The sequence below is a fragment of the Xanthomarina maritima genome, assembly GCF_008084905.1.
GTDB classification, from domain to species: domain Bacteria; phylum Bacteroidota; class Bacteroidia; order Flavobacteriales; family Flavobacteriaceae; genus Xanthomarina; species Xanthomarina maritima.
This window is the reverse complement of sequence record NZ_VSFC01000023.1, coordinates 57,672-115,342: the sequence shown is the minus strand read 5'-3', so window position 1 is coordinate 115,342 and position 57,671 is coordinate 57,672. Positions and strand designations below refer to the sequence as shown.

Below are 57,671 nucleotides of genomic sequence, written 5' to 3'. Positions count from 1 at the left end.
AAATGTTCAACAATATTTCCAACAGTTAATTTACTGTCGAATAAATTTGTACTTCCATTTGTTTTACTAACTGGTTTTAAGTTTTTAGGAGTTGAAATTATTATTTTTTCTGAAGCTTTTTCAGTTTTAAATTGTTTTTTATTAAAAGTTGGCTGAACTGGCTTTTTAAAACGAATTTTATTAGGTTCTACATCTCCAAAAATATCTGAATCTAACATTGGGTTAAATCGTCGTTCTTCAATAGGTGTAATAATATCTAAAAACTCTTCGTCTATTTCCTCAATAAATCGGCTTGGTTCTGAATCTATTAATTTTCCCCATCGATAACGTGATAATGCATATGTTAAATATGCTTGCTTTTCTGCTCGAGTTAGAGCTACATAAAACAAACGTCTCTCCTCTTCCAGTTCACTTCTGGTATTCATACTCATAGCACTCGGAAACATATCTTCTTCCAAACCAACTATATATACATATGGAAACTCTAATCCTTTGGCTAAGTGAATGGTCATTAAAGCCACATGGTCACTATCTCCTTTGTCTGCATCCAAATCGGTTGCTAAGGCAACGTCTTCCAAAAACTCAGCTAAGGATGCTGTGGAGTCTGCTAACTCTTTTTGTCCTTCAACAAAGTCTTTAATACCATTTAATAATTCTTCAATATTTTCCATTCTGGCTACACCTTCAGGTGTTCCATCTTTATTGAATTCTCTTATTAAACCACTTGCTTTTGTAACATGTTCGGCTAACTCAAACGCATTAGCTGTTTGGTTTAAAACCTGAAAACTTTCAATTAAGGTAACAAAATCTTTTAGTTTATTTTTTGTGCCTGAATTAATATTTATTTCAATTTTATCAATATTCTGAAGCACTTCAAAAATAGAACGGTTATATCCATTGGCAGCCACAATCAACCTATCTGCCGTTGTTTGGCCAATACCTCTCGCAGGATAATTAATTACTCGTTTTAAAGCTTCTTCATCTGCAGGATTAATAATTAATCGCAAATATGATAAAACGTCTTTAATTTCTTTACGTTGGTAAAACGATAAACCTCCATAAATTCGATAAGGAATATCTCGTTTTCTAAGAGCGTCTTCAATAGCACGAGATTGTGCATTAGTTCTATATAACACTGCAAAATCGCTATTCCTTAACTGATTTTGCATTTTGTTTTCGAATATAGAACTAGCCACAAATCGACCTTCATCTCCATCTGTTAAAGAACGGTTAACTTTAATTTTAGCTCCTTCATCATTGGCTGTCCAAACAACTTTATCAAGTTTTGTTTGATTTTTATCGATGATTGAATTGGCGGCATTTACAATATTTTTAGTGGAACGGTAATTTTGTTCCAATCTAAAAAGTTTAACATCATCATAGTCCTTTTGAAAGTTTAATATATTATTGATATTTGCTCCACGAAACGCATAAATACTTTGCGCATCATCTCCAACGACACAAATATTCTGAAATCTATCTGAAAGTGCTCGTACAATTAAATACTGACTATGGTTAGTATCTTGATATTCATCCACCAAAATATAACGAAACTTATCCTGATACTTTGCCAACACATCTGGAAAACGTGTTAAAAGCTCGTTGGTTTTCAATAATAAATCGTCAAAATCCATGGCTCCAGCCTTAAAACATCTATCCACATAATTCTTATAGATTTCTCCCATTTTCGGACGCCTGGCCATGGCATCTGCTTCAATTAGTTCAGGGTTTTGAAAATATGCTTTTACAGTTATTAAACTGTTTTTATAGGATGATATTCTGGAACGAATCTGTTTGTATTTATACAAATCCTTGTCTAGATTCATTTCTTTGATGATAGATGCAATTAATCTATCTGAATCTTGCGTATCATAAATAGTAAAATTGCTTGGATAACCCAATCTATCTGCTTCAAATCTTAATATTTTAGCAAATACCGAGTGAAAGGTTCCCATCCAAAGGTTTTTGGCTTCACTAGTACCAACAATGGTTGCAATACGTTCTTTCATTTCTCGAGCAGCTTTGTTAGTAAAAGTTAAGGCAAGAATATTAAACGAATCGACTCCTTGACTCATTAAATAAGCTATTCTGTAGGTTAAAACTCTGGTTTTACCAGAACCTGCTCCAGCAATAACTATCATTGGCCCATCTTTTTGCAAAGTTGGTGCTAATTGTGCATCGTTTAATTGACTTAAATAGGTTTCCAAATCTCTTTCATTTTAAAGGCTAAAAATAACTATTGCTAGCCTTTTTATAGGATAGAATTATGAATAATTATAAACAATTATTCATAAAAATAATAATTTAACTATTTTAAATATCTTTAACCAAAAAATATAATTCATGGATTCAATTATAGATTTTATTAAAAACCTTTCTTGGTGGCAATGGATAATAATTATTCTAGCTTTAATAGCTATTCGTGATATTTTTATTCAAAAAGCTCACACCATCAGCCATAATTTTCCGGTTATTGGTCATTTACGTTATCTAATGGAGAAAATTGGACCAGAAATCCGTCAATATTTTATCGCAAATAATAGAGAAGAACTTCCTTTTAATAGAATTGAACGAAGTTGGATTTACGCTTCAGCAAAAAAAGAGAATAATTATGAAGGTTTTGGAACAGATAGAGATATCTTTTCGCATCAGCACATTTTTATAAACAATGCGATGATGCCCTATAAAATTAGTGAGAACCATCCAAATAGTTCAGATAAAAACTTCTTGCCTTGTGCTAAAGTGATGGGAGCTTATAATAAACGGAAAAAGCCTTATCGACCTGCTTCCATCATCAATGTTTCGGCAATGAGCTTTGGATCTCTTTCTGCCAAAGCTGTAGAATCTATGAATAAAGGGGTAAAAATTGCAGGAGCTTACCATAACACAGGCGAAGGTGGTTTATCTCCATACCATTGTAATGGTGGAGATGTTATCTTTCATTTTGGGACAGGTTATTTTGGTGTTCGTGATGAAAATGGGAATTTTTCTATGGATAAATTAGTAGAATTGGTTAATATAAACCCATATGTTAAAGCTATTGAAATTAAGTTATCTCAAGGTGCAAAACCTGGAAAAGGTGGTGTTTTACCAGCTGCTAAAATAACACAAGAAATTTCTAATATTAGACATGTCCCATTAGGCAAAGATGTTTTATCTCCTCCTAATCATTCTGCTTTTACTAATGTTCAAGAATTAGTTGATTTTATTGAAGATATTGCTGATAAAACGGGCTTACCTGTAGGTATTAAAGCTGCTATTGGAAAATTAGACCAATGGAAAGAATTAGCAACCATCATGCAAACAACTGGTAAAGGTCCAGATTTTATTACGGTAGATGGTGGTGAAGGTGGAACTGGAGCTGCTCCTCCTAGTTTTGCAGACCACGTATCTCTACCTTGGGTTTATGGTTTTAGCGACTTATACAAAATGTTTAAAGAAAGAGATTTATGTGAACGTATTGTGTTTATAGGAAGTGGCAAACTAGGCTTTCCTGCCAAAGCAGCTATGGCTTTTGCTATGGGAGCAGATTGTATAAATGTAGCTCGGGAAGCTATGATGAGTATTGGTTGTATTCAAGCACAAGTTTGCCATACCAATCGCTGTCCAAGTGGAGTTGCAACCCAAAGTAAGTGGTTACAGAATGGTATTGATCCTACTTTAAAATCTGAACGCCTAGCGCAATATTTTAAAACTTTTAGAAAAGAACTCGTTGAAATTACTCATGCTGCAGGATACGAACATCCTTGTCAGTTTAAAATGGATGACATCGATGTGAATGTAGATGATCAACATCTATCCAAAGAACTTGATAGAACATATAAATACCATAAAGCACATGTTCCTTTTACTTCTATGCAAGATTTAAAAGATTGCTTATATTTGGGAGGAAATTATAAAACCAACATCTAAATACTACTTATGGATTCTGAAAGAATTATAGATTTATTCATGTTTGCTATTCCTACATTAATTACTGGATTTATAGCATATTACTTTTTTAAAGAACATACAAAAAATGAAGATGGCAGAAGACGTTTCTTATTGCATAAAGACATGCAAGTAAATACCATGCCAATCCGTTTGCAAGCTTACGAACGTATGGCTTTATTTTTAGAAAGAATAACACCTTCTAAATTATTAATAAGAATGACTCCAAACTCTTCAAATAAAGAAGATTATGAATCTTTACTTATAGCAGCAATTGAACAAGAATTTGAGCATAATTTATCGCAACAAATCTACATTTCAGATGATTGCTGGAGCATTATTACTGCTGCAAAAAACGCTACTATTCAACTTATAAGAAAAGCAAGTTTACTTGAAAAAACAGATACTGCTAACAAGTTAAGAGAGGTAATTCTAACTGAAATGATGGAAAAAAGAGCACCAAGCGATGCTGCTTTATCTTTTATCAAACAAGAAGTTGGCGATTTATGGTAAACAAGAAGTATTAATTAGTTGGAATATTTTATTCATTGAATTTCTTTTCAGCATAGTCAAAACCTTTTTTCCACCAATCCTCCATAAGACTTTTACTAAATATTAAAGAATTCTCTGTCAATTTTGCAGGCGTATAATACAAGTTCAATTTTACTCCATGATTACTTGCAGCTAACTTACCTATAGCAACATCGCTCTTTTCAACTTGATCCATTAAGTGGCCAAATAAATTCATCATTAAAGAAAATGGGTTTTTGCCCAAAACCTTATTATGTTCCATTTGTTCAGACTCCAATATTATGGCATCAATTTCCGTCGCTCCTCTTTTTACAGCTTCTCTAATAGGAACAACACAACTTAAACCTCCATCTGCATATTCGTATCCATTAATTTTTGCTAAAGACATAAATGGCACATAATTACACGAAATCCAAATCCAGTTACAAAACTCTTCATAACTAAAATCTTTTATAGATTTATATTCCGCTTTATTTCTTGACAAATTAGTAACTGTAACTACTACATCTTCCTTTGTAACTCTAATTTTTTCAAACTCGTCCCTTGTGAAATTTCGTTTAATATTTCTTCTTAACGACTTGCTTTCACCAAAGGTTCTCTTCATTTTCATAAACTGCCAAATAGAGTTTATAAAATCTATGGACACATATTCCCTGTCTCCTTTTTTACGTTGTACAAATGGACTAACACTAAAAATATCATGCTGTTGCACATTTGTAAAAATGTCATACAACTTCGGAATATTATTAACCGCCAAATGAGGAATTAAAAGACTTCCCGTTGATGTCCCTAAAAACATATCGTATTCTCTACCTTCATTTTCCATAAGATATTGAGCTACACCTCCTGCATACGCTCCTTTACTCCCTCCACCTGATATAACTAATGCTCTCATTCTGTTTCTAACGGACTTACTGATTCGTTTTTATATTTAGCAAAATTAAAGCCACTTTGCCACCAAGAGGTCATTTTTTCTTTATCAAAAATTAATGCGTTCGTGGTTAAAACAATTGGGGTGTAATAAAAATCTATGATTGCTTCTTGATTTGAGGCCACAAACTTTCCAATTCTAATATTCTGACCTTCAATTCTATCCAACATAAAGGCAAACATGTTTGTTAATAATGAAAAGGCATTTGTTGAAGGCATTCTATTAAAATGCGTGACTTCCGTTTGTAAAATGATAGCATCCACATGCGTAGCTCCACGTTTTATAGCTTCTTCAATTGGCACCATGGAACCCAAGCCTCCATCGGCATATTCGCAACCATCTTTTTTTACCAAAGACATAAATGGTGTGTAATTACATGAAATCCAAATCCATTCGCAGAACTCTTCGTAATTATAATCCTTTATAGATTTATATTCAATTTGATTTAGTGATAAATTTGAAACGGTAATCACTATATCTTTTTGCGAAATTTTTAATTGATCAAATTCAGTTTCAGAAATTGAGTTTTTAATCAACCTCTTAAGATTATAACTTTCACCAAAAGTTTTCCTTCCTTTAAAAATATTTCTTAACACATTAAAATGATTAATACTGATGGATTCAAACCCTCTTTTCTTTTTAATTTTAAATGGACAGACGTTAAAAATAGAGTGCTGATTAACACTAGTATAAACATTTTTTATTTTTTCAACTTTTTTTAAAGCTAAATGAGATACTAACAAACTACCTGTAGAAGTACCTATAAAAATATCGTATTCATGCAATTTGTTTTCAATTAAATATTGAGCGACACCTCCCACAAAAGCGCCTTTACTTCCTCCTCCAGAAATAACTAATGCTCTCATTAATTTGTATTTTTCAATCTTAAAATGATTTCTTGATAATCTGAATTCTTAGATAATTCTTCCAACATGTTTTTAGCAAACTTATTAAACTGCCAATTATAATGTCCAGATGCATCCACTAAATTAGCTAAAACTTCCTCATTAAAAATTCCTAATGAATTTAAATAGTTAAAAGCCGTTAATCGAACTTCAAAACCATATTTCGGGTTGGAATAATTTATCAGTTCATTTAAAAATTCTGTTTTACTTTCTGGTTTAAAAGAAGGCGTTGAAAGCGCTAAAGCCAACCACAACTGTCTTACATTTTTATCACTTAAACCAACAATATCATTGGTTTTGTTTAAATAAACAGCTCTGTTTTCGGGAAAATTTATCCACAAATGAAACAAAGCAGATTCTAAAGTTACATAAGATTCGTCATCTAATAAGGTTTCGTAATTTACTTTTAAATTAAGAGGAATCTCGTCAACGTTCTTAGCTATAGCTTGCCTTGCCTTCAATGAGCCTTCAAAAACATCTGAAGTCACTCTATTTGGAATTTGCGAAATAACCTTTTCTTTGGCTTGATCTGAAATTGGAGCCGTTAAATAATAATCGCATTTAGAAGTCACTAACTCGCAATCTACCATTTCATATTCTTGAATAAATGCCGATTGCATTAAACTTTCAATAGCTTCGTCTACAGGGAAATCTACTTGAACCAGCCAGCTATTTACAAAATCAGATAAATCTTCTCCACTGGTTTTTTCAACTTCAGAAATAAAATCTGTGGTTTCCACATTTGAAAAAGAATGCTTCTCTAGATAGACTTTTAAAGCTTTTTTAAAGGCCTTATCTCCTACCTTCTCTCTTAATACATGTAAAACCCAAGCGCCTCGTTTATAAAAAGTGTTACTGCTCGATTTCGGGTTTAACAAAGACGTACTTGTTCCAGACCTATTTTGGTCCATCAATTCCTGAGCATATTCATATAATCTCCAATAATAATAGTTTTCCCCAAAAACATCTTGTTCTGCTAAAAGCGCATAATAGGTAGCAAACCCTTCCTGAAGCCAATGGTGTTCGCCACTTTTAGCCGTTACATAATCTCCAAACCATTGATGTGCTAGTTCATGCGCATTTACATTTACATAATTTCTATCTACAAAAGCAATGGAATCAATTACGAATCCATCCGAAAAAATGGTGGCACTTGTGTTTTCCATACCAGCATACAGAAAGTCATGCACTGGAATTTGTTTGTAGTTTTGCCAAGGATAAGGGACACCAATTTCATTTTCAAGAAAATCGAACATCTGTTTACTGTAGCGATAAGTTGGCTCCACCTTCAAGGAATCTTCTGGATAATAATACATTTCTAACGGAATGCCACTATTTGAAATTTCTTTATAAACTTTATATTTTCCAACCACCAAAGCCACTAAATAGCTGGACATGGGTTCTTTCATATCGTAATGCCAAGTCGTATTTTCTGCTTCAACTTCTTTATTTACAAGGTTTCCGTTTGAAATCACTTCATAATCGCTATTGAAAGTTATCGATAAATCAAATTCTATTTTATCGTTCGTATCATCCAAACTTGGTAGCCAATTGCTTGTATATTTCCCTTGACCTTGAGTCCAAATTTGGTTTGGAGCTTCATTTTTCCAACCCACAAAATAGAGAGCTTTTTTAGGCTGTGCTTCATATTTAAAGCGCAAATTATAGGGTTCTCCAGTTTTAAATTTAGAATAAACTACAAGCTGCTTGGCATTGTTTTTAAACGGCACTTTTTCATTATTTAGCAAGACCTCATCAAAATTGATATTTATAGTATCTAAAAAAACTGAATCTACAGGTTTTAAAATTTTAAATTGATATTCAGCCAATCCATACACTTTAGAGGAGTCCACATTAAAACTCAGTTCGGCTTTAATATGACTAAAATCAACAATTTCAAGCTGTTGCGCATGAGCTAATCCTGCAAAAAACAATAAGAAATAAAAAAGAAGGCCTTTCATAAACATAACTTATCAACTACCTGACTAAAATACATAAATTTTGAAGTTTTAAGTTTCAAGATTAAGGTTTATATTCGTGTTATGTCTATTAATTTACAAACTCCCATAGATTATTTAAAAGGTGTCGGTCCAAATCGAGCAGATTTACTCCGAACAGAACTAGACATTCACACCTATCAAGATTTAATTAATTTATTTCCAAACAGATATTTAGACAGAACCCAATATTATAAGATAAATCAGTTACAGCGCAATTCTTCGGAAGTTCAGATAATCGGTGAAATTATTAGCCTGAAAGAAGTCGCTCAAAAACGTGGCAAACGCTTGGTAGCAACCTTCAAGGACGATACTGGAACTATGGAATTGATTTGGTTTCGTGGGCAAAAATGGATTCGCGAGAGCTTAAAACTCAACAAACCCTATGTTGTATTTGGCAAAGTGAATTGGTTTAATGGTGTTTTTAATCTGCCACATCCTGATATGGAGCTTTTGGAAGAACACGAACAGAATTTGCGTTCAGCCATGCAACCCATTTATCCTTCTACTGAAAAATTATCGAATAAAGGCATTACCAATCGCGTGATTAATAAAATCATGCAACAATTGTTTCTTGAAACCAAGGGTCGTTTTCAAGAATCTTTATCTGGGAATATCCTTTCTGAACTCAAATTAATATCCAAATCTGAAGCCTTTTTTAACATCCATTTTCCGAAAAATCAGGAGCTATTAGCAAGGGCTCAATTTCGATTAAAATTTGAAGAATTATTCTATATTCAATTGCAATTAATTCTTAAAAATTTAATCCATAAATCGAAAATAAAAGGTTTGCCTTTTACACAAGTTGGAGAATACTTCAACACATTTTATAATGAGCATTTACCTTTTGAATTAACCCATGCACAAAAGCGTGTTTTAAAAGAGATCAGACAAGATTTGGGCAGTAATGCACAAATGAATCGACTCTTACAAGGAGATGTGGGTTCTGGAAAGACCATAGTTGCCTTCATGTCAATGCTCATGGCACTTGACAATGGTTTTCAAGCCTGTTTGATGGCTCCGACTGAAATTTTGTCAGTTCAACACTATAACGGATTAGAAGAACTAGCTAATCAATTAAATATCAGTATAGAACTACTTACTGGTTCAAGCAATACTTCAGAAAGAAAAGAAATTCATAAATTGCTTGAAAATGGTGAATTAGACATCCTAATTGGCACACATGCACTACTTGAAGACAAGGTTAAATTCAAGAATTTAGGGCTCGCAATTATCGACGAGCAACACCGTTTTGGTGTCGAACAAAGAAGTAAATTGTGGCATAAAGGCCCTTCTCAATCTGACCAGAATGAATCTAAAACTTCACCTACACCACCACATATTTTAGTAATGACTGCAACTCCAATTCCACGTACCTTAGCCATGTCTGTTTATGGGGATTTGGACATCTCAGTCATCGACGAATTACCTCCAGGAAGACAAGCTATAAAAACGGTTCATCGATACGATAAAAACCGACTCAAAGTTTTCAGGTTTATAAGAGATGAAATTGAAAAAGGCAGACAAATTTATATCGTGTATCCATTAATCCAGGAAAGTGAAAAAATGGACTATAAAGATTTAATGGATGGATACGAAAGTGTGGTAAGAGACTTCCCTCCTCCTAAGTATCAGATTTCGATAGTACATGGACAAATGAAACCCGCAGACAAAGAATACGAAATGCAACGCTTTATTAAAGGGGAAACCAATATCATGGTTGCCACAACGGTTATTGAGGTTGGTGTAAATGTTCCTAATGCCTCTGTTATGATTATTGAAAGTGCCGAACGCTTTGGTTTATCACAATTACATCAATTACGTGGCCGTGTGGGTCGTGGAGCCGAACAAAGCTATTGTATTTTAATGACCAGCCACAAACTAAGCAACGACAGCAAAACACGTTTAGAAACCATGTGCAGAACCAACGATGGCTTTGAGATTGCTGAAGTAGATTTAAGACTACGAGGTCCAGGAGATATTATGGGCACCCAACAAAGTGGTGTATTAAACCTCAAAATAGCCGATTTACTCAAAGACAAGGACATACTTCAGTCTGCCAGATATTATGCCAAAAAGGTACTTGGAAGTGATCCTACTTTAAAAGCCACAGAAAACAAAACCATTCTGTACACTTACCAACAGCTTGGAAAGTATAAGAATATTTGGAATTATATAAGCTAAAACCACACCTTAAACAGCCTCTAACTTGACTTTTTAAGAGTTAAAAAAGGCACCAAATAACCATTGTATTAAAATTACCTATTTTGTAGTAATTTACTTATATGTTTTGGCTCAAATTGGCGCAAACTAGCACCTATTGAAGCCAATTGACCTTAATTGATGCCAATTTATCCACATTTGCCTATTATTTCTCACTAATACCTTAATACAGTTACGCTTGACTCTTATAGACGCATATCGCCTAAAAATGGTGTTTTTAAGGGGTTTTGTTCGAGAGTGGTTAGAGAGTGGTTCGAGAACAAGCATGGGTTATTTTTTTAAAAATCGTATTTTTTGGGAGGAATCTGGAAGGAATCTAGGAGCTAACTTAAAAAACAATAGAAAACAACCCCATTTTACCTAGATTTAATGAGCCATGTTAATACAAAATTATTTAGAATGATCTTTGTTAAATATACGTGTTGCTACGTATAGCTTTTTTGGTTTTAAAATGTTAACTTCGTTTATCATCAGATATAAAACATTGAAACGATTTTATATCATCTCGATAAGCGACAACCCAAAACCCTACTCCTCCATCAACCCACTAACAAAACTTTCAAACTCATTTGTAAACTCGGTGTATTTATCTCCTGTAGCTGGACCATTAAAACCTGTGTGAATTTTACGTACGATTCCCGTTCTATCAATGAAAATGGTAGTTGGATAACTCAATACATGGTTTAACATAGGTAGTTTTTCTTGAGCAGACACTTTACTAGAACTACCATATTGGGCTAATAATATAGGATACTCGATATCAATTCTACTTTTAAGTCTTTTAATGTTTTCATAAGCTTTGTCTTCGGTTTTGGTGTATTCAAACGCCAAGCCAATAATTTCAAAGTCTTGGTTTTTATTGTTTTTATAATAGTTTGCTAAGTACTTGCTTTCGTCTAAACAGTTTGGGCACCAGGTTCCCATGATTTGCACTAAAACTACTTTGTTTTTAAAACGTACGTCATCTAAAGAAATCATGTTGCCATTTTCGTCTGGAAAGGAAAAAGAAACTTTATCGAAACCTTCTTTTAGAAAGGTTAAATTATTTGCATCTGGCAATTCGAACGCTTCGTTGCGTTTCGCTTTAAATGGCTCTTTAAAATGATTTCCTGAGTAGAACATGCCTTGCATGGTGCTATCTGTAACGGTTGCTGTGAATAGAAAGGCATGAGAACCATCGAAAGCTGAAAGTTTTAATTGGTTGCCATCTAAAATGCCTTCTAAAAATCTGTAATCACCAGTTGTCGTTCTAAAAGTTCCAGTGACTTTGTTGTTGTCTTGTTTAAAAATACCTTTGGCAATGTATCTATCTTCATCATAATTAGGACTAAAAGTTGTTTCCCAAATACCAGATACATTTGTTTCTGCTTTATTTGACGTTTCAAAACGCTTGGTTTTGCCATAGATAGCTGTAAAAGGAACGCTTCTATTTAAATCGTCTTTAATATAGTTACCTTCCAAGCCAGTTTCAGTTAGTTTGGCTGCAATATAACTATCAAATACTGGAGGTTTTATAAAAACAGAATCGTTCTTATAAGTCACCTCATCCACTTCTATCACTTCTTCAGCATTAAAAATTTGAAGTTTGTTGCTGGAAAGCACTTCAAAGATAAAAGGTATGTCCAGACTGTCATTTACTTTTAAAAGTGCTTGGTAGCTGCCAATTTGTAAAGTTTTAGGTTGTTGTTCTTCTTTTTCAGATTTACAAGAAACAAGAATCGTTAAAGCAAAAAGAATAAAATATCTCATGATGTTACTTTTATGATTAAAAAAAAGCGACCAGTTGGTCGCTTCATCTTTATTTATTTTTTTTCGGATTAAATATTGGAAGCAATTGTGTAGAGACTTCACCAAAACCAATTCTGGTACCATCCTTTTCGCAATGCCCACGCATAATAACTGTATCGTAATCGTTTATAAATTTACGTTCTGTACCATCTTTTAATTTAATAGGCTTCTCTCCTCTCCAGGTTAATTCTAACATGGAACCATAAGAATCTGGAGTTGGTCCAGAAATAGTTCCAGATCCCATCATGTCTCCAGAATTTACAGGACATCCGTTAATAGTATGGTGTGCTAATTGCTGTACCATATTCCAATACATATATTTAAAATTAGACTTGCTAATTATAGTCTCCTTTGCAGCTTTAGGTTTAATGCCTACTTCCAGTTTAATATCATAACTTTTCTTGCCTTTATACTGCAAATATGGAAGTTGTGGCTTTAATGGTTTCGGACTTTCTACACGATATGGTTCTAATGCATCCAAGGTTACTATCCAAGGTGAAATAGACGATGCAAAGTTTTTAGCTAAGAAAGGTCCTAATGGCACATATTCCCATTTTTGAATATCTCTGGCAGACCAATCGTTAAATAACACCAAACCAAAGATGTATTCTTCTGCTTCATCAATAGGAATTGGCTCACCAAGATCGTTAGCATCTGTAGTAATAAACGCCATTTCAAGTTCAAAATCTACTAATTTTGATGGTCCGAAAACAGGTGTATCACTTCCAGCTGGTAGCGTTTGTCCTTGTGGTCTATGTATTGGGATTCCAGAAGGAATTATGGAACTACTTCTCCCATGATAACCTACTGGAATATGCAACCAGTTAGGCATTAAGGCATTTTCTGGATCGCGAAACATAGTTCCAACATTAGTAGCATGCTCGATACTAGAATAAAAATCTGTGTAATCGCCAATTTGAACAGGTAATTGCATTTCAATCTCATCTAACCTAAAAAGCACAATTTCTTTATGTTTCAAGTTATTCTTTAAAACGCCATTTTCTGCATCAAATATTTGAGCAATTCTATTTCTTACTGCTCGCCATGTTTTTCTTCCGTCAGCAATAAAATCGTTTAAACTATCCTGAAGAAAAATATCATCGGTTAACGGAATACCATCAAAATAACCTAATTGATGCAAAGCACCTAAATCGATGGCTGTATCACCTATTCGCGTTCCAATTGTAATAATATCGTCTCGCGTTAAGAACACACCAAAAGGAATGTTTTGGATTGGGAAATCTGAGTTTTTATCGACGTGTAACCACGATCTTCTATCTGGATTGTTAGCTGACATTGGCATAACTGTTTCTGTATTTTACATTATTAATTTCTATTCAAACCTACATAACTTTTTATTTTTAAACTAATAATAAGAAGAAAATGTGGTTTCACTTTCAACAAGAAAATAATTTATTAAAAGCGAAGTAAATATATGTTTTTTGATGAATTAAACTAATCTATTTGTTATTTTTGACATGATTTTAACTATAACGAAAACTTATGCAACGTGACGAACAAATATTCGAATTAATAGAAGCTGAAAAACACAGACAAATAGAAGGTATTGAATTAATAGCTTCAGAGAACTTTGTAAGCAATCAAGTAATGGAAGCTGCTGGTTCTGTTTTAACCAACAAATATGCTGAAGGCTATCCTGGAAAGCGTTATTATGGTGGCTGTGAAGTGGTTGATGAAGTAGAACAATTAGCTATTGACAGAGCAAAAACCTTATTTAATGCCGAATATGTAAACGTACAACCTCATTCTGGATCTCAGGCAAACACTGCTGTATTTGCAGCTTGTTTAAAACCAGGAGATACCATTCTAGGATTCGATTTATCTCATGGAGGTCATTTAACTCATGGATCTCCAGTGAATTTTTCTGGAAAACTTTACAACCCAGTTTTTTATGGTGTTAAAAAAGAAACAGGACTTATAGATTACGACCATGTAGCTGAAATGGCTGATAAAGAAAAACCTAAATTAATTATTGCTGGTGCTTCTGCTTATTCCAGAGACATGGACTTCAAACGTTTTAGAGAGATTGCAGATAGTGTTGGAGCTTTATTATTAGCAGACATTTCTCATCCAGCTGGATTGATTGCTAAAGGCATTTTAAACGATCCACTACCACATTGTCATATCGTTACAACAACTACACATAAAACATTACGTGGCCCAAGAGGTGGTATAATTATGATGGGACAGGATTTCGATAATCCGTTTGGATTAACCCTTAAAAATGGCAGCTTACGTAAAATGTCTTCTCTATTAGATTCTGCAGTGTTTCCAGGAAATCAAGGTGGACCATTAGAGCACATTATTGCTGCTAAAGCTATTGCTTTTGGTGAAGCTTTAACAGACGAGTTTATGCATTATATGTTGCAAGTAAAGAAAAATGCCCAAGCTATGGCAAAAGCCTTTGTAGATAGAGGCTACCATATTATTTCTGGTGGCACAGACAACCACATGATGCTTATTGATTTAAGAAACAAAGATATTACTGGTAAAGATGCAGAACAAGCTCTAGTAAAAGCAGATATAACTGTCAATAAAAATATGGTTCCTTTTGATGATAAATCACCATTTGTTACATCTGGAATAAGAATTGGAACGCCTGCCATTACTACAAGAGGCTTAAAAGAAGGTGATATGGAAGGAATTGTAGCATTGGTTGACCAAGCTCTTATGAATTATCAAGACGAAGCAAAGCTAGAAGCTATAGCAGACAAAGTGAATACCATGATGTGTGGTTTACCATTATTTGCATAAACTAATTTAAAATATATGTCTTTTATAAGAAGCCGTTCAATTATTTTATTTCTTAATCAACTCTAAATTGTAAGTAATTAACACATCATTTGAAAGTTTATTACTTACAATTTTAGGTATATTAACTTTGAAATCTGATGCCTGAACGTTAAAGCTTCCTTTTAAAATAATAGTATCTTCTTCTTTAGTAATAAGGGCATCATTACTAAAAACTTGATTGGACTGACCATGAAAAGTCATAGTGCCTTCAATTACAGCATTATTTGTTTTTGAGTTCATGAAATTGATTTCAGTAAAATTCTTTATGGTCCCTTTAAAAGTAGCTTTAGGATATAAATCAGACTCAGCATAGTTTTCGTTAAAATGTTCTTCCATCAATGCATTTTTAAAACGAAATCCTTTTACTAAAACTAAAGCTGCTATTTCTCCATTATTTGTATTTAAAATAGCTGTTGTAGATTCATTTTCAGCTTTCACTTCCTCAAATGAAGGGACTGAAGCTTCAAATACCAATTGACCTGATTTAGTTAAATATCTTTCTTGTGAAAAGATTGAGAATGAAAATAAAAATATAAAAATGAATGATATTTTTTTCATAATAATGAGTATTAAAAAATTATTCTTCTAGTAAACCGTCCATGTCCCATTGCATAATAATATCTATAAGGTTTTGAGGTAATCTTGGTCCACCAAAAGGCATTAAAAAACCTAAATCTTCTGAAGATATTCTTCCAAATAAATCTCTATTAAGCATGGCATCTGTAACATGATCATAACTTAATAAAGGCATAGGCGCTCCATTCTCTGGTGGCATAGTATGGCAACTTATACAGTTATTATCTATAATTGTTTTAACGTGTTGATTGTATGTTATAAATTCGTCCTCAATTGGAGAATTATCTATTAAATCTTCTTCACTAACTGAAGTACAATGATAGTTTATCAATACTAACATTAATATGTAATGAATATGTTTCATGTTGAATCTTAAAAAGTTCTACTTAAATTAAATCCAAAATAAATATTTCCTTCACTCCAATCTCCTGTAGATTGACTTAAAAAGTAATTAGTGTTCATTGGTTGTGCATTGGTTAAATGCATCTGAAAAACATGCCCACCAGTCTCTAAATCAACACCTATTGATAATGGATTTCGAAATGGGGAGTCTGTTGCTCTATTGAGGTGCAATCCATAATCTGCATTAATAGACCAACGTTTTCCCACCTTATACCTACCTCCAAATCCAATGGCAAATTGCGAGTTATCCTGATCGTTTACCATAACATAATTTTCATGAAAAAAGGTAGGTGCCAATTCAAGAGACAAATTAGTATTGAATTTTCTTGATAATAAAAATTGTACTGTATAACCTAGTCTATTTACAAATTCTAGCTTTGGCAAGTTGTCTTCATCTAAAGCCGTATTTATTAAAATGGCATTGAACCCTACTAAAGTAAAAGGAAATCCATTTTCTTTTTGACTTAACAATCTATATTTTATTGATCCTTGATAGGTTTTTTGATATGAACTTCTAGATACTCCAATATTAAACCCATCAGAAATACCGTAAATAAAGTTTAATCTTGTTACTGCGTCATCTAATCCAAAAAACGTATCGAGTCCATTTTTAATACTACCAAATCTATGCGCAACAACTAATGTAAAATCTTTTTTTGCTACAAGTTTAGTCGATTCAAAATTAACTATTTTGAGTGCCTTAAACGCAGCTTCAGTATAACTGTTATTTAAAGTATCAGTGTCAATTTCATTTAGTAAATCTTCCTGGGCAAAAAAAGATAAAGGCAAACAGAATAAAATATTTAGAATCCTTTTCATGACTTTGATTTTACTTTTAAAATTGACACTAATAATTACTATCTAACAATTAATCTTTTAGTTTCTAATAGATCTCCAAATTCATATGTAACGAAATACATTCCCGATAATAATGGAGAAACATCTAAAGTAATTACATTATTTCCTCCTTCACTAACCTCTTGATTTAAAACTTGCTTACCAGTAACACTAAAAATTGAAATAGTTCCTTTATTAAAATTTTGTGGCAATTGTATTTGCAACTCATTAGTAACTGGATTTGGAAACTGTATTAACTTTGAAGTAGCAAATTCGTTAACGGATAATTGATTCACAACAGTAATAGTTCCTGACATACTACCTGCTCCATGAATTCCACATAAATATGGGTTTACCCCTTCCTGTGTAAAGGTGTATGAATATGTTTCACCTATACCTGTTAAAGTTCCACTATTAAATGTTTCCGTGCTTCCAGTATTATTTTCTACTGTATGTGGCAATGCATCTGTCCAAGTCCATCTAACAGTATCTCCTGTTTCTATAGTTAAATCAGATTGCGGACTTGTAAAGTTTCTTTCCCAAATTAAATCATGGGTTGTTTGTGCTTGTAAACTGCATATTCCAAAGAATACAACCATTAGTAATTTTGTTTTCATGTTTTTCATTTTAATTATAATTTATTGTTAATTAATTATATTACATTGGTCTAATTTGATTTGTTCTAACAAATCATCATAGCCTATAAAGCGTCCTTTTATTATTACTTTTTTATTCAATATTAATGTGCTATCTAAAGATTCTAAAAACAGACAATAAACAGTTTCATCTAACGTCATAGATAAATTATTCAGCTCAGAAATTACGCCAGTAATTTGAATGGTTTTATCTAGATATTTCAATTGTGAATCATTTGGATTAATCTGAAATTCTTTAGATAATTCATGAGTTGACATAATAAAACTTGCACTTTCAGATTGAATATCTCTATGATTCTGAAACACATATTTATAAGCAACAAATGCTATAATTATGAAAAATAATATGATAATCTTTTTGCGCATAAATTCTTTTTAAAACTGCTCCAATGTGACTTCAAATTGGAGCAGTTTGGCTATTAATCAATCTTAAGGCAAAAGATTTGGGAGTACTAAAACTTTTTCTTTTTCAATTTTAATTTCTTTGGAATGTTAAAGTGTCTGTGCCTCCATTTCCACCACTAACATCTCTTAATTGTATTGTATTGTCTGAATGAGATATAATATCCCAATCATCATTTAAGTCTTCAAAATTATTAGAATCTGGCACATTGAAGAAGATATTAAAGTCAATATCATCACTACTATCATCATTACTATTACTATCTGTAATAGACCAAGAACCTGTTAAATTAGAGCCTGAATTATGACTAGCTATTAATGTACCATTAGATTGAAACGCAAAATTAAAGCCATTAAAATCTGATGTTTCATCTTGTCCTGAGTCTATAAAACTGGTTATTCTCCATGTACCAGATTCTACCTGGTTTTCAATTTGTTGAATTTGCCCACTATTATTATTTGGAGATACGTCATCATCATCATGATGCGAACATGTGGATGATAATAACGATAAGCTAAACAGTAAGATTAATCCATTTAAATAAGTTGCTTTCATTTGTTTTGTTTTTAATTGATTATTTATATTTAGTTAATTACAAGTACTTTCGTAACGCAAACGATCATCTCCTCCAACTCGAAAATCTACTTTGGTTTCTCCAGAATATTGTTCAATTTCATGTAGTCGCCAAGTATTATTACAATAAGGCAGATCTGGAATATTTACTATTACTTCAATATTATTTCCTGTTCCAGAAGCTATCCATGTTCCATAATCTGTATCACCATTATATTCCACTACAATAGATCCATCTGAAAAGAAATTAAAAATATAATCTTCGTAATAATCATCATAATCATTCCCATTTCGTTCTAATTTATCTACAATCCAATTGGAACAATTAGTTAAAATAGATTCTAATTCAGAGGGTGTACAATTATTACAATCATCATCATTATAATCGTAATCATCATCTTCATCACAGGTATTAGTAAAATTAATAAGAGTAGATTCCAATTCTGTTAGACTACTTATTACCAATTGAGAACCATTGAATAAAGTAACAGTTATTGGGAAATTTAAACTTACAATATCACTGGAGTTAATGTTATCAATAAAATAGTATAGTTCGTAATCATTATTTAAATAAATTGTGTCTATTAATTCGTTATTTATATTGAAAATTGAAGCACTAATTGGATAGATAAAGTCTAAACATTCAATGTCATCGTCCATTACATTTTCTCCAAGACAATTATTTGCATATGTCATTAATTCAGAGCTGTTTGAGACAGTAACTTCTGAATAGTCTTCGAAAACAATAGTTATTGGAAATCCAATTGTAATGGTATCGCTATCATCATCAAATTCATCGAAAATAGTTTCTATAGCATCATAATCATTGGTATTATTAATAGTTAATTGAACACCATTAACAGTTACAGAAATTGGTAACTGAGCAGTAAAACAATTGGCATAATCTATAATGTTATCTACAGAACCATCGTTAGACGCTGTTCGTTGCATGAGATTAGCAATAGATGAGTTTGGAAGAATGGTTTCTTCTGCAGGTGCTTCAATTAATTCAGTCTCTTCAGTTCTACAACTTAAAACCGATATGGCTATTATTACAAATAAGACTAATGATTTTAATATATTCATCGTATAATAATTTTGCTTTCTATTATTAAAACAACTCACTTTTAAAAACTCCTGAATTTTTTCAAGTTTTTTTTTTAAAATATTTTTGCATATTAATAATATGATCCTTTTTTTAATATTATTCCGTTTATTTATAACTTTAAAAATTTAAATGACACTTTTTTGAAAATCAAATCAAAAGAAAATATCTGCCAAGAATTAGTCTTTAAACATGTTTATAACACACATAATAAAGACTTAAACAATTATTTGTACTATAAGTATGGAGGTCAATACAATCCTAACGATAAAGTCCAAGAAGCTTTTATTCAATTATGGAATAACTGTAAGAAGGTTACTCTAACCAAAGCCAAAGCGTTTCTTTTTAAAGTAGCCAACAATTTAATGTTAAATGAAATTAAGCACCAAAAAGTAGTTTTAAAATACCAACAAATAAATCACAAACAACACAATTACGAGACTCCAGAGTTTATTTTAGAAAAAGATCAATATTTAGAATGTTATAAAAAAGCTTTAGAAAAGTTAAGCAAAGAACAAAGGGTGGCTTTTTTATTAAATAAAGTAGAAGAAAAGAAACACAGTGAAATAGCCGACATGTTAGGTGTTACTAAAAAAGTTGTAGAATATAGAATTTATAGTGCCTTTAAAATATTAAAAACCGAACTGGAAAATTTTTCAATAAAATAGTCAGGATTTTTTTATTGTAAGTTGTTATATAAAAAAGACGTTGTATTAATGGATAATGAATATTTATTAAAAAAATGGTTAAATAATGAATTAACTGATACTGAAAAAGAACTTTTTTCTAAACAGAATGATTTTGCATTTAATCAAAAAATTATAGATAGTGCAAAGCATTTTAAGGCTTCTTCACATACTACAATTAAAGATTTCGAAGCTTTTAGAAAGGACTATAATAAACAAAAAACTTTAAAACTAAATACAGAATGGTATAAACCTTATCTAAGAATTGCCGCTATACTTGTTATAACCTTAGGCGTTTATTTTTCTTTCTTTTATAATCAAACAATAAATGTAAAAACCCAAATTGGCCAAAAAATAACTGTAGAACTTCCAGATTATTCTCAGGTAGAACTTAATGCCTTATCTTCAATAAAGTATAAAGAAAAGAATTGGGATAAAAACAGAACTCTTAATTTAATTGGAGAAGCATATTTTAAAGTGGCTAAAGGTAAAACATTCGATGTAGTTACAACAGATGGAATAGTTACAGTAGTTGGCACAGAGTTTAATGTTAAAAATAGAGAAAACTATTTTGAAGTACATTGTTTTGAAGGTATTGTAAAAATTAAATCTGATACTATTATTAGGCAACTTATTGCTGGAAATATGTTAAAAATTTACAAAGGTCAGTTCAGTCAATCTCAAACAAGCCTCTTAGTTCCAGACTGGTCAGTTAATAAAAGTAGTTTTGAAAATATTGAATTAAATGATGTGTTTATGGAGTTAGAAAGACAATATAACATTCAAATTACTACTGAAAATATAAACCTGAACAGATTATTTACTGGAGGTTTTATTCATGATAATTTAAAAAATGCTCTTTTATCTATTACTAAGCCTTTAGATTTATCTTACAAATGGCTTTCTAAAAATAGCATTGTAATTTATGAGGTCAAAAACTAGATTAGTTTTATTCCTATGCATCATTCTTAGTCATACTTGGCAAGTAATGGCTCAAGAAAAAGTGCTATTACCTGAAATTTTAAAGATGGTCGAAATTAAGTTTGATGTTCAGTTTAATTATGCGTCAGAAAATATCAATCATCTTCTTGTTCCCTCTCCCATTCCAAATTTAAATCTAGAGGAAGTAATAGAGTTTCTAGAAAAGGAAACTAATTTAAAATTTATTGAATCTGAAAATAGAATTATTATTATTTCAAAGAAACCTGACACTCATATTTGTGGTTACATTTTAAACAAAGAAGACGGTTTGCCAATTGAACAAGCTACTATTCAGAATAAAAATTTTGGAACTGTAAGTAATAAAAATGGTTATTTTGAAATAGAAATTAGAAATCATGAAGACCTATTAATTATTCGTTCTTTAGGCTTCAATACTATGAACTTAAAAGCCAGTGAATTTCAAAAAACAAAATGTAATATTATTTTCCTTGAGCAAAACGTTCATTCCTTATCAGAAGTTTATTTAACAAACTATATTACTAATGGTATTAGTAAAACTAATTTAGGTTCTTACGAAATTGACATTACAAAATTCGATATTTTACCTGGATTAATTGATGCAGATGTTTTGCAGTCTGTTCAAGCCTTTCCTGGTATTTTAAGTATCGATGAAACCGTGTCTAATATAAATATTAGAGGAGGCTCTAACGATCAAAACCTAATTCTCTGGGATGGCATTAAAATGTATCAATCTGGTCATTTTTTTGGGCTCATATCTATTTATAATCCACAAATAGTTAAAAATGTTTTAGTAATTAAAAATGGCACAAGTGCATCTTTTACTGACGGAGTTTCCGGTACAATTTCAATCAATTCTAATAAAGAATTAAACACTAAAACTAAAGGAAGCATTGGGTTTAACTTAATAGATTTAAATGGCTATTTAGATTTAAAAATTAGCAATAAGTCTTCTATTGAAATAGCTGCTAGAAAATCTTTATATGATTTTATTAAAACACCTACTTTTAATAGATATTTTGAAAGAATCACTCAAGATCCAGAATTTGAAAATAATACAACTAACATTGTAAATAAGAATGAAGATTTCGATTTTTACGATTTTTCACTACGTTGGCTTTATGAAATAAGCTCAAAAGATAAATTGAGTGTTAGTTTTATAAATGCTTATAATAAATTGGTTTTTGATGAAAATACCATAGTGGATAATAGGGAGAGATCTAAAGAAAGTAAATTAACACAAAACAGCATTGCAGGTTCATTATTATATAATCGATTTTGGAATGAAAAGCTAAATACAACGTTTGAATTTTACGAATCTGATTATAAACTACAAGCAACAAACGCAAATATAATAGAAGATCAAAGATTCCAACAAGAAAATCAGATTTCAGAATCTAGTCTAAAAGTATTTGGCAATTATAAATTTAATAAATCTTTAAAATTAAACCTAGGCTACCAATTTGTTGAAACTGAAATAACCAATCTAGACGATGTAGACAATCCTATTTATAGATTATTGGTTTCAGAAGTTTTAAGAACAAATGGACTGTTTTCAGAATTAGCTTATAACAGTTCTAATAATCAAACACAAATCAATTTTGGAATTCGGTATAACTATATTAATAAGTTTAATAAAAACCTTTTAGAACCACGTTTAAGTTTTACACATAAATTTTGGAACAATTTTTCTATTGAAGTTTTAGCTGAGTTTAAAAGTCAAAACACTTCGCAAATAATCAACTTACAAAACGATTTTTTAGGAGTAGAAAAACGCCGTTGGCAATTATCGAATAACAATTCAATTCCAATTATAAAAAGTAAACAAGCATCCTTCGGAATCAATTATTCTAAAAATAATTTCTTAATAAGTTCAGAGTTTTATTATAAACATATTAGTGACATTACGACACAAAGTCAAGGGTTTGTTGATCAACATCAATACGTGAAATCTATTGGAGATAACAATGTTTTTGGATTAGATTTCCTTTTAAGAAAGTCCTTTACTAATTATAATTTTTGGATAAGCTATTCTTTCATGGATAACAAATATTCTTTTAATTCTATAAGCACAAATCCGTTTCCAAGTAATTTTGATGTTACACATGCTGTTACTTGGGGATCTTCTTATACCAAAAATAAATTCAAGTTTTCTTTAGGCTTAAACTGGCATTCTGGAAAACCTTATACAAAACCCGTTGAAGGAAACGAAATTGTGGATAATAAAGTAAACTACCAACCAACAAATTCTTCACGATTAGATTCATATTTTAGAGTTGATGTATCAGCTATATATGATATTAATATAAGTAAAAAAGTTAAAGGTGAGTTTGGTGCTTCTTTATGGAACATTTTAGGAACCAAAAATATTATAAATACTTATTACACAATTAATAACGGCTCTGTTATACAAACTAACGAATTTTCTCTAGGTTTTACACCTAATGTGTCGGCAAGGTTTATATTTAAATAAATGAACTTATTTTAATTCTTATATTGACTTATTTCATGAAAAAAACACATCATTTTGAAGTGTGTTAAAATGAATATTTTTTATAATACTTAGTTGTTAACTAGACGTTAATCTAAAAAGTAATATGCTGATAAGCCCCTGAATCTGGTGAAGCTGTTCTGTTTACTCCTAAAATATCGTTTGGAACCTGATTAGCAAAACCTATATTACCTATACCATTAGCTTCAGATTCCTCTCCAATAATAAGTTGATTTAATTCTGTATCTAAAAAATCAGGGTTTTGATTGAAGACATTACCTTCATATAAAGTAGAATTGTTAAAATCGTAATTAGGACTAGTAAAATTATTATTGGTATCTTCAAACCTTAGCAAACAGTTTGTAAATTTAAAATTAAACACGACTCCAGTATCTTCTATTTCATCTAATATAAATTCAGGATTATCATTTCCATAAATAATGCAATTGTTGAAATTAGCTTCCGTTAAATCTGTAATGTTAGTCACATTATCTGCATCCACCATAAAATTGTTAACTAATAACGAAGGAAACTGTCTAAAACTGTTATTCCAATAATTGGCAATCGTGCAGTGAGTAAAGTTGTATTTTCCTCCAAAAGTAGCAGCTAAAGAGCTTTGACCTGAATTATTTATTACTAAATTTTCTCCTAAAATAGAAGTTCTTCTTCCTAAAATTCCAAAATTACTTGAATTGTAAATTTGAGAATTAGAAATGGTTAATTTATTATTTACTTCATCAGGATTTCCTTCACATAGAATACCAACAGCTGCATTTTTAATAGTTGCATAATTAATAAAATTGTCAACACTACCTTCTATTAACCAAATTCCTCCCCATTGTCCTGGAACATCAGAGAATGCAGGTTCTAGTCTATCTCCTTCAAAAATAACTTCGTTTTCTAACAACTCTTGATCGCTACTATACAAACCATTAACATGCAAAGATGCATTTTCAGCAACTAAAAGACCAGAATTGGCATGAAAATGTATTCGTGCACCAGCTTCAACCGTTAAGGTTTCGTTATTAGGTACTGCAGCATAGCCATAAACTACATAAGGTTTCTCTTTATTAAAAGTTAGTTCTTCAGGTAATAAATAGCGACCTTGAATTTCTGTTTCTATTGTTTCGCCACCAATGTTTAAAGTCAAAGTTTCTATAAGACCAGTCGTATTATCTTTGTCAGGATAAATAAAGACAGCATCTTTAACTAAAGTGACTAATTCTACGGATTGAAAATTGTCTCCAGAATCAAATTCTATTTGATCAGTATATAAAAACTCCCCATTTAAATTAGGTAAGTTATCTATGTCAATAGTGGTTTCAATAAAAACATACATGCTATCTTTAGCAAGAATTTCTACGTTTTCGAAAGATTTTCCTGGCATACCATCTACATTTAATCGATACTCAGAGCTTTCACCTAAAGCCAGTCTGATAGAAGGAATACTAATATCATTACTACTTCTGTTATACACCTTTAAATTGTAAGTACTTGAACCAATATTTGTAAAAACAGTATCTAGGTAAACGGTATCTTTTGAAAATCTTAAATCTCCAGTACTAGGTCCAAAATCCAGATCTTTTCTACAGGAATTGGTAAAGATTAAAACACTTAAACAAATTATTAGATAAAAGGCTTGTTTCATTTTTTAAATGATGGATTATTAATTAAGTATCATGTACTTGGTAAAAATATAACTTTTGAATAGATGATTTAGTATGAAACCAACTTTTTAGTGAAATAATTTTATAACCTCATCTGTAATTCTAGCTGGTTTATGAGTTTCAAAATTCATAAAACACCAAGTAGTTTCAGATTTAGCTAGCAATTTATTGGTATTATTATTTAGGATTTCTACGACTCTAGTTGAAGTGACACCCTCAGATTTTATAACGTAAGTTTTTAGCTTAAGTACTTCATTTAGTTGAGCTGGTCTCTTATATTCAATAAAATGTGAAAGCATGATCCAGAAATACGTTTTTCTAATGTCTTCTGTTGCAAACGTCATCCAATGCTCTTTGGCTACCTCTTGAACCCATTGCACATAACGCACATTATTAACGTGATTTAGTTCATCTAAATCGTCTGATGTGACCGTTAATAAAGTTTCGTAAGTTTGCAAAATTAGTTTTCTATAATTTCAACTTCAAAGAGTTTGTCCCAACGTTTTCCAGTAATAAAAAAGGTTTTGGTTTCTGGGTTATAAGCAATGCCGTTTAACACATCTAGTTTTGGGTGTTGGGTTACCTTTTTTCTTAAAGGTGTAAAATCAATCACTCCTTCTACTGCTCCATTTTCTGGGTTTATTATAGCTACACCATTTTTATTGTAACGGTTAGAATATATTTTACCATTAACCCATTCTAGTTCGTTTAATTCGACTACTTTTCCTTTGTTATGATAGGCTTGTATATAGCTCTCTTCGATTAAAGTGTCTGGGTTAAGTGTCCAAATTTTCTCAGTGCCATCGCTTTTATAAAGTACCTTTCCATCATTACAAATTCCCCATCCTTCAACACTATTTCCATATTTAAAACTATCTGTTTTTTCAAACGTTTCTACATCGTAAACGAAGCCTGTACCTCTTTTCCAAGTAAGCTGATAGATTTTATTATTTAAAACCGTTAAACCTTCACCAAAATACTCGTCAGCTAAATCAATGTTTTTTAGAACCTCTCCTGTTTTGTAATCTACTTTTCTAAGTTTTGATTCTCTATACTGACCTGTGCTTTCATATAATTCACCATTATAAAATTCCAAGCCTTGTGTGTAAGATGTAATATCGTGAGGATATTCGTTAATTATTTTATAAGAATACACTTTTGGAGTTTGATTATTTAAAAGTGTAATGGTTTGTGAAATAGTTTCAGTATCATCTCCTAAATTCAGTTTTGCTTCAATGGTATGATCTCCAAGCTTTAATGATTTTAATTCAATTTTTTCTGAAACTGGATTTCCATCAAACAAATATTCAACAGAAGAAATCTCATGGTTTTTAGGGTTTGAGATTCCTAACTCTAAAGTATTATCAATAGATATGGCTTGACCTTCGGCATTCGTTTTAATAGAAATTTCATTTTTTTTCTGAGCAGAATTACTGCCACAAGACAAGAAAAAACTTCCTAAAAATATGATTGTAAGATATTTAAATGTACTCATTGTAAGCTTTTAATTTTTCAGCAAGTTATTTATTAAAATTCAGTTTAAAAAATCATTGTGATAAATTTAAAAGATTGTATCTTTGCACTCGGCAAGTCCTACACAACCAGCTCCTGTTGAATCCTCCAGGGTGGGAACACAGCAAAGGTAAATGGTCGTAGCGGTGTGATGTAGGTAGCTTGCCTTTTTTTGTTGCTTATTTTTAATCTTTTTTTGAAGAAAAGACTAAAAAAATAATAAAGATTTGAAAGCTTTAAGTTTTCAAATCTTTTTCTTTTTATATCTACTTTCTGCAATACATTCTTATTTTTACATTCCTAAATTATACATTATTATGTCTAAAGTTGTTTTAATAACTGGAGGATCTTCTGGAATTGGCAAATCAGTTGGCGAATTTTTAATTGGTAAAGGTTATAAAGTCTATGGTACAAGCAGGACTCCCGAGAAATATACTTCAAGCAAATTCCCTATAGTAGCTTTAGATGTTACAGACAATCAAACTATCACACAAGCAGTAGCTGAAGTCCTTACAAAAGAAGGACATATTGATGTTTTAATAAACAATGCTGGAGTTGGTATTACAGGTCCGATTGAAGAAATTCCTGAAGCAGAAATAAAAAGTAATTTCGAAACTAACTTATTTGGACCAATCAATGTTATTAAAGCTGTCTTGCCTAGCATGAGAGAACATAAATCTGGATTAATAATCAATATTACATCTATTGCAGGATATATGGGCTTACCATATCGCGGAATTTACAGTGCTAGCAAAGGTGCTTTTGAGTTAGTTACTGAGGCATTTAGAATAGAATTAAAAGATTTTAATATCCAAATGACCAATGTAGCTCCAGGAGATTTTGCAACTAATATTGCTTCTAGTCGTTACCATGCTCCTATTCTAGAAAACTCTCCTTATAAAAAATCTTATGGCAATACCTTAATACTTATGGACTCCCATGTAGATTCTGGAAAAGATCCAATGCTGATGGCTAAAGCTATTTATAAAATAATAAACACATCTAATCCTAAAGTACATTATAAAATTGGAGAATTTATGCAAAAATTCTCTATAGTCTTAAAACGTATTTTACCTGATAAAGTTTACGAAAAACTATTAATTAACCATTATAAGTTATAGTTTTTATAAATTGCTCTAATCTAATTGTGCACCTACAATTATTTAATATGAAAAAAATAGTAACCCTCATCATCTTTATTTCTAGTTTTATTGGATATTCTCAAATTATTAACATCAATAATTCTGCAGATACTGAATCTAATTACAATTTACAACAATTGGTTGAAAACGTTTTAATAAGTGGAGATTGTGCAGATGTAGACAATTTTTCTCATCAAGCTTTTGGTACTGCAAGCCAACTAACAAATAAGAGTTATGGTTATTTTAAAAAGCCTTCTGGAAGTGACTTTGCTTTTGACGAAGGCATTATTATTACTAGTGGAAGGGCTTATGCTGCAGGAAACACACCAATTAACATGACAGGAAATCCAGACTTTAACAACAATTTACCAGGAGATAACGACCTAGAATCTGCCCTAGGCATCAATTTTACAAACGATGCTACCTTTATAAAATTTCAATTTACTCCTACTTCACCAGATTTTAATTTCCGTTTTATCATGGCATCTGAAGAATATGATGGAAATTTTGAATGCACCTATTCAGATAGTTTTGCTTTTTTATTAAGAGAAGTAGAAACAACTACTTATACTAATTTAGCTGTTTTACCAGATGGAACTCCAGTTAGTGTTACAAGTATTAATAATTCTTTAACATGTGCCTCAAACGTTGACTTATTTGAAGGTTATAACTTACCATACACCAATTATGGCGGACAAACAAAGGTTCTAACTGCAAGTGCTGTTGTTATACCAAATCAAGCTTATGAAATAAAATTAGTAGTTGCAGACCAAGGAGATTCAGCTTATGATTCTGCAATTTTTTTAGAAGCAGGCAGTTTTAATATAGGCTTAGAACTTGGGGAAGATTTAACTCTTGCAGGAGGAAATCCTGCATGTTCTAATGATACTTATATTCTAGACACTCAAATACCTACTAGTTTAGCATCTCATGTTTGGTATTTAAATGGAATCGAAATTATTGGAGAAACTAATTCAACTTTAGATGTGTTCTCTGAAGGCACATACAGTGTTGTTGTAGACTATGGTACTAATTGTACTGCAACAGACTCAAGAGTTATTGAGTTTACAAATAACCCTATCGCAAACCCTATACCTAATCAATTTATTTGTGATGATAATAATGATGGCTTTGGGAATTTTAATCTACTTGATTTAAACAATTATATTTTAGGAAACCAATTAATATCAGACTACACTGTTTCATATCATTACAATCTATTTGATGCAGAAAATGATTTAAATCCAATAGATGATAATTACACCAATTCTTTAGCTTTCATCCAAGAAACTTTATTTGCTAGAATTGAAGATAACTCCTATAGTTGTTATAATACAACGAGTTTTAATATTGATGTTTTTGATCAACCAATTACTACTAATTATTTATATAACCTATGTGATGATGGAGTTGATGGTGATAATACTGATGGATTTACAGAATTTGATTTAAGTGCAATAAGTAATCCGATATTAGGGTTTCAAGACCCTTCTCAATTTAATATTAATTATTTTCTAAATCAAGAAGATGCAGATAATAATGTTTCGGCATTGCCCTTATTATTTACAAATCAAACAAAAGATTTTCAAGATATTATAGTTAGAATAGAAAATGTTGATAATATAAATTGTTATTCAACTGCAATTGTAACACTTCATGTGCTAAGAATTTTACTTGACGAAAAATATGTAATTTGTTTAGATGCTTTAGATAATGTTATAGAACCCGTAAACAGCTCTGTAATTCCAAATCCACCCATAGAAACTCATTATAGCGATGCAGATTATAATTTTCAATGGTATTATGGCGAAGAAATTTTGGATTCAAATATTATTGCAGGTGCAACCCAATCTTTTTATTTTCCTGAAACCACTGGATTCTATACTGTAAATGCAACAGATGTTATTTCAGGCTGTACAATTCCTGCAACAACTTTAGTTGTTAGCTCTTATCCTCCAGTGAGTATTTCTGTAGAAGTAATATCACAAGCTTTTGAAAATAATAATGCTATAGAAATAACTATTACTGGTAATGGAAACTATGAAATTAGTTTAGATAATGGTGTTTGGCAAAGCAATACAACTTTTCAAAATGTCTCTGGTGGATACCATAAAATTAAAGTGAGAGATATTTACAATTGTAATGAACTAATACATGAAATTACCATCATGGATTATCCTAAGGTTTTTACTCCTAACCATGATGGTTACAACGACACTTGGAATATCTATACGATAGAAAATCAGCCAGATGCTAAAGTCTATATTTATGATAGATATGGAAAGCTTTTAAAACAATTACTTCCTTATGAAACTGGTTGGGATGGTACCTTTAAAGGCGAACCATTACATTCCGACGATTATTGGTTTACTATTGAATACACAGACCCTGTAGATCAAGTTAAAAAACAATTCAAGTCGCATTTTACATTAAAAAGATAGATTTTTAAGAGTTGTTTGTTAAAATCAATTTCAAAACCATTTTTAATTGTAATTTTGCACTTCAAAATAAACACAACTAAAAACATTATCCTCATACAGGAAATCAAAAAAAATTATACTTATGAAATTCTTTATTGACACTGCAAATTTAGACCAAATACAAGAAGCACAAGATTTAGGAGTACTAGATGGTGTTACAACAAACCCTTCTTTAATGGCAAAAGAAGGCATTACTGGTCTTGATAATATTTTAAAACACTATGTGGACATTTGTAACATTGTTGATGGAGATGTAAGTGCAGAAGTAATCTCTACTGATTTTGAAGGAATGATTCGTGAAGGTGAAGCTTTAGCAGAATTACATGACCAAATTGTTATTAAATTACCAATGATTAAAGATGGTATAAAAGCTTGTAAATACTTTAGTGATAAAGGCATTAAAACCAATGTAACTTTAGTCTTTTCTCCAGGCCAAGCTTTACTAGCTGCTAAAGCTGGAGCTACATATGTATCTCCTTTTATAGGTAGATTAGACGACATCTCAACAGATGGTTTAAATCTAATTTCAGAAATCCGTCATATTTATGATAATTATGGTTTTGAAACTCAAATATTAGCTGCCTCAGTGCGTCATACCATGCATATAATTGATTGTGCAAAACTAGGTTCTGATGTAATGACTGGACCTCTAAGCGCTATTGAAGGACTATTAAAACATCCATTAACAGATATTGGCTTAGCAAAATTCTTAGAAGATTATAAAAAAGGAAACTAATTATAGTTATAAATAAAAAAGCCTCAACAAATGTTGAGGCTTTTTTATTATTGGTTTAATACGCCTAGTAATTCTTCTTCAAAATTTATAGAGAACATATTGGTATGGGCATTTTCTATTAACCCCTTACTATCTACTATTATAACTTTGTTAATTGGATAGATAGCTAATGCTTGCTTTGCTTCTTTAGGAAATTTAAATATATACTCCTGATCGTCTAGTAGTTTATACTTCTTTAATGCTTTTTTCCATAGCTCTTTGTTTTCATTATCAGCGTTTACACCAATAAATGATACATCTGGATATTTTTCTTTTAGTTCTTTTACTTTGTTATGACATTCTTGTAAATGCATCAAATTTGATTGAGACCAGAAGAAAATAACACTAGGTTGATTATTATTTACAAATCTTAAGTTTAACTCGTTATTATAAACATCAAAAACTTTTACTTCAGGTAATCGACTACCAGTTTTTAATCCTTTAAGAGAAGTAACTAACTTACTTACATATTCTTTATGGTCAGGATTTGTACTTTTTTGTGTAAAAGAATTCAACACTGCATCATATTGATCTACATTTTTATTATTGATTATAAACTCCATAGTAGAACTTACTAGTAAAGAGTTTTTAATATCTTCATTAGACATTAAACTATCTATTAAATTCAATCTAATTAAATTATAATTCAACGATTGTCTATCAAAAATACTGTCGGTTGATTGTTTAAAATGCTCAGCTAATGCAATGTTTTCAAAATGATGTTTAAAAAAAGACGAATACCTATAATATTCTAACAAAAAAGCATCATTGTAATTTAAGTCATCTCTATAATCATAAAAATCTTCTGGTAAAGATTCAAAATTCTTACGTTCACTTTGGGTGTATTTCCAAAATGGATAAATTTCTTTACTTAAATAATAGTCTTGATTAATTTTAGTCTGAGCTAACTGTTGAAAAAAGGGAGAAGTAGTTCCTTTAGAATTAAATTTTTGCAATCTATCCATTTTAACTGCATGAATTGAGTCTAACTTATCTTCAAATTCATTCACAGGCAATTGGCTATATTCTAAAATTGTTTCTTCTTCAAACTCCCCATTTAAATATAAATTGATTAAATAATTATTCTTTTTGGCACCTTTACCAGTAAAGACTAAAGATTCATCAAACTCCATGGTGTTTAATCGAAGCATAATACTATCATTTGGTTCTAAAAGTAACATTTGGAATTCAACACCATGATAGAACTTATACACACCAGAATTAAGATGGTCAAGTTTATAAATAAATCTATTTTTTGAGTCTAAGGTAATTGTATCAACTACTGTATTATCTTTAAGTAAAACCACATAATTATTTGAAGGATTTATAATCTCTCCTCCTATATATGCAATATCTCCTTCATCTTGTTTAGAATCTTTTTTACAAGAAACAAGAGTTACTATAAATAATAATATCAAATAAAAATACTTCATAAGCCTTTTCAATATACTACAATAAGGTTACTATCAACTACAAAAGTAAAAGTTGCCTATTAAAGGTGTTGTTAATTCGTTGTTAAATATTAATTAGATTGGTTTTGTTTCTTGTTGTTGTTGCTTTTTTCTACTTTTGCAAAACTTTTAAGAGATTTTATGTCAAGGAGTAAAATTTTTTAATTTGTAAGATTTTAAAGACCTTATAATTATTTAATAATCATCTGAGTAAAAATTAAATCAAACAATATGTTATCAGTTTCTAATTTATCTGTTCAATTTGGGAAACGTGTACTTTTCGACGAAGTTAACACAACTTTTAATCAAGGTAATTGTTATGGGATTATAGGTGCAAATGGTGCAGGTAAATCTACTTTTTTAAAGATTCTAGCTGGAAAACAAGATCCTACTTCTGGACATGTTCATTTAGAACCTGGAAAACGCATGTCTGTATTAGAACAAAATCATAATTTATATGATGATCATACAGTATTAGAAACAATAATAATGGGCAACAAACCCTTATTTAAGCTAAAAACAGAAATTGATGCATTATATGCTGATTACTCAGACGAAAATGCTGAGAGAATTGGAGAGTTACAGGTGCAATTCGAAGAAATGAACGGTTGGAATGCTGATAGTGATGCAGCTGCTATGCTATCTAATTTAGGAATTTCTGAAGAATTTCATTATACACTAATGAAAGATTTAGATGGTAAACAAAAAGTTCGTGTTCTTTTAGCTCAAGCACTTTTTGGCTCTCCAGATGTATTAATTATGGATGAGCCAACAAACGACCTGGATTACGAAACCATTTCATGGCTAGAAAACTTTTTAGCAAATTACGATAATTGCGTGATTGTTGTTTCCCACGATAGACACTTTTTAGATGCTGTCTGTACACACATTTCAGATATAGATTTTGGAAAAATTAATCATTTTTCTGGTAATTATACATTCTGGTACGAATCGTCTCAATTAGCAGCCAGACAGCATGCACAACAAAACAAAAAAGCTGAAGAAAAGAAAAAAGAATTAGAAGAATTTATTAGACGTTTTTCTGCTAATGTTGCTAAATCTAAACAAGCTACTAGTAGAAAGAAAATGATTGAAAAATTAAATATTGCAGATATTAAACGTTCAAGTCGTAGATATCCTGCTATTATTTTTGAAAGAGATAGAGAGGCTGGAGATCAAATATTAAATGTTGAAAATTTATCTGCTTCCCTTGATGGAGATATTCTTTTTAGTAAGATTGATTTAAATTTAGTTAAAGGAGATAAAGTGGTATTATTCTCTAAAGACTCCAGAGCAACAACAGCTTTTTATCAAATATTAAATGGGAAAGAAAAAGCAGATTCTGGAACTTTCGATTGGGGAATAACAACTACTCAATCATACTTACCATTAGATAATAGCGAGTTTTTTCAGAATGATTTATCCTTGGTTGATTGGTTACGCCAATGGGCAAAAACTGAAGAAGAACGTGAAGAAGTTCATATTCGTGGCTTTTTAGGAAAAATGATTTTTAGTGGTGATGAAGCACTTAAAAAATCGAATGTGCTTTCTGGAGGTGAAAAAGTAAGATGTATGTTAAGTCGTATGATGATGGTAAGAGCCAACGTATTAATGCTTGATGAACCTACAAACCATTTAGATTTAGAAAGTATTACAGCTTTTAATAATTCCTTAAAAAACTTTAAGGGAACTGTTTTGTTTTCTACTCATGATCATGAGTTTGCTCAAACAGTAGCAAACAGAGTTGTAGAATTAACACCTAATGGAGTTATAGATAGATATACAACCTTCGATGAATACATGCAAGATCCAAAAATTAAAGAGCTACGAAGTAAAATGTATGCAGTAATGGTTTAAAAAAAAGCTCTGGAAATCCAGAGCTTTTTTTATGACTGTAATTCGGCTGTTACACTTTCTACAATTGGAACAGCCGCATCAAGCTCATCATCACTAACAAATATTTCTTGATACCCAGGAATTGAAGATCCAAAACCTGCTAGTCTTCCAGATTCTGTTTCATCTTTAACTATAGGACTTATTCCTACCGCTTCCAATTTATCAACAATTAATTGCGCTATAATAAAACTACCTGTATATATTTTTTGATAACTAGAATCCATATCATTTCAATTAAGCATTCATTTAAAGATACGAAATAACAATCTAAATATCTGTTAAGAATAATAAAATATTAGAAATAATATGAAGGTGATATTGAACTTGTTCAAAAAAAACAACAAATTATCGCTTTATAAAATTATATGATTATATTTGTTTTATTATTAAATAAATATAATTATTACAATGAGTAAAGGAACAGTAAAATTTTTCAACGATTCAAAAGGTTTTGGATTTATAGTTGAAGATGACACAAACAAAGAACATTTTGTACACATTTCTGGATTAATCGATGAAATTCGTGAAGGTGATGCAGTAGAATTCGATTTACAAGAAGGTAGAAAAGGAATGAACGCAGTAAACGTTAAAGTACTATAATATATATTTTAACTTATTGAAGAAATTAAAAGCCTGCAATTTGCAGGCTTTTTTATATCTATTAATTTATTTATCTTAACTCTGCTCCTAATTCTTTTTCAAAATTAGACTGAAGTTTCTTCATTATTTTTTCTATTTGCTTATCTGTAAGCGTTTTGTTTTCATCTTGAAGCGTAAAACTAACAGCATAACTTTTCTTACCAGCTGGTAAATTCTTTCCTTGATACACATCAAATAAATTAACGTCTTTAAGCAATTGCTTTTCAGTTTTATTTGCAATTATATCAATATCTTCAAAAGTAATTTTATCGTTTAATAAAAGAGCAAAATCTCTCTTAACTTCTGGATATTTAGGAATGTTTTTAAATTTAATAGATTGATGCTTAGCTAATACAATTATATTGTCCCAATTAAAATCGGCAAATAAAACATCTTGGGAAATTCCAAAATATTTCAAAATAGATTTTTTTACTAATCCAAACTCTACAAGCTGTTTTTTCCCTAAAGAAAAAACAACACCTTCGCTAAACACATCATTCTTAATTGGTGATGCTTTATAATGAGATAAACCTAATCTTTCTAAAACACTTGAAACAGTCCCTTTTAAGAAAAAGAAATCACTTGGCTTTGCTATAGAATTCCAACGTTCGTTATTTCTGTTACCTGTAACAAATAGTGATAAATGCTTAAATTCTTCACGTTTTCCACTATAATCATGGTAGGTTTTGCCAAATTCAAATAGCTTTAAATCATTTCTCTTTCTATTTATATTATGGCTTACATTTTCTAATCCTGAAAACAATACAGACTGTCTTAATACACTTAAATCATTACTTAATGGATTTAGCATTTCAACATTATTCCCACCATTAAGCTGCTCGCTTAATTTAATATAATCTGGTGACGTTAAAGAATTGGATAAGGTTTCAAAAAATCCTTGAGAAACCAACTGATTCCCAATAACGTTTTGCAGTTTATAATCTTCAAATCTAGATGTATTAGAAATGGATGCATTAAGTTTTTCGGTAGTTTTAATGTTGTTATAACCATATACTCGTAAAACTTCTTCAATAATATCAGCTTCACGTTGCACATCATTCCTATAAGCAGGAACTGTTAATCCCAACCCTGTCTCTGTAACATTGTTAATTTTAATATCTAAAGACATCAAAATTTGTTTGATAACTTCCCTAGGAATCTCTTCTCCAATTAATTTCTTTGCATTTTCAAAACTTAAACGCACTTGAAAATCTTCAATTTTATTAGGGTAAAAATCTGAAACATCACTAGTAATTTCTCCTCCTGCAATTTCCTGTATCAATAAGGCAGCACGCTTTAATGCGTATTCTGTAATATTTGGATCAATACCTCTTTCAAATCTAAAAGAAGCATCTGTATTTAAATTATGTCTTTTGGCTGTTTTTCTAATACTAACAGGATTAAAATAAGCACTTTCTAAAAAGATACTTGTTGTTGCTTCTGTAACTCCAGAATCAATCCCTCCAAAAACACCAGCAATACACATTGGTTTTTCTGCATTACAAATCATTAAATCGTCTTCCTGCAATTCACGTTCAACCTCATCTAGCGTTGTAAACATGGTTCCTTTTGGCAGTGTTTTTACTACAATTCTATTACCAGTAATTTTAGCTGCATCAAAAGCATGAAGTGGCTGTCCTAATTCGTGTAACACATAATTTGTAGCATCAACAATATTATTTTTTGGAGTTAAACCTATTGCCTTCAATCTGTTTTGCAACCAACTTGGTGATGCCTCAACTTTAATTCCAGAAATAGTAACACCACAGTATCTAGGCGCTAAATCTTTATTTTTAACTTCAACATCAATTCGTAACGTTCTATTATCTACATGAAAAGCACTTACAGAAGGCGTAATTAATTCAACATTAACCTCTTTTTGAAGGAGTCCAGCTTTTAAATCTCTTGCAGTTCCTAGATGACTCATAGCATCTGCTCTATTTGGTGTCAAACCAATCTCGAACACATGATCGTTTTCAACTTTAAAAACATCTGCTAGTAGCGTTCCTATTTTAAGTTTCGAATCAAGAACCATAATACCATCATGAGATTCTCCTAGACCTAATTCATCTTCAGCACATATCATTCCATGACTCGCTTCGCCTCTAATTTTTCCTTTCTTTATAGTCCAAGTCTCTCCTTCTTCAGAGTATAAAGTAGTGCCAATAATAGCAACAGGAACTTTTTGTCCAGCAGCTACATTTGGTGCACCACAAACAATTTGTAATGGATTCTCTAATCCTACATTAACGGTTGTTACTTTTAGTCTATCGGCATTGGGATGCTGTACACATGTTAAAACTTCTCCAACAACTATTCCTTCTAAGCCTCCTTTTACAGACTGAAAAGACGTAACTCCCTCCACCTCAAGACCTAAATCTGTAAGTAATTCACTTATTTGATCTGTTGACCAAGTTGTTTTTATAAATTGTTTTAACCAATTGTAAGAAATCTTCATGTTTGCTATTTTCTTTAAAAGTGCAAAGATAGCAGATTGCTTTTAGCATTCAAACAATGCTGTTAAAATTGTAATTAATAAACAGTTTAAAAACTAAAATAATTTAAATTTGTAAAAATTAAATTGTTAAAAACATAAATAATCTGGCATCATTATTGTGATAAATATCCTACATCTAAACTAATTCTTATGAAATCAAATCTACTTTCCATTTTACTTTTATTAGTTACATTTTCTATTTCTAGTCAAGTAAATTTTTCAGAGAAAACAAAAGAATTTTTATCAGAAAACAGCTATTTATCAAATGTTGATAAAGAAAAATTTTATTTACACACCAACAAAACTACTTATTATTCAGGAGAAAAAATTTGGTTTAAAGCCTATATTGTTGAAGATTCAAACAATAAACCCAATTTAAAGACTAATAATTTGTTTTTGAATTTTTATTCACCTGAAAAAAAATTAATTAGTAGTCAGCTTTTTTATGCTGAAGCTGGTTTTACCTATGGAGAAATAGATTTAAATCCTGATTTAATTTCAGGAAACTATTTTATTGATGTAGATACACATAGAAATAAAAATTTTAAAAGTGGTTCTGTAATTCCTATTCAAATTTTAAGCACAACTGAAACCATAACAGAAAATAACACAACTGCTTCAATTACTAAAACCTCAAATTCTTCCAAGAATAATGATCTATATACCATTAGTTTTTATCCAGAAAGCCAAACCATATTAAAAGATGAAGTAAACAACATGGCATTTACAATAAAAAACAACCAAATTCCTGTAAAAGCTTCTGGAAAAATTATAGATAATGCCACTGGAGAAATTGTTACAAGATTAATGAGTGACAAATATGGGATGGGAAGATTTAATATCCATTACAACAGCAACTATACTGCAGTATTAAACATTAATGGTGTTGAAAAATCTTATTCTCTGCCACAAGCTAATTTATTAGGATTCATTATCCAGAAAAAATCACAAGTAACTGACCAAAACACATTTTCTTTTCTACTAAAAACTAATAATGCCACAAGTTCTAACTATAATAACCAGTCTTTAATATTGGTGTTGCACAGAGATGGCTTTGCTAAATCGGTTGCTCCAATTGAAATTAATAAAGAAATAACAAGCTATCAAATTAACTTTTTAAAGGAAAACTTATTTAGTGGCATAAATACTTTAACCTTATTTGATAAAAACAACAAACCTATTTCAGAATACTCCTTTTGGAACAAGCCTGAAAATATTGAATTAGATGTCACTCAATTTCAAGCCTCAACAGATTCTATTACGCTTAATTTTAATATGCTAAACAAATTAGCTGATGCTAATTTAAGTATATCTGTATTACCTGAAGCCACCATTTCATACAACAATCAGCAAAATATTATTACAGAGTTTCAGCTTGTCCCTTACCTAAAAGAAACAGGGTTTAATTTGGCAGATTATTACAACGAAACCAATGGCAACAAACACAGCATGGATTTATTAATTCAAACAGCTATTCAAAATACTCAAGTTCAAAAAAATATTAAAGATGAAAGCAACCTAGTATTTCAATCTGAACATGGTGTAAGAATTAAAGGCTCAGTAAATTATAAAGGCAAAGATTTATCTAGACATCAAGTCATGTTATCCTCAACTGAAAATAATATTTTACTTGTAAAACCTTTAAAAGGTGAAAAACAATTTGAGTTTGATAGCTTAATGCTAACACATCCTTCAAAATATAAATTAGCTCTTCTAAATGAAAAAGGTGAAATTGAAAAAGCAGGCTTTTATGTCTATAAAAACTTCAATAAATATCGTCCAGATAGCTTACTTACTAGGACGGCAGAAGTATATAACAAAACAAAGTTCGAAACGTCTTATGCAATAGAAGAAGAATATGTGCCACTATTAATGGACGAAGAAGTATTAGATGAAGTTTTAATAAAAACTAAAGTTGAGTCAGACCTTGAGATATTAACAAAAAGAATTGAAGATAAAGTTGTTGCTAAAGGCTTTACACAAATTTATGTGCCAGATGAAAAAACATTTGTTGGAGCTGATTTATTATTCTATCTAAAAACACTTCCTGGCATCCAAGTAAACTATTTAGATGTTAAAACTGTAAGTATACAAAATACTAGAGGAAGAAGATCTCTTCTTGGTGGACCAACTATTTATCTTGTGTTTTTAGATGATATACCAATGTACGATCAAACAGATTTAGTAGGTATACAAATGTTTGACATAGCTTCAGTAACTATTAATTCTAGTGGTGCAGGATTTGGTATTCGTGGTACTGGTGGAGTTATACATGTTTACACTAAAACTGGACAATTAATGAAAGGTTTAGGAGAAATAATAAATCCAGATATCCAAGTAAGCGAGACAGAGTTCGGTTTTAATACACCAACCGAAACCTTTAAAAATTCTGAGATCTATTTTCCTAATAAATCGTCAGAAGAATTATACAGTACGATTGATTGGGTTCCTAATTTTTATTTAAATGCGAAAACGCCTAATTATTTAACTATTAGCACAGAAAAACATCAAAATTTAAAACTTATTATTAATGGTATGAATGCTGATGGACAATTGATTTATAAAAGTATAACTATAAATAAAGAGTCCAATTAAGCTTATATATAAAGTTCTAAATTCAAATCTTTAATAGAACCATGTGATGCATGAGTTACTACAAAACCATTTTTAATAATGAGTAATTGTGGAGATTCGTGCATTACTTGAAATTTATAACCAGTTTCGTTAGACACATCTCGATAATTCAATAAATCTAAATAATATAAATCTGCGTCAGTTTCAGATATGTTATAAGCATTAACAAACTGTTTCATTACCATTCTACTTATACCACATCGTGTAGAATGTTTAAATACAATTTGTGTTTTGTATTTTGATTTTTCTTCTATCTCAGCCAACTGAGTAACGCTATTTAACGCTATCCAAGGCAACACTTTCTCTAATTTTACTTCAGAAGAACCATTAAATATTTTATTAAATAAACCCATAATTGTAAACCTCTCTTTTTTAACAACAAAATAGTCGTAACTATTTTTAAAATCTTACAAACTGACTAAACGTCATACTTTTATTGGCTTAATCAGTCATTTTGTCTCACAAAATATCTTGGTAAGATAATTGACTTATAAGATTTGTAAAGAAACAACAAATACTATGAATCTAAATAATTATACAATAAAATCACAAGAAGCTATACAGCAAGCACAACAACTTGCACAAAGCTTAAACAATCAACAAATAGAAAATGAGCATATTTTTAAAGCCATTTCTGAAATTGATGAAAACGTATTACCATTTATACTAAAAAAGTTAAACATCAATATTTTAGTTTTAGAACAAGCTCTAGATAAACAATTGGAAAATTTCCCAAAAGTTTCTGGTGGAGATATCATGCTTTCTCGTGAAGCAGGTAAAAGCTTAAACGAAGCATCTATTATTGCTAAAAAGATGAAGGATGATTACGTTTCTATTGAACATTTAATCTTAGCCATTTTTAAATCTAATAGTAAAATAGCTCAGATGCTAAAAGATCAAGGTGCTACTGAAAAAGCACTATTAGCAAGCATTGAAGAACTTAGAAAAGGAGATCGTGTAACTTCTCAAAGTCAGGAAGAAACCTATAATTCATTAAATAAATACGCTAAAAACTTAAACCAATTAGCAAAAGATGGCAAATTAGATCCTGTTATTGGTCGTGATGAAGAAATACGTAGAATTCTTCAAATTTTATCACGTAGAACTAAAAATAACCCCATTTTAGTTGGAGAACCAGGAACTGGTAAAACAGCTATTGCTGAAGGATTAGCTCATAGAATTGTAGATGGAGATATTCCAGAGAATTTAGTAGACAAACAAATTTTCGCACTTGATATGGGAGCATTAATTGCTGGTGCAAAATATAAAGGAGAGTTTGAAGAACGCTTAAAGGCTGTTATTAAAGAAGTTACCGAAAGCAATGGAGACATTGTTTTATTTATAGATGAAATCCACACGCTTGTTGGTGCAGGTGGTGGACAAGGAGCTATGGATGCTGCAAATATTCTGAAACCTGCTTTAGCTAGAGGGGAATTAAGAGCTATTGGTGCAACTACTTTAGACGAGTATCAAAAATACTTCGAAAAAGACAAAGCATTAGAAAGACGTTTTCAAAAAGTGATGGTGAATGAACCAGATACCGAAAGTGCTATCTCTATTTTACGTGGAATTAAAGAGAAATATGAAACACATCATAAGGTTAGAATCAAAGACGAAGCTATTATTGGCGCAGTAGAATTATCTGAACGTTATATTACGAATCGTTTTTTACCAGATAAAGCTATTGACTTAATGGACGAAGCAGCCTCAAAATTACGCATGGAAATCAACTCTAAGCCTGAAGAATTAGATGTTTTAGATAGAAAAATCATGCAGTTAGAGATTGAAATTGAAGCTATTAAACGTGAAAAAGATGAAGCCAAATTAAAATCATTACGTTCAGATTTAGCAAATCTTAAAGAAGAAAGAAACGAAATTAATGCGAAATGGAAAAGTGAAAAAGAAGTTGTAGATAATATCCAGACTACAAAAGCAAATATAGAAGATTTCAAACTAGAAGCTGAACGTGCAGAACGTGATGGAGATTACGGCAAAGTAGCAGAAATTCGTTATGGAAAGATTAAAGAAGCTCAAGAAACACTTGAAAAACTTCAAAAAGAATTACAAGAAAATCAATCTGAAAACTCATTAATAAAAGAAGAAGTAACTTATGAAGATATAGCAGAAGTTGTTGCGAAATGGACTGGTATTCCTGTAACTAAAATGATTCAGAGTGAACGAGAGAAACTCTTAAAACTTGAAGACGAACTACACAAACGGGTGGTTGGACAAGAAGAAGCTATTGTTGCTGTAAGTGATGCCGTAAGACGAAGTCGAGCTGGATTACAAAACCCACAAAAACCAATTGGAACTTTTTTATTTCTTGGAACAACTGGAGTTGGTAAAACAGAACTTGCAAAGGCTTTAGCAGAGTATTTATTTGATGATGAAAATGCGTTAACCAGAATAGATATGAGCGAATATCAGGAACGTCATGCTGTTAGTAGATTGGTTGGAGCTCCTCCTGGATATGTTGGTTACGACGAAGGTGGACAATTAACAGAAGCTGTAAGACGTAAACCTTATTCTGTAGTCTTATTAGATGAAATTGAAAAAGCACATCCAGATACCTTTAATATTCTACTTCAAGTATTAGATGAAGGCAGATTAACAGATAATAAAGGACGAGTAGCAGATTTCAAGAACACAATTATAATTATGACATCAAACATGGGAAGTCATATTATTCAAGAGCGTTTTGAAGCTACAAAAGATATAGATTCTGCTATTGAAGCAGCAAAAGTAGATGTGTTAGCCTTGTTAAAACAAAGTGTTAGACCTGAATTCTTAAATAGAATAGACGACACCATTATGTTTACTCCTTTAACAAAAGAGAATATTGTAGATATAGTTGTCTTACAATTAAAAGGAATAACTAAAATGCTTGCACAACAAAATATTACGTTTGATGCAACAAATGAAGCGATAACATATTTAGCAGATAAAGGCTTCAATCCAGAATATGGAGCAAGACCAGTAAAAAGAGTCATTCAAAAAGAAGTGTTAAATACTTTAAGTAAAGAAATCTTATCTGGTAATGTTACTACTGATAGCATTATATTATTAGATGCTTTCGAAAATAAATTAGTATTTAGAAATCAATCTAGCTTGGTTACTGAAGAATATTAAATAATAAATTTAGAAAATAAACGTTTTTCATATTAGTTGGTTAGTTAATTGAAAAAAGCAACGTAAATCTTAAAAGAGGAACGTTGCTTTTTGTTTTATAATAATAAGTATAAAAAAAATTAAAATTTCATACCTACACCAACTCCAATAATTAAAGGATTGATATCTACTTCTACATCATCTGGACCATTATTAACAGTTACATCAGTAGAAAGCAACAATTGCTTAAAGTCTAAATTTAAAAACCATTTTTTATTTAAATTATAATCCACTCCAGCCTGAAAAGAAAAACCAAAAGAGTTTTCATAATCTAAATCCTCTACATCACCTTCGTCAATTCCGTAAAAAATAGTATAATTAACACCCACTCCTACATAAGGCTTGAAATCGCCAGCATAAAAATGGTATTGTACATTTAAAGTTGGAGGCAGTAACCATACATGTCCTAAATCCACTCCATCCTCAACTTCAACATTATGTCTTGTAGTACCCAAAATTAATTCGGCTGCAATGTTTTTAGTAAAGAAATAAGTAAAATCTAATTCTGGAACAACTGAGGTTGAGATATCTATATCTGCACCATCAAGATCGTCTCCTGGAGAAGGGATAACAGTAATCACACGAAAACGTGTTTGCCATTTGTTGTAATCTTAAGAAGTTGAATTCTCCTCTTGTGCTTGAGTATTAAAAACAAATAAAAAAGCAATTAATGCGCTAAAAATTATTTTTTTCATTAGGTAAATATTTAATTATTATTTACCTCAAAATTAACTTCTAAATTAATCTTAAATGCTGATAAAAATCATGTTACAAAATAAGACTAGATAACATGTTAAATATCAAAACTATATTGGAAAATAAAATCTAAATTTGATTATAATTACGTTTACATCTATGTTTTTTTTTATGAAATTTTAAAGAATAATCATTCTCAAACTCATAAATTTTTAATAATTTTTAGATTGTATGATGCAAATATTAACAGTTAATCGTATTTTTGTTACAACTTAACCTATAAATTTCAAATTATGTCCTTAAGCAATTATATAGACCATACCTTACTAAAACCAACTGCCTCCAAAACTGATATTAAATTCCTTTGTGATGAAGCCAAAGAGCATCGTTTTTATTCAGTATGCGTAAATAGCTACTATGTAGCCTTAGCAAAACACTTATTAAATAGAAGTAATGTAAAAGTATGTTCTGTTGTTGGTTTTCCTTTGGGAGCCATGAGTACAGAAGCAAAAGTATTTGAAGCTGCAAAAGCTGTGGAAGATGGAGCAGACGAAATAGATATGGTTATAAATATAGGCATGCTAAAAAGTAAAAATTATGTAGCTGTTTATAAAGATATTTGTGATGTAAAGCTTGCAATAGGAAAAACACCTTTAAAAGTAATTTTAGAGATAAGTGAACTTTCTAAAAATGAAATATTAAAAGCTTGTCAGATTTGTTTGGATGCAAAAGCAGATTTTATTAAAACTTCTACTGGTTTTTCTAAAGGAGGAGCAACTTTAACAGCTGTTAAAATGATAAAAAAAACAATTAAAGATAAAGCAAAAATAAAAGCTTCTGGAGGAATTAAAGATTTAGAAACCACTTTAAAATATATTGATGCTGGAGCAGATAGAATAGGAACATCTTCAGGAATAAATATTGTTACGGCAAAAAAAACTACTGTTCAAAATCCAGGCTACTAATACACTAAACCCAACTATAATTTATGAGCGTACATATTGAAGCAAAAAAAGGAGACATAGCTGAAACTATATTACTCCCAGGAGATCCACTTCGTGCTAAATGGATAGCAGAAACTTTTTTAGAAAATCCAGTTTGCTTTAATAAAGTTAGAGGTATGCTTGGTTTTACTGGCACTTTTAACGGTAAACGTGTTTCAGTAATGGGAACTGGAATGGGTGTTCCAAGTATTTCTATTTATGCCCATGAATTAATTACAGAATATGGAGTAAAAAATTTAATCCGTGTTGGAAGTTCTGGCTCATATCAAAAACATATAAAAATTAGAGACATTGTTTTAGCTATGGCAGCATCGTCTAATTCTGGAGTAAACGAACTTCGTTTTGGAGGTGCAGATTATGCTCCTACAGCCGATTTTGGCCTTTTTCAACAAGCTGTAGAAGCTGCAAAAGCAAAAAACATCCCACTAAAAGCTGGTAATGTGTTTACTTCTGATGAGTTTTATGCAGACGATTTCGAGTCTTACAAAAAGTGGTCGAAATTTGGAGTTCTTTGTGTTGAAATGGAAACGGCTGGTTTATATACTATTGCAGCTAAACACAATGTCAATGCACTAACTATTTTAACTATTTCTGATTCTTTAGTAACTGGAGAACGCACTACAAGTAAAGAACGTGAAACTACCTTTAAAGATATGATAGATATAGCTTTAGAATTAGCATAATCCTAAAATTAATTTATACCCTTTATTTAGCTCTTGTATTGTCACATTTTGTAATTATCTTTGGCAGACATGCAAAAAACAATAAACATAAAAAACAAAAAGGCTAAATTTCAGTACGAGTTACTAGACACATATACTGCTGGAATTGTTTTAACTGGAACCGAAATAAAATCTATTAGAAATAGTAAAGCTTCTATTGCAGAGAGTTTTTGCGAATTTAATGATCAAGGCGAATTATTTGTGGTTAATATGACTATTGAAGAATATCTTTACGGCACTTATTACAACCACAAACCAAAAGCTACAAGAAAACTACTACTAAATAAGCGTGAACTTAAAAAGCTTGAAAAAGATGTAAGAAATACAGGACTTACTATTATTCCTCTCCGATTATTTATTAATGAAAAAGGCCTAGCAAAACTTGACATATCTCTAGCTCGAGGTAAAAAACTTTACGACAAAAGAGATACTATAAAAGACCGTGAAAATAAAGTTAGGTTAGATAGAGTTAAAAAAAGTTTTAATTAGAATTTAGATTCTTTTAACCTGCATTCTGGAACAAATACATTATTTTAGTTAAACTAAATACCAACTAAAATGAAAAAACTAAGCACTTCCCTATTTGTAATTTTATTTACTTTTACTTTAAATGCTCAAGAAAAAACTGATAAGTATGCACATCATGTAGAAACTTTAAACAGTACTTTAGAAACTCTTTATTCTGTAATTTCTGGAGAAAAAGGCGAAGAAAGAGATTGGGATTTATTCAAATATTTATTCAAGCCCGAAGCAAAACTAATTCCGTCTGGCAATAATCCAGAGGGTATTTATGTTGCTCGTTATATGACTCCTTCAGATTATGTTTCTTCATCTGGAAGTTATTTAGTCGAAAATGGTTTTTTTGAAAAAGAAATTCATAGAACAGTTAATACATTCGGAAATATAACACAAGTTTTTAGCACCTATGAATCCTTCCATAGCGAAACTGAAACTGAACCATTTATGCGAGGCATCAATAGTATTCAATTATTAAATGATGGAGAAAGATGGTGGATTATAAATATTTATTGGACTCAAGAGTCTCCTGAAAATCCTATTCCTTCAGAATATTTACCAATAGATTAATTTTTATCTTCTAATAAAGGTACAAATCTAAATTCACCAAACTCGTGCTTTTCAAAATCTTTTAATCCTTTTCTTATATACAAGGTCATAATCTGAATATCATCACCAACAGGAATTACCAATCTTCCACCTATAGTTAATTGACTTAATAAAGGTTTAGGCACAAAAGGCGCTCCAGCAGTTACGATAATACCGTTAAAAGGCGCTTCTTCTTTTAAACCTATATAACCATCTCCAAAAATAAGTTTCTTAGCTCTATAACCTAATTTAGGTAAAAATTTACTGGTTTTTTTATAGAGTTCTCGTTGTCTTTCAATACTATATACTACTGCACCAAGCTCACACAAAACTGCTGTTTGATAACCACTTCCTGTACCTATTTCTAGAATTTTATCACCAGGTTTTACTTGTAATAATTCCGTTTGAAATGCTACAGTATAAGGTTGAGAAATAGTTTGATCTGCTGCAATAGGAAATGCTTTATCTTGATAAGCATGGTCTAAAAAACCAGAATCCATAAATAAATGTCTAGGAATATGGCCTATGGCTTCTAAAACTTTTTCGTCTTTAATGCCTTTATTTTTAATAATTTCAACAAGTTGTTGTCTTAAGCCTTTATGTTTAAAAGTGTCTTTCAAGGGTAGATTTCTTTTTCATGGCTAAAATAATTCAATAAGCAACAAGTTCAAAGTTTAATGTTTTAAATGTTTCCATTTTTTTGAGATTTAGTTTTTTGGAATTTGGGAATTGAAATTCGTAATTTCTAAAAGTAAAATCTTATTTTTGTTGAAAACGTAAACACATGCTAAAAGCTGGAGTTCTAGGTGCTGGACATCTTGGAAAAATTCATTTAAGGTTGCTTAATCAATCTGAAAAATACCAATTAGTTGGTTTTTATGATGCAGATGAAGCCAATGCTAAAAAAATTGAAGCTGAATTTGGCTATAAATACTTTAATTCTATCGATGCCTTAATTGATGCAGTAGATATGGTCGACATAGTAACACCTACTCTTTCGCATTACGATTGTGCCAAAAAAGCCATTGCCAAAGGCAAACATATCTTTATAGAAAAACCCATTACAAATACTGTTGAAGAAGCCGAACATATTAGAGAACTTCTGGCACAACACAACATTCGTGGACAAGTTGGTCATGTAGAAAGATTTAATCCTGCGTATTTAGCAGTAAAAGACCAAATTGTAAACCCTATGTTTATAGAAACACATCGTTTGGCAGAATTTAATCCTCGTGGAACAGATGTCCCTGTGGTTTTAGATTTAATGATTCACGACATAGACATCATCTTAAGTGTGGTAAAATCTAAAGTAAAGAATATATCTGCAAGTGGTGTTTCAGTTATTAGCGATACGCCAGATATTGCAAATGCTAGAATAGAATTTGAAAATGGATGTGTGGCAAATTTAACAGCCAGTAGAATTTCATTAAAGAACATGCGAAAATCCCGTTTCTTTCAAAAGGATGCTTATATTTCAGTAGATTTCTTGGAAAAAAAGTGTGAAGTAGTTAAAATGAAAGATGCGCCCAAAAACCCTGGGGATTTCGATATGATTTTACAAAATGCAGAAGGTATAAAAAAACAAATCTATTTTGATAATCCTGAAATAGCCAATAACAACGCTATATTAGATGAATTGAATTCTTTTGCTGAAGCCATAAATAACAATAGATCACCAATAGTAACACTTCATGATGGTACAGAAGCCTTAAGAGTAGCTACTATGATAATCAATCAATTTTAAAAATAAGATTTCCTTTTTCCTATTTTCTAATAGTCAGGTAAAAGATAAATAAAATAATAACAAACATTAACTAGATTCCTGTATTCGCAGGGATGAAAATAAATTTTCAATGAAAAACGTAGCAGTAATTGGAGCTGGAACCATGGGAAATGGTATTGCGCATACATTTGCACAAAGTGGATTTAAAGTACAACTTATAGATATTAGCGAAGCTTCATTAAAAAGAGGCATAGATACCATTTCTAAAAATTTAGATAGAATGGTTGCTAAAGAAAAAATTACAGATGCAGATAAAGCTGAAACTCTTGGCAACATTACAACATTTACAAGTATTCCTGAAGGTGTTGAATATGCAAGTTTGGTAGTAGAAGCAGCGACTGAAAACATCGATTTAAAACTTAAAATTTTTAAACAATTAGATGAGGCTTGCCCAGAAGACACCATTTTAGCTAGTAATACCTCTTCCATTTCTATTACACAAATTGCAGCTGTAACGTCTAGACCAAACATGGTTATTGGTATGCACTTTATGAATCCTGTACCAATTATGAAATTGGTAGAGATTATTCGTGGTTACAACACAAGCGACGAAGTTACAAACACCATTATGGAACTTTCAAAACAACTTGGAAAAATTCCAACTGAAGTTAATGATTATCCTGGTTTTGTGGCCAACAGAATTTTAATGCCAATGCTTAATGAAGCCATAGAAACACTTTACAATGGTGTAGCAGGAGTTGAAGAAATAGATACGGTTATGAAACTTGGTATGGCTCATCCAATGGGACCATTGCAACTAGCAGATTTTATAGGATTAGATATTTGTTTATCTATCTTAAATGTGATGTACGATGGTTTTAAAAACCCTAAATATGCACCTTGTCCATTATTGGTAAACATGGTTATGGCTGGAAAACTAGGCGTAAAATCTGGAGAAGGTTTTTATGATTATACTGAAAGTAAAAAAGCAGAGAAAATTGCGAAGCAGTTTTCTAAGTAATTAGGCATGTCTCTAATATCTTTTTACCAAACCCTTACCACTTAAAAAAATGGCTAAAATAATTCCTTTTAAAGCAGTTCGTCCTACTCGAGACAAAGTAAGTCTTGTTGCAGCACGTTCGTATCAAAGTTATACAAAGGAACAACTTGAAGCTAGGTTAAGAGACAATCCGTTTTCTTTTTTACAAATAGTAAATCCAGGTTATAGATTTGATAAAGACATTTCTGGAGAAGCTAGATACAACCTAGTTAGAAATAGATATTTAGAGTTTAAAGAAGATGGTATTTTTACTCAAGATTTAATACCTTGTTATTATATCTATAAAATTGTAGATAGAGAACAACAAGAGTTTAATGGTATTGTTGCAGCTGCTAGCGCAATAGATTATGAAACTGATGTTATTAAAAAACACGAAGACACCATTGCTTATCGTGAACTTATTTTTAAAGATTACTTAAAAACCGTTGGGTTTAATGCAGAACCTGTGCTTCTAACCTATCCAGATAATTCTGTTATAGATTCTATAATTAAAGAAACACAAAAAGAAAGAGCTGAATTTGAATTTACAACAACCTATAGAGACACTCATTATTTATGGAAGGTTAATGATAAAAAAACCCTTGAAATCATTCAAAAAGAATTCGAAAATATTCCTACTATTTACATAGCAGATGGACACCATAGATCTGCATCTTCTTATTTACTCTATAAAGATTTAAAAGATGCTAATCCAGATCATCAAGGTGAAGAAGATTACAACTTTTTTATGAGTTATCTAATTCCTGAATCCGATTTGCAAATTCATGCTTTTAACAGATTGGTTAAAGACTTGAACGGATTAACAAAAGAAGAGTTTTTAATTCAATTAGATACTTTTTACAGAATTGAAAATAGGGGAAAAATGCCTTATCAGCCATCTAAAAAACATCATTTTAGCATGTATCTTGATGGCGATTTCTATTCATTATATTTACGAAAAACCATTTACAACTTTAAAAACTCTTTAGATAGTTTAGACTCTCAAATTCTATATAAAACCATATTAAATCCTATTTTAGGTATTGAAGATTTAAGAAACGATCAAAGAATTACTTATATAAACGGAAAAAAGGATTTGGTCAATATAAAAAGCAGTGTCGATAGTGGCGAATCGAAAGTTGGTTTTGTAATGATACCTGTTTCTGTTCAAGAAATGAAGCAAATAGCAGACGATGGTTTAAAAATGCCTCCAAAAAGCACTTATATTGAACCAAAACTACGAAGTGGTGTTACTATTTATGAATTCTAATTCCTGCAAAAGCAGGAATCTCATCTTTATGAAACAGAAAATTTTATTTGTTCTCTTCTGCTTTCAGGTTATTTTTTGTTTTTCACAAAATGACAGAGATATCATGATTCATGATTCGATCTACCCTTCTATTTACAATTCTGAAAGTTATTTAAAAACAAAAACATTCATTCTAGAACTAGAAAAAAAATATGGTTACGAACCTGAATTAAAATATATTCTATTAGATAAAAGCTTTTCAAATGATGATTTAGATTTTTTTAAAAAAGAACTAAGCACACTTGTAAAAAATTATGGTTTCAATATTATTTATGAATCTGAAAGTAAATCGTATTATGATGCTATTACTGTAGGTGAATTATCTGAATGGTTTAAAAAAATGTATTTAGAAAATCATTTTATATGGATGGAAAATAACTTTTTAAAGCAAATAGATTTAAGAAAATTAAACGAACTTAAAAATCATGATCAATTAATTAATAATTATCGACTAACAATTGAAAAAACACTTGAATTAGATTCTATTCAAAAAAATCAAAGCTATGATATTTTGCATAGAGCTTTTTTTGAAAATCTCTCCACATTATATTCTATCACAAGGAAGTATGATTATTATCCAACAGCCAAATCTTTTGCCTTAATCCAAAATAGCTTTGGCGTTGTTGAATACCATAATTATCAAGCTAAACCAAATTTTGAAAAAACGTGGATTCTTTTTTATCCTTTTTATAAAGAAGCTTACTTAAAAAATGAAATTGATTATATTGAATTTAAAAATTATGACAATTGGAGTTTTATACATTATAAAAAAATAAAATTCGATCTTATAAATGTTGAAGAAATACCTTTACAATTTAATCCAGATTTGCTAAAAATTGCTCCAATAATAGATCCTATTTATAAAGATGAAATATGGAAAGAATTTGGATGGAAAAACAACAAACAGTAAAAAATGAGTATAAAACAAAACCTGAACAGTATAAAATCTTCCATCCCTGAACAAGTAACGCTTGTTGCTGTTTCTAAAACCAAACCTGTTAGCGACCTTATGGAAGCTTACCAAGCAGGACAACGCATTTTTGGAGAAAATAAAATTCAGGAAATGGTTGAGAAACAGGAACAAATGCCAAAAGATATTCAATGGCATATGATTGGTCATGTACAGAGAAATAAGGTGAAATACATGGCTTCTTTTGTAAGTTTAATTCATGGTGTTGAAAATTTTAAGACGCTTAAAGAAATAAACAAACAAGCTAAGAAACACAACAGAATTATTGACTGTTTACTTCAAATTAAAATAGCTTCAGAAGATTCTAAATTTGGAATGACAGCAAACGAAGCTTCAGAAATATTAACGTCTAGCGATTTTTCAGAATTAAAAAATATCCATGTGGTTGGCGTTATGGGAATGGCAACCTTTACAGATAATCAAGAACAAATAAAAAAAGAGTTTATACTATTAAAAACTACTTTTAATCAATTAAAACCTTTACATTCAAAATTAGAAATTATTTCCATGGGGATGAGTGGCGATTATCTATTAGCTATTGCATGTGGTAGTAACATGATTCGTGTTGGAAGTAGTATCTTTGGGGAACGAAATTATAATTAGTAAAAAGTAGTCTTTTTAGCCTACGTCTTACAACACACAAAAAAAACATACCATTTACGCAATAGTCGACATAGAAACCACAGGTGGTAAGTATAATGAAGAAGGAATTACCGAAATAGCCATTTATAAGTTTGATGGTCATCAAGTAGTCGATCAATTTATAAGTTTAGTTAATCCAGAAAGAGAGATTCAACCTTTTGTTGTTAATCTTACAGGTATTAACAGCAACATGCTTAAAAATGCTCCAAAATTCTATGAAGTTGCCAAACGTATTATTGAAATTACCGAAGATTGTGTAATCGTTGCTCATAATGCCGAATTTGACTACAGAATTTTACGGACTGAATTTAAACGCTTAGGCTTTCCATATAAACGTAAAACCTTATGTACCGTTTCGCTTTCTAAAACACTTATTCCAGACCAAAACTCTTATAGTTTAGGAAAACTTGCTAGAGCTTTAGGGATTCCTGTTAGTGACAGACACAGAGCCAATGGTGACGCTATTGCTACTGTGAAGCTATTTAAAATGCTTCTTGCTAAAGACATCAAAAAAGTAATAGTTCAAGATGCTATTGTTGTAGAACCTACCTTTAAAATGGAACCTAGTTTAAAGCAAATTTTAAACAGTCTTCCTAATATTACTGGAGTCTATTATATTCATAATGAAAAAGGAGAAATTATCTACATAGGAAAAAGTAAAAACATTAAAAATAGACTCAGTCAACATTTTACAAGTACAAATTCAAAATCTAAAAAAATTCAATTGCAAACTGCTGCAGTAACTTATGAAGCTACTGGAAATGAATTGGTAGCTTTATTAAAAGAAAGCGAGGAAATAAAACGCAACAAACCTATTTTTAACAGAGCTCTTAGAAGAAATATATTTACTCATGCTTTATATAGTTTTCAAGATGAAAATGGGTATATCAATTTAAAAATTGATAAAGCAGATGGCAAAAAAATTGTTATTACTACATTTAGCACTAGAAATAGTGCGAAACAATTTTTATTTAAAGCTGTCAAAGAATTTAATTTATGTCAAAAACTTTCTGGCTTGTATCCTACAAAGGGTAGTTGTTTTAATTATAATTTAAAACAATGTGAAGGCGCTTGTATTAAAGAAGAAAAACCAATATACTATAATAGTCGTGTTACTAAACTTATAGAAAAAAATAGCTATAAAAATGTCAATATGGCTATAGTTGATAGAGGTCGAGATATAGATGAGCGAAGTGTGATACTAATTAAAAATGGAGTTTTTGCTGGTTTTGGATATGCAGACTTAAACTATCAAATTACAAACCGAAAAGTACTTGAGTCCATTATTACTCCTATGGAAAATAATAGGGATACCCAACATATAATCCAAAGTTATTTAAGACGAAATAAAAATCTTAAAATAATCCCAATAAATAATTTATGAAAACATTTTTCCTAGCCTACTTACTTACAATATCATTTTGTTTTCAAGCTCAATCTGGTTTTAATTCTAATGATTATACAGTAACTCTTAACGATTTAGAAACGAATATTTATGAAAAAGATTCAACAGCAAATGCTTTAGTAATTTATGAATATGGAAAAAGCTATATAGACGATCGTAATTTTAAGCTAGTTTCAGATATTAAAAGAAAACTAAAAATTATTAACAGTAAAGGCTTTAATAAAGCAACTGTATCTGTTTATTTATATAACGACGGGAAATCAAAAGAAAAACTAAGAAACGTAATAGCAACCACCTATAATTTAAAAGGAAATACTGTTGTTCATACAAAATTACGAGACGATGAAATTTATGAAGAAAAATATAATGAAAATTATACTATTGCAAAATTTACACTTCCAAATGTTAAAGAAGGTTCTGTTCTAACTTATAGTTATACTACAGAAACTCCTTATGTTTTTAACTATAAAGAATGGGAGTTTCAAGATGATATTCCTAAAATATTTAGTGAATACAATACAAGTATTCCAGCAAATTATGAATATCATATAAAATTAGTTGGCTTTCTAAAATTAAAAGTAAACGAAAGTGTTATTGAGAATTATTGTTTAACTGTAAATGGTGGTGGACATGCAGATTGCACAATCTCTAAATATGTCATGGAAGACATTCCTGCATATAAAGAAGAAAGCTACATGACTACCAAAGACAACTATTTATCAAAAATTGAATACGAATTAAATACAATTAAAAAATTTGATGGTAGAATAGATAAGATTAGTAAAACCTGGAAAGATGTAGACAAAGAATTAAGATCAGACAGTAGATTTGGTAGACAATTAAATGTGAATGTTTCAAATGAATCTTTCTCTTCAGAACCTAATTTATTAAAAAGAGCTGAAAATATTTATTCGTATGTACAAGAAGAATACACTTGGAATGAAACTTTTAATATATTTGGTGATACTTCTGTAAGAGATTTAATGAAAAACAAGTCTGGGAATGTAACAGAAATAAACATGCTTCTTCACAATATCTTAGAAGCAAACGGAATCGATGTTTTACCAGTATTACTATCCACTAGAGAAAATGGTTTTGCTACACAATTGTTTCCAGTAATATCAGAGTTTAATTATCTTATTGTTCAAGCAACCATTTACAATAAAACTTATTTACTAGACGCTACAGACGATTATGTGTCTTTTGGAGAATTACCTTTTAGATGTTTAAACCAATATGGAAGACTTTTAGATCTTAAAAAAGGAAGTTCTTGGATAGATATTACTCCTAATAACCTGTCAACAATTCAATATAAAGTCGATTTAAGCCTTGAAGAAAATGACATATTAGTTGGTAAAATTAATACAACTGCAACTGGTTATCATGCTTTACCTTTAAAAAAAGAGTATTATGAAAATAATACAGCATATGTTAATAAATATAAAGAGAAATACCATTCAATAAGTTTTATAGATCATAAAGTAACTAGTAAAGATAAAGCTAGTTATGAATTTTTAGAAGAATTTGATATTGAATACGCAACTGAAGATATAAGTGGAAATCTTTATATCAATCCGTTCTTATTTAAATTAATGGAAGAAAATCCATTAAAATTACAAGAAAGGACATATCCAATTGATTTTGGTTTTAAAGATGCTTATCTGTACACTTTAAAAATTGATTTAAAAGACAAATATGAAGTTTTAGAAACACCCAAAGAAATGAATATTAGTTTACCAAATAATAAAGGATTATTAATATTTAGCACAAAAATTGTAGAAGGTTCTATTCTATTATATTTTAAGTTTAATTTTAAGGAAACCATATATAACCCAGATTATTACGAGAGTTTAAAACTATTTATGGGAACTATTGTAGACATTCAAAAAAACTCATTAATAGTATTAAAGCGTAAATAACAATTCTTTTATTACTTTTGAATACATGGACAACAACTCTAATAAGACCTGGAAAGATAAACTTCATGAAATAATTTATGAAGCAGACACTCCAGCTGGGAAATTATTTGATCTGATATTACTAGTAGCCATACTAGCTAGTATTGTATTGGTTATGCTAGAAAGTGTAAAAAGTATAGATGTTAGATTTCATAATTTTTTAAACATTTCTGAATGGGTAATAACCATCCTTTTTACTATTGAATATATTGCCAGAATTATTTCTGTAAAAAAACCATTAAAATATATAACAAGTTTTTACGGTATTATTGATTTATTATCAACTATACCTAAATATTTATCCATAATTTTTGCAGGAACTCATGCTTTAGTAGCCTTAAGAGCTTTACGTTTATTAAGAATCTTTAGAATTTTAAAATTAGCAAGATTTTTAGGAGCTTCAAACAACTTAGTAAATGCTTTAAAAGCCAGTAGAGCAAAAATTTCGGTGTTTTTGTTTGCTGTTGTTATTGTAGCAATAATACTTGGAACTATAATGTATCTGGTTGAAGGTGAAGAAAACGGATTTACCAATATTCCAAAAAGTGTCTATTGGTGTATTGTAACTTTAACTACAGTAGGTTTTGGAGATATTGCACCTCAAACACCTTTAGGGCAATTTATAGCTGCTTTAGTTATGATTTTAGGTTATGGCATTATTGCTGTTCCAACTGGAATAGTTTCTGCTGAATATACAGCTCAAAATAAGCCTAAAGAAGAACCAAAAAAGGATACTGTTCATGTTAACACCCAATGTTGTGCTAATTGTTTAAACGAAAAGCATCAGGATGGAGCCGAATTTTGCTTTAAATGTGGATGTAATTTGCATCATGACTAAAACACTTATAAGTATAGTAGGGCCTACCGCTATAGGTAAAACATCACTTAGTATTAAACTTGCCAATTATTTTAATACGGAAATTATTTCTGCAGATTCTAGACAGTTTTATAAAGAAATGTCTATTGGTACAGCAGCTCCTACACCAACAGAGTTAGCCTCTGCGAAGCATCATTTTATTCACCATAAATCTATAGAAAACGATTATAATGTTGGTGCTTTCGAAAAAGATGCTATAAATCTTTTAGAACAACTTTTTAAATTACACGACACAGTTATCATGGTTGGTGGTTCAGGTTTATATGTAGATGCTGTTGTAAATGGTTTAGATTTTTTTCCAGAAATTGATGCTAGTATTAGAGAGGGTTTAAACAAAGAATTAGAAACCGAAGGACTAGCTATTCTTCAAAATAAATTAAAAACCTTAGACCTTGAATCATTCAATACAATTGCTATAGACAACCCTCAACGTGTTATTCGAGCTTTAGAAGTTTGTATAGGATCTGGAAAGCCTTATTCATCTTTTTTAAATAAAGAGAAAGGAAAACGACCGTTTAAAACTATAACTATTGGCTTAACAACAGATAGAGAA

Annotated in this window: 49 protein-coding genes and 1 other RNA gene (2 of these 50 cut by a window edge); 28 read left to right on the top strand and 22 right to left on the bottom strand. The window is 30.6% G+C overall.

All coding sequences use genetic code 11. The annotated features are described in order from the left end of the window. A protein-coding gene (locus FVF61_RS05300; protein WP_148454105.1) for an ATP-dependent helicase crosses the window boundary here: on the bottom strand, nucleotides 1-2,207 show its 5' portion. 130 nt of this gene lie to the left of the window's left edge; 2,207 of the gene's 2,337 nt are visible here — the first part of the coding sequence; it begins with the start codon at nucleotides 2,205-2,207; its stop codon lies beyond the left edge, outside the window. A 136-nt stretch (nucleotides 2,208-2,343) separates the two neighbouring features. Between FVF61_RS05300 and FVF61_RS05295 the strand changes: the two genes are divergently transcribed. Further along, on the top strand, nucleotides 2,344-3,912 hold the full coding sequence (locus tag FVF61_RS05295; protein ID WP_148454103.1) for an FMN-binding glutamate synthase family protein: 1,569 nt from the start codon (nucleotides 2,344-2,346) through the stop codon (nucleotides 3,910-3,912). 9 nt (nucleotides 3,913-3,921) lie between these two features. Further along, complete coding sequence (locus FVF61_RS05290; RefSeq protein ID WP_148454101.1) at nucleotides 3,922-4,443, top strand: DUF7935 family protein; 522 nt, start codon at nucleotides 3,922-3,924, stop codon at nucleotides 4,441-4,443. Nucleotides 4,444-4,471: 28 nt separating this feature from the next. On the opposite strand, the gene FVF61_RS05285 is transcribed toward FVF61_RS05290, so the two are convergent. From FVF61_RS05285 to FVF61_RS05275, 3 genes are read right to left on the bottom strand one after another with little or no spacing between them, the layout of a single operon-like run. Then, a complete protein-coding gene (locus FVF61_RS05285) occupies nucleotides 4,472-5,356 on the bottom strand; it encodes a patatin-like phospholipase family protein (protein ID WP_148454099.1) in 885 nt (294 codons plus the stop codon). Then, nucleotides 5,353-6,258 carry a patatin-like phospholipase family protein gene (locus FVF61_RS05280; protein ID WP_148454097.1) on the bottom strand — a complete coding sequence of 302 codons (906 nt, stop codon included), beginning with the start codon at nucleotides 6,256-6,258 and terminating at the stop codon, nucleotides 5,353-5,355. Before FVF61_RS05280 ends, FVF61_RS05285 begins: the two co-directional genes overlap by 4 nt. Next, nucleotides 6,258-8,258 carry a M1 family metallopeptidase gene (locus FVF61_RS05275; RefSeq protein ID WP_148454095.1) on the bottom strand — a complete coding sequence of 667 codons (2,001 nt, stop codon included), beginning with the start codon at nucleotides 8,256-8,258 and terminating at the stop codon, nucleotides 6,258-6,260. Before FVF61_RS05275 ends, FVF61_RS05280 begins: the two co-directional genes overlap by 1 nt. 81 nt (nucleotides 8,259-8,339) lie before the next feature. Here FVF61_RS05275 and recG point away from each other — a divergent pair, with 81 nt between their 5' ends. Beyond that, entirely contained in the window at nucleotides 8,340-10,478 is a 2,139-nt protein-coding gene (gene recG / locus FVF61_RS05270; RefSeq protein WP_148454093.1) for an ATP-dependent DNA helicase RecG, read from the top strand. Nucleotides 10,479-11,045: 567 nt separating this feature from the next. On the opposite strand, the gene FVF61_RS05265 is transcribed toward recG, so the two are convergent. After that, entirely contained in the window at nucleotides 11,046-12,266 is a 1,221-nt protein-coding gene (locus FVF61_RS05265) for a TlpA disulfide reductase family protein (protein WP_148454091.1), read from the bottom strand. A 49-nt stretch (nucleotides 12,267-12,315) separates the two neighbouring features. Then, nucleotides 12,316-13,608, bottom strand: coding sequence for a fumarylacetoacetase (gene fahA / locus FVF61_RS05260; protein WP_148454090.1), 1,293 nt, complete (start codon nucleotides 13,606-13,608; stop codon nucleotides 12,316-12,318). A gap of 200 nt (nucleotides 13,609-13,808) precedes the next feature. On the opposite strand from fahA, the gene FVF61_RS05255 reads away from it, so the two are divergent. After that, nucleotides 13,809-15,080 carry a serine hydroxymethyltransferase gene (locus tag FVF61_RS05255; RefSeq protein WP_148454088.1) on the top strand — a complete coding sequence of 424 codons (1,272 nt, stop codon included), beginning with the start codon at nucleotides 13,809-13,811 and terminating at the stop codon, nucleotides 15,078-15,080. A gap of 45 nt (nucleotides 15,081-15,125) precedes the next feature. On the opposite strand, the gene FVF61_RS05250 is transcribed toward FVF61_RS05255, so the two are convergent. The 7 genes from FVF61_RS05250 to FVF61_RS05220 all read right to left on the bottom strand — a co-directional run bounded on the left by FVF61_RS05250 (nucleotide 15,126) and on the right by FVF61_RS05220 (nucleotide 19,652). Beyond that, nucleotides 15,126-15,677 carry a YceI family protein gene (locus FVF61_RS05250; protein WP_148454086.1) on the bottom strand — a complete coding sequence of 184 codons (552 nt, stop codon included), beginning with the start codon at nucleotides 15,675-15,677 and terminating at the stop codon, nucleotides 15,126-15,128. 19 nt (nucleotides 15,678-15,696) lie between these two features. Then, nucleotides 15,697-16,059: a hypothetical protein gene (locus FVF61_RS05245; protein WP_148454084.1), complete on the bottom strand. Its 363-nt coding sequence runs from the start codon at nucleotides 16,057-16,059 to the stop codon at nucleotides 15,697-15,699. Nucleotides 16,060-16,067: 8 nt separating this feature from the next. Further along, a complete protein-coding gene (locus FVF61_RS05240; RefSeq protein ID WP_148454082.1) occupies nucleotides 16,068-16,916 on the bottom strand; it encodes a DUF5777 family beta-barrel protein in 849 nt (282 codons plus the stop codon). Between the two features lie 38 nt (nucleotides 16,917-16,954). Next, nucleotides 16,955-17,551: a T9SS type A sorting domain-containing protein gene (locus FVF61_RS05235; RefSeq protein ID WP_158635181.1), complete on the bottom strand. Its 597-nt coding sequence runs from the start codon at nucleotides 17,549-17,551 to the stop codon at nucleotides 16,955-16,957. Between the two features lie 27 nt (nucleotides 17,552-17,578). Then, nucleotides 17,579-17,956 (bottom strand): OB-fold protein, encoded by a 378-nt coding sequence (locus FVF61_RS05230; RefSeq protein ID WP_148454078.1) that lies wholly within the window; start codon nucleotides 17,954-17,956, stop codon nucleotides 17,579-17,581. 109 nt (nucleotides 17,957-18,065) lie between these two features. Further along, on the bottom strand, nucleotides 18,066-18,548 hold the full coding sequence (locus tag FVF61_RS05225; RefSeq protein WP_233586706.1) for a hypothetical protein: 483 nt from the start codon (nucleotides 18,546-18,548) through the stop codon (nucleotides 18,066-18,068). 33 nt (nucleotides 18,549-18,581) lie between these two features. Further along, entirely contained in the window at nucleotides 18,582-19,652 is a 1,071-nt protein-coding gene (locus FVF61_RS05220) for a hypothetical protein (protein WP_148454076.1), read from the bottom strand. Nucleotides 19,653-19,814: 162 nt separating this feature from the next. On the opposite strand from FVF61_RS05220, the gene FVF61_RS05215 reads away from it, so the two are divergent. The 3 genes from FVF61_RS05215 to FVF61_RS05205 are packed head-to-tail and all read left to right on the top strand — an operon-like array spanning nucleotide 19,815 to nucleotide 23,790. Beyond that, the gene (locus tag FVF61_RS05215) at nucleotides 19,815-20,339 is read left to right on the top strand and encodes an RNA polymerase sigma factor (RefSeq protein WP_148454074.1); all 525 of its coding nucleotides are present in this window, start codon (nucleotides 19,815-19,817) and stop codon (nucleotides 20,337-20,339) included. A gap of 48 nt (nucleotides 20,340-20,387) precedes the next feature. Continuing rightward, complete coding sequence (locus tag FVF61_RS05210; RefSeq protein WP_148454072.1) at nucleotides 20,388-21,299, top strand: FecR family protein; 912 nt, start codon at nucleotides 20,388-20,390, stop codon at nucleotides 21,297-21,299. After that, on the top strand, nucleotides 21,283-23,790 hold the full coding sequence (locus FVF61_RS05205) for a carboxypeptidase-like regulatory domain-containing protein (RefSeq protein WP_148454070.1): 2,508 nt from the start codon (nucleotides 21,283-21,285) through the stop codon (nucleotides 23,788-23,790). Before FVF61_RS05210 ends, FVF61_RS05205 begins: the two co-directional genes overlap by 17 nt. A 112-nt stretch (nucleotides 23,791-23,902) precedes the next feature. On the opposite strand, the gene FVF61_RS05200 is transcribed toward FVF61_RS05205, so the two are convergent. The 3 genes from FVF61_RS05200 to FVF61_RS05190 form a co-directional block, all read right to left on the bottom strand. Further along, on the bottom strand, nucleotides 23,903-25,456 hold the full coding sequence (locus FVF61_RS05200) for a hypothetical protein (protein ID WP_148454068.1): 1,554 nt from the start codon (nucleotides 25,454-25,456) through the stop codon (nucleotides 23,903-23,905). Nucleotides 25,457-25,543: 87 nt separating this feature from the next. After that, nucleotides 25,544-25,933: an acyl-CoA thioesterase gene (locus FVF61_RS05195; protein WP_148454066.1), complete on the bottom strand. Its 390-nt coding sequence runs from the start codon at nucleotides 25,931-25,933 to the stop codon at nucleotides 25,544-25,546. A 2-nt stretch (nucleotides 25,934-25,935) separates the two neighbouring features. Further along, on the bottom strand, nucleotides 25,936-26,970 hold the full coding sequence (locus tag FVF61_RS05190) for a glutaminyl-peptide cyclotransferase (protein ID WP_148454064.1): 1,035 nt from the start codon (nucleotides 26,968-26,970) through the stop codon (nucleotides 25,936-25,938). A gap of 89 nt (nucleotides 26,971-27,059) precedes the next feature. On the opposite strand from FVF61_RS05190, the gene ffs reads away from it, so the two are divergent. From ffs to fsa, 4 genes are all read left to right on the top strand, one after another. Beyond that, an RNA gene (ffs, locus tag FVF61_RS05185) (signal recognition particle sRNA small type) lies at nucleotides 27,060-27,158 on the top strand. 146 nt (nucleotides 27,159-27,304) lie between these two features. Continuing rightward, complete coding sequence (locus FVF61_RS05180) at nucleotides 27,305-28,108, top strand: SDR family oxidoreductase (protein WP_148454062.1); 804 nt, start codon at nucleotides 27,305-27,307, stop codon at nucleotides 28,106-28,108. A gap of 47 nt (nucleotides 28,109-28,155) precedes the next feature. Then, nucleotides 28,156-30,570 (top strand): T9SS type B sorting domain-containing protein, encoded by a 2,415-nt coding sequence (locus FVF61_RS05175; RefSeq protein WP_148454060.1) that lies wholly within the window; start codon nucleotides 28,156-28,158, stop codon nucleotides 30,568-30,570. A 121-nt stretch (nucleotides 30,571-30,691) separates the two neighbouring features. Next, on the top strand, nucleotides 30,692-31,345 hold the full coding sequence (gene fsa / locus FVF61_RS05170) for a fructose-6-phosphate aldolase (protein ID WP_148454058.1): 654 nt from the start codon (nucleotides 30,692-30,694) through the stop codon (nucleotides 31,343-31,345). Nucleotides 31,346-31,392: 47 nt separating this feature from the next. Here fsa and FVF61_RS05165 read toward each other — a convergent pair whose 3' ends face one another. Further along, on the bottom strand, nucleotides 31,393-32,817 hold the full coding sequence (locus FVF61_RS05165; RefSeq protein WP_148454056.1) for a TlpA family protein disulfide reductase: 1,425 nt from the start codon (nucleotides 32,815-32,817) through the stop codon (nucleotides 31,393-31,395). Nucleotides 32,818-33,066: 249 nt separating this feature from the next. Between FVF61_RS05165 and FVF61_RS05160 the strand changes: the two genes are divergently transcribed. Then, the gene (locus FVF61_RS05160; RefSeq protein ID WP_148454054.1) at nucleotides 33,067-34,692 is read left to right on the top strand and encodes an ABC-F family ATP-binding cassette domain-containing protein; all 1,626 of its coding nucleotides are present in this window, start codon (nucleotides 33,067-33,069) and stop codon (nucleotides 34,690-34,692) included. A 29-nt stretch (nucleotides 34,693-34,721) separates the two neighbouring features. On the opposite strand, the gene FVF61_RS05155 is transcribed toward FVF61_RS05160, so the two are convergent. Further along, a complete protein-coding gene (locus FVF61_RS05155) occupies nucleotides 34,722-34,955 on the bottom strand; it encodes a putative signal transducing protein (protein ID WP_148454052.1) in 234 nt (77 codons plus the stop codon). 184 nt (nucleotides 34,956-35,139) lie between these two features. Between FVF61_RS05155 and FVF61_RS05150 the strand changes: the two genes are divergently transcribed. Then, the gene (locus FVF61_RS05150) at nucleotides 35,140-35,331 is read left to right on the top strand and encodes a cold-shock protein (protein ID WP_109310084.1); all 192 of its coding nucleotides are present in this window, start codon (nucleotides 35,140-35,142) and stop codon (nucleotides 35,329-35,331) included. Between the two features lie 70 nt (nucleotides 35,332-35,401). On the opposite strand, the gene pheT is transcribed toward FVF61_RS05150, so the two are convergent. Next, complete coding sequence (gene pheT, locus FVF61_RS05145; protein WP_148454051.1) at nucleotides 35,402-37,828, bottom strand: phenylalanine--tRNA ligase subunit beta; 2,427 nt, start codon at nucleotides 37,826-37,828, stop codon at nucleotides 35,402-35,404. Nucleotides 37,829-38,017: 189 nt separating this feature from the next. Between pheT and FVF61_RS05140 the strand changes: the two genes are divergently transcribed. Continuing rightward, nucleotides 38,018-40,462: an alpha-2-macroglobulin family protein gene (locus FVF61_RS05140; protein WP_148454049.1), complete on the top strand. Its 2,445-nt coding sequence runs from the start codon at nucleotides 38,018-38,020 to the stop codon at nucleotides 40,460-40,462. A gap of 2 nt (nucleotides 40,463-40,464) precedes the next feature. On the opposite strand, the gene ytxJ is transcribed toward FVF61_RS05140, so the two are convergent. Further along, nucleotides 40,465-40,854 (bottom strand): bacillithiol system redox-active protein YtxJ, encoded by a 390-nt coding sequence (gene ytxJ / locus FVF61_RS05135; RefSeq protein ID WP_148454047.1) that lies wholly within the window; start codon nucleotides 40,852-40,854, stop codon nucleotides 40,465-40,467. A gap of 166 nt (nucleotides 40,855-41,020) precedes the next feature. On the opposite strand from ytxJ, the gene clpB reads away from it, so the two are divergent. Continuing rightward, nucleotides 41,021-43,630, top strand: a complete 2,610-nt coding sequence (clpB, locus tag FVF61_RS05130) for an ATP-dependent chaperone ClpB (RefSeq protein WP_148454045.1) — start codon at nucleotides 41,021-41,023, stop codon at nucleotides 43,628-43,630. A gap of 119 nt (nucleotides 43,631-43,749) precedes the next feature. Here the strand turns inward: clpB and FVF61_RS05125 are convergent, their stop codons facing one another. Next, nucleotides 43,750-44,250, bottom strand: coding sequence for an OmpW/AlkL family protein (locus tag FVF61_RS05125; protein ID WP_394348919.1), 501 nt, complete (start codon nucleotides 44,248-44,250; stop codon nucleotides 43,750-43,752). Nucleotides 44,251-44,658: 408 nt separating this feature from the next. On the opposite strand from FVF61_RS05125, the gene deoC reads away from it, so the two are divergent. The 4 genes from deoC (at nucleotide 44,659) to FVF61_RS05105 (ending at nucleotide 47,177) form a co-directional block, all read left to right on the top strand. Further along, nucleotides 44,659-45,330: a deoxyribose-phosphate aldolase gene (deoC, locus tag FVF61_RS05120; RefSeq protein ID WP_148454043.1), complete on the top strand. Its 672-nt coding sequence runs from the start codon at nucleotides 44,659-44,661 to the stop codon at nucleotides 45,328-45,330. A gap of 23 nt (nucleotides 45,331-45,353) precedes the next feature. After that, nucleotides 45,354-46,052, top strand: a complete 699-nt coding sequence (gene deoD / locus FVF61_RS05115) for a purine-nucleoside phosphorylase (protein WP_148454041.1) — start codon at nucleotides 45,354-45,356, stop codon at nucleotides 46,050-46,052. A 69-nt stretch (nucleotides 46,053-46,121) separates the two neighbouring features. Continuing rightward, nucleotides 46,122-46,580 (top strand): SsrA-binding protein SmpB, encoded by a 459-nt coding sequence (gene smpB / locus FVF61_RS05110; RefSeq protein ID WP_148454039.1) that lies wholly within the window; start codon nucleotides 46,122-46,124, stop codon nucleotides 46,578-46,580. 69 nt (nucleotides 46,581-46,649) lie between these two features. Beyond that, nucleotides 46,650-47,177, top strand: a complete 528-nt coding sequence (locus FVF61_RS05105; RefSeq protein WP_148454038.1) for a hypothetical protein — start codon at nucleotides 46,650-46,652, stop codon at nucleotides 47,175-47,177. Here FVF61_RS05105 and FVF61_RS05100 read toward each other — a convergent pair. After that, complete coding sequence (locus FVF61_RS05100; protein ID WP_148454036.1) at nucleotides 47,174-47,815, bottom strand: protein-L-isoaspartate(D-aspartate) O-methyltransferase; 642 nt, start codon at nucleotides 47,813-47,815, stop codon at nucleotides 47,174-47,176. The genes FVF61_RS05105 and FVF61_RS05100 overlap by 4 nt on opposite strands. Before the next feature lie 164 nt (nucleotides 47,816-47,979). Between FVF61_RS05100 and FVF61_RS05095 the strand changes: the two genes are divergently transcribed. From FVF61_RS05095 to miaA, 9 genes are all read left to right on the top strand, one after another. Further along, nucleotides 47,980-48,939: a Gfo/Idh/MocA family protein gene (locus tag FVF61_RS05095; RefSeq protein WP_148454034.1), complete on the top strand. Its 960-nt coding sequence runs from the start codon at nucleotides 47,980-47,982 to the stop codon at nucleotides 48,937-48,939. Nucleotides 48,940-49,048: 109 nt separating this feature from the next. Continuing rightward, nucleotides 49,049-49,939, top strand: a complete 891-nt coding sequence (locus FVF61_RS05090) for a 3-hydroxyacyl-CoA dehydrogenase family protein (protein WP_148454032.1) — start codon at nucleotides 49,049-49,051, stop codon at nucleotides 49,937-49,939. A gap of 49 nt (nucleotides 49,940-49,988) precedes the next feature. Beyond that, nucleotides 49,989-51,227 carry a DUF1015 domain-containing protein gene (locus FVF61_RS05085; RefSeq protein WP_148454030.1) on the top strand — a complete coding sequence of 413 codons (1,239 nt, stop codon included), beginning with the start codon at nucleotides 49,989-49,991 and terminating at the stop codon, nucleotides 51,225-51,227. 103 nt (nucleotides 51,228-51,330) lie between these two features. Further along, nucleotides 51,331-52,176 (top strand): hypothetical protein, encoded by an 846-nt coding sequence (locus FVF61_RS05080; protein ID WP_148454028.1) that lies wholly within the window; start codon nucleotides 51,331-51,333, stop codon nucleotides 52,174-52,176. Nucleotides 52,177-52,179: 3 nt separating this feature from the next. Next, nucleotides 52,180-52,839 carry a YggS family pyridoxal phosphate-dependent enzyme gene (locus FVF61_RS05075; protein WP_148454026.1) on the top strand — a complete coding sequence of 220 codons (660 nt, stop codon included), beginning with the start codon at nucleotides 52,180-52,182 and terminating at the stop codon, nucleotides 52,837-52,839. A gap of 52 nt (nucleotides 52,840-52,891) precedes the next feature. Continuing rightward, complete coding sequence (locus FVF61_RS05070) at nucleotides 52,892-54,262, top strand: exonuclease domain-containing protein (RefSeq protein ID WP_148454025.1); 1,371 nt, start codon at nucleotides 52,892-52,894, stop codon at nucleotides 54,260-54,262. Continuing rightward, nucleotides 54,259-56,202 (top strand): DUF3857 domain-containing protein, encoded by a 1,944-nt coding sequence (locus FVF61_RS05065; RefSeq protein ID WP_148454023.1) that lies wholly within the window; start codon nucleotides 54,259-54,261, stop codon nucleotides 56,200-56,202. Before FVF61_RS05070 ends, FVF61_RS05065 begins: the two co-directional genes overlap by 4 nt. A gap of 25 nt (nucleotides 56,203-56,227) precedes the next feature. Continuing rightward, nucleotides 56,228-57,079, top strand: a complete 852-nt coding sequence (locus FVF61_RS05060) for an ion transporter (protein WP_148454021.1) — start codon at nucleotides 56,228-56,230, stop codon at nucleotides 57,077-57,079. After that, nucleotides 57,072-57,671 carry the 5' portion of a tRNA (adenosine(37)-N6)-dimethylallyltransferase MiaA gene (gene miaA, locus FVF61_RS05055; RefSeq protein WP_148454019.1) on the top strand. 312 nt of this gene lie beyond the right edge of the window, so the window shows 600 of its 912 coding nt (coding positions 1-600); the start codon lies at nucleotides 57,072-57,074; the stop codon falls past the right edge of the window. The genes FVF61_RS05060 and miaA overlap by 8 nt, the downstream gene beginning before the upstream one ends.

Excerpts from the sequence above, each read along its gene's own strand:
- FVF61_RS05295 (WP_148454103.1), top strand. The coding sequence starts at position 2,344 with ATGGATTCAATTATAGATTTTATTAAAAACCTTTCTTGGTGGCAATGG.
- FVF61_RS05290 (WP_148454101.1), top strand. The coding sequence starts at position 3,922 with ATGGATTCTGAAAGAATTATAGATTTATTCATGTTTGCTATTCCTACA.
- FVF61_RS05285 (WP_148454099.1), bottom strand. The coding sequence starts at position 5,356 with ATGAGAGCATTAGTTATATCAGGTGGAGGGAGTAAAGGAGCGTATGCA.
- FVF61_RS05280 (WP_148454097.1), bottom strand. The coding sequence starts at position 6,258 with ATGAGAGCATTAGTTATTTCTGGAGGAGGAAGTAAAGGCGCTTTTGTG.
- FVF61_RS05275 (WP_148454095.1), bottom strand. The coding sequence starts at position 8,258 with ATGAAAGGCCTTCTTTTTTATTTCTTATTGTTTTTTGCAGGATTAGCT.
- recG (WP_148454093.1), top strand. The coding sequence starts at position 8,340 with ATGTCTATTAATTTACAAACTCCCATAGATTATTTAAAAGGTGTCGGT.
- FVF61_RS05265 (WP_148454091.1), bottom strand. The coding sequence starts at position 12,266 with ATGAGATATTTTATTCTTTTTGCTTTAACGATTCTTGTTTCTTGTAAA.
- fahA (WP_148454090.1), bottom strand. The coding sequence starts at position 13,608 with ATGCCAATGTCAGCTAACAATCCAGATAGAAGATCGTGGTTACACGTC.
- FVF61_RS05255 (WP_148454088.1), top strand. The coding sequence starts at position 13,809 with ATGCAACGTGACGAACAAATATTCGAATTAATAGAAGCTGAAAAACAC.
- FVF61_RS05250 (WP_148454086.1), bottom strand. The coding sequence starts at position 15,677 with ATGAAAAAAATATCATTCATTTTTATATTTTTATTTTCATTCTCAATC.
- FVF61_RS05245 (WP_148454084.1), bottom strand. The coding sequence starts at position 16,059 with ATGAAACATATTCATTACATATTAATGTTAGTATTGATAAACTATCAT.
- FVF61_RS05240 (WP_148454082.1), bottom strand. The coding sequence starts at position 16,916 with ATGAAAAGGATTCTAAATATTTTATTCTGTTTGCCTTTATCTTTTTTT.
- FVF61_RS05235 (WP_158635181.1), bottom strand. The coding sequence starts at position 17,551 with ATGAAAACAAAATTACTAATGGTTGTATTCTTTGGAATATGCAGTTTA.
- FVF61_RS05230 (WP_148454078.1), bottom strand. The coding sequence starts at position 17,956 with ATGCGCAAAAAGATTATCATATTATTTTTCATAATTATAGCATTTGTT.
- FVF61_RS05225 (WP_233586706.1), bottom strand. The coding sequence starts at position 18,548 with ATGAAAGCAACTTATTTAAATGGATTAATCTTACTGTTTAGCTTATCG.
- FVF61_RS05220 (WP_148454076.1), bottom strand. The coding sequence starts at position 19,652 with ATGAATATATTAAAATCATTAGTCTTATTTGTAATAATAGCCATATCG.
- FVF61_RS05210 (WP_148454072.1), top strand. The coding sequence starts at position 20,388 with ATGGATAATGAATATTTATTAAAAAAATGGTTAAATAATGAATTAACT.
- FVF61_RS05205 (WP_148454070.1), top strand. The coding sequence starts at position 21,283 with ATGAGGTCAAAAACTAGATTAGTTTTATTCCTATGCATCATTCTTAGT.
- FVF61_RS05200 (WP_148454068.1), bottom strand. The coding sequence starts at position 25,456 with ATGAAACAAGCCTTTTATCTAATAATTTGTTTAAGTGTTTTAATCTTT.
- FVF61_RS05190 (WP_148454064.1), bottom strand. The coding sequence starts at position 26,970 with ATGAGTACATTTAAATATCTTACAATCATATTTTTAGGAAGTTTTTTC.
- FVF61_RS05180 (WP_148454062.1), top strand. The coding sequence starts at position 27,305 with ATGTCTAAAGTTGTTTTAATAACTGGAGGATCTTCTGGAATTGGCAAA.
- FVF61_RS05175 (WP_148454060.1), top strand. The coding sequence starts at position 28,156 with ATGAAAAAAATAGTAACCCTCATCATCTTTATTTCTAGTTTTATTGGA.
- fsa (WP_148454058.1), top strand. The coding sequence starts at position 30,692 with ATGAAATTCTTTATTGACACTGCAAATTTAGACCAAATACAAGAAGCA.
- FVF61_RS05165 (WP_148454056.1), bottom strand. The coding sequence starts at position 32,817 with ATGAAGTATTTTTATTTGATATTATTATTTATAGTAACTCTTGTTTCT.
- FVF61_RS05160 (WP_148454054.1), top strand. The coding sequence starts at position 33,067 with ATGTTATCAGTTTCTAATTTATCTGTTCAATTTGGGAAACGTGTACTT.
- FVF61_RS05155 (WP_148454052.1), bottom strand. The coding sequence starts at position 34,955 with ATGGATTCTAGTTATCAAAAAATATATACAGGTAGTTTTATTATAGCG.
- FVF61_RS05150 (WP_109310084.1), top strand. The coding sequence starts at position 35,140 with ATGAGTAAAGGAACAGTAAAATTTTTCAACGATTCAAAAGGTTTTGGA.
- pheT (WP_148454051.1), bottom strand. The coding sequence starts at position 37,828 with ATGAAGATTTCTTACAATTGGTTAAAACAATTTATAAAAACAACTTGG.
- FVF61_RS05140 (WP_148454049.1), top strand. The coding sequence starts at position 38,018 with ATGAAATCAAATCTACTTTCCATTTTACTTTTATTAGTTACATTTTCT.
- ytxJ (WP_148454047.1), bottom strand. The coding sequence starts at position 40,854 with ATGGGTTTATTTAATAAAATATTTAATGGTTCTTCTGAAGTAAAATTA.
- clpB (WP_148454045.1), top strand. The coding sequence starts at position 41,021 with ATGAATCTAAATAATTATACAATAAAATCACAAGAAGCTATACAGCAA.
- deoC (WP_148454043.1), top strand. The coding sequence starts at position 44,659 with ATGTCCTTAAGCAATTATATAGACCATACCTTACTAAAACCAACTGCC.
- deoD (WP_148454041.1), top strand. The coding sequence starts at position 45,354 with ATGAGCGTACATATTGAAGCAAAAAAAGGAGACATAGCTGAAACTATA.
- smpB (WP_148454039.1), top strand. The coding sequence starts at position 46,122 with ATGCAAAAAACAATAAACATAAAAAACAAAAAGGCTAAATTTCAGTAC.
- FVF61_RS05105 (WP_148454038.1), top strand. The coding sequence starts at position 46,650 with ATGAAAAAACTAAGCACTTCCCTATTTGTAATTTTATTTACTTTTACT.
- FVF61_RS05095 (WP_148454034.1), top strand. The coding sequence starts at position 47,980 with ATGCTAAAAGCTGGAGTTCTAGGTGCTGGACATCTTGGAAAAATTCAT.
- FVF61_RS05090 (WP_148454032.1), top strand. The coding sequence starts at position 49,049 with ATGAAAAACGTAGCAGTAATTGGAGCTGGAACCATGGGAAATGGTATT.
- FVF61_RS05085 (WP_148454030.1), top strand. The coding sequence starts at position 49,989 with ATGGCTAAAATAATTCCTTTTAAAGCAGTTCGTCCTACTCGAGACAAA.
- FVF61_RS05080 (WP_148454028.1), top strand. The coding sequence starts at position 51,331 with ATGATTCATGATTCGATCTACCCTTCTATTTACAATTCTGAAAGTTAT.
- FVF61_RS05075 (WP_148454026.1), top strand. The coding sequence starts at position 52,180 with ATGAGTATAAAACAAAACCTGAACAGTATAAAATCTTCCATCCCTGAA.
- FVF61_RS05065 (WP_148454023.1), top strand. The coding sequence starts at position 54,259 with ATGAAAACATTTTTCCTAGCCTACTTACTTACAATATCATTTTGTTTT.
- FVF61_RS05060 (WP_148454021.1), top strand. The coding sequence starts at position 56,228 with ATGGACAACAACTCTAATAAGACCTGGAAAGATAAACTTCATGAAATA.